The sequence below is a fragment of the Actinomadura sp. SCN-SB genome (genome assembly GCF_043906805.1).
GTDB lineage: Bacteria > Actinomycetota > Actinomycetes > Streptosporangiales > Streptosporangiaceae > Spirillospora.
On the sequence record NZ_JBIMPP010000018.1, the window covers coordinates 54239 to 111909 of the forward strand.

Annotated in this window: 48 protein-coding genes and 1 pseudogene (2 of these 49 running past the window's edge); 34 read left to right on the forward strand and 15 right to left on the reverse strand. The window is 72.4% G+C overall.

Going from position 1 to position 57671, the window contains the following annotated elements:
- The 3 genes from ACGWYJ_RS14570 to ACGWYJ_RS14580 all read left to right on the forward strand — a co-directional run.
- Window positions 1-901, forward strand: partial view of a serine hydrolase gene (locus tag ACGWYJ_RS14570; protein ID WP_395106463.1) — the 3' portion only. It extends 47 nt beyond the left edge of the window; only the last 901 of its 948 coding nucleotides appear in the window; the start codon falls outside the window, past its left edge; its stop codon occupies window positions 899-901.
- 120 nt (window positions 902-1021) lie between these two features.
- Complete coding sequence (locus tag ACGWYJ_RS14575) at window positions 1022-1924, forward strand: PaaX family transcriptional regulator C-terminal domain-containing protein (RefSeq protein WP_395106464.1); 903 nt, start codon at window positions 1022-1024, stop codon at window positions 1922-1924.
- A gap of 86 nt (window positions 1925-2010) precedes the next feature.
- The gene (locus tag ACGWYJ_RS14580) at window positions 2011-2241 is read left to right on the forward strand and encodes a hypothetical protein (protein ID WP_395106465.1); all 231 of its coding nucleotides are present in this window, start codon (window positions 2011-2013) and stop codon (window positions 2239-2241) included.
- On the opposite strand, the gene ACGWYJ_RS14585 is transcribed toward ACGWYJ_RS14580, so the two are convergent.
- Window positions 2223-3536 carry an MFS transporter gene (locus ACGWYJ_RS14585; RefSeq protein WP_395106466.1) on the reverse strand — a complete coding sequence of 438 codons (1314 nt, stop codon included), beginning with the start codon at window positions 3534-3536 and terminating at the stop codon, window positions 2223-2225. The two genes, ACGWYJ_RS14580 and ACGWYJ_RS14585, sit on opposite strands and share 19 nt — an antisense overlap.
- Window positions 3537-3992: 456 nt before the next feature.
- Here ACGWYJ_RS14585 and ACGWYJ_RS14590 point away from each other — a divergent pair, with 456 nt between their 5' ends.
- From ACGWYJ_RS14590 to ACGWYJ_RS14625, 8 genes are all read left to right on the forward strand, one after another.
- Entirely contained in the window at window positions 3993-5918 is a 1926-nt protein-coding gene (locus ACGWYJ_RS14590; RefSeq protein WP_395106467.1) for a hypothetical protein, read from the forward strand.
- Window positions 5919-6218: 300 nt separating this feature from the next.
- On the forward strand, window positions 6219-7667 hold the full coding sequence (locus tag ACGWYJ_RS14595; protein ID WP_395106468.1) for an exopolysaccharide biosynthesis polyprenyl glycosylphosphotransferase: 1449 nt from the start codon (window positions 6219-6221) through the stop codon (window positions 7665-7667).
- Window positions 7664-8947 carry an O-antigen ligase family protein gene (locus tag ACGWYJ_RS14600; RefSeq protein WP_395106469.1) on the forward strand — a complete coding sequence of 428 codons (1284 nt, stop codon included), beginning with the start codon at window positions 7664-7666 and terminating at the stop codon, window positions 8945-8947. The genes ACGWYJ_RS14595 and ACGWYJ_RS14600 overlap by 4 nt, the downstream gene beginning before the upstream one ends.
- Window positions 8944-10467 carry a lipid II flippase MurJ gene (locus tag ACGWYJ_RS14605; protein WP_395106470.1) on the forward strand — a complete coding sequence of 508 codons (1524 nt, stop codon included), beginning with the start codon at window positions 8944-8946 and terminating at the stop codon, window positions 10465-10467. The genes ACGWYJ_RS14600 and ACGWYJ_RS14605 overlap by 4 nt, the downstream gene beginning before the upstream one ends.
- On the forward strand, window positions 10464-11195 hold the full coding sequence (locus ACGWYJ_RS14610) for a polysaccharide deacetylase family protein (RefSeq protein ID WP_395106471.1): 732 nt from the start codon (window positions 10464-10466) through the stop codon (window positions 11193-11195). The genes ACGWYJ_RS14605 and ACGWYJ_RS14610 overlap by 4 nt, the downstream gene beginning before the upstream one ends.
- Window positions 11192-12334: a glycosyltransferase gene (locus tag ACGWYJ_RS14615; protein ID WP_395106472.1), complete on the forward strand. Its 1143-nt coding sequence runs from the start codon at window positions 11192-11194 to the stop codon at window positions 12332-12334. Before ACGWYJ_RS14610 ends, ACGWYJ_RS14615 begins: the two co-directional genes overlap by 4 nt.
- A gap of 52 nt (window positions 12335-12386) precedes the next feature.
- Window positions 12387-13067, forward strand: a complete 681-nt coding sequence (locus tag ACGWYJ_RS14620; RefSeq protein ID WP_395106474.1) for a hypothetical protein — start codon at window positions 12387-12389, stop codon at window positions 13065-13067.
- Between the two features lie 333 nt (window positions 13068-13400).
- Complete coding sequence (locus tag ACGWYJ_RS14625; protein ID WP_395106475.1) at window positions 13401-14552, forward strand: glycosyltransferase; 1152 nt, start codon at window positions 13401-13403, stop codon at window positions 14550-14552.
- Here ACGWYJ_RS14625 and ACGWYJ_RS14630 read toward each other — a convergent pair.
- Complete coding sequence (locus ACGWYJ_RS14630) at window positions 14504-15580, reverse strand: glycoside hydrolase family 26 protein (RefSeq protein WP_395106476.1); 1077 nt, start codon at window positions 15578-15580, stop codon at window positions 14504-14506. The two genes, ACGWYJ_RS14625 and ACGWYJ_RS14630, sit on opposite strands and share 49 nt — an antisense overlap.
- A gap of 159 nt (window positions 15581-15739) precedes the next feature.
- On the opposite strand from ACGWYJ_RS14630, the gene ACGWYJ_RS14635 reads away from it, so the two are divergent.
- The 5 genes from ACGWYJ_RS14635 to ACGWYJ_RS14655 all read left to right on the forward strand — a co-directional run bounded on the left by ACGWYJ_RS14635 (window position 15740) and on the right by ACGWYJ_RS14655 (window position 20375).
- Window positions 15740-17002 carry an ATP-grasp domain-containing protein gene (locus tag ACGWYJ_RS14635; RefSeq protein ID WP_395106545.1) on the forward strand — a complete coding sequence of 421 codons (1263 nt, stop codon included), beginning with the start codon at window positions 15740-15742 and terminating at the stop codon, window positions 17000-17002.
- Window positions 17003-17050: 48 nt separating this feature from the next.
- The gene (locus ACGWYJ_RS14640; protein WP_395106477.1) at window positions 17051-18319 is read left to right on the forward strand and encodes an FAD-dependent oxidoreductase; all 1269 of its coding nucleotides are present in this window, start codon (window positions 17051-17053) and stop codon (window positions 18317-18319) included.
- An 85-nt stretch (window positions 18320-18404) separates the two neighbouring features.
- Complete coding sequence (locus tag ACGWYJ_RS14645; protein ID WP_395106478.1) at window positions 18405-19193, forward strand: hypothetical protein; 789 nt, start codon at window positions 18405-18407, stop codon at window positions 19191-19193.
- Between the two features lie 193 nt (window positions 19194-19386).
- Complete coding sequence (locus tag ACGWYJ_RS14650; RefSeq protein ID WP_395106480.1) at window positions 19387-20013, forward strand: hypothetical protein; 627 nt, start codon at window positions 19387-19389, stop codon at window positions 20011-20013.
- Window positions 20014-20135: 122 nt separating this feature from the next.
- A complete protein-coding gene (locus tag ACGWYJ_RS14655; RefSeq protein ID WP_395106481.1) occupies window positions 20136-20375 on the forward strand; it encodes a hypothetical protein in 240 nt (79 codons plus the stop codon).
- 31 nt (window positions 20376-20406) lie between these two features.
- Here the strand turns inward: ACGWYJ_RS14655 and ACGWYJ_RS14660 are convergent, their stop codons facing one another.
- From ACGWYJ_RS14660 to ACGWYJ_RS14670, 3 genes are all read right to left on the reverse strand, one after another.
- Entirely contained in the window at window positions 20407-20985 is a 579-nt protein-coding gene (locus tag ACGWYJ_RS14660; protein ID WP_395106547.1) for an ATP/GTP-binding protein, read from the reverse strand.
- A 64-nt stretch (window positions 20986-21049) separates the two neighbouring features.
- Window positions 21050-21430, reverse strand: a complete 381-nt coding sequence (locus tag ACGWYJ_RS14665) for a DUF742 domain-containing protein (protein WP_395106483.1) — start codon at window positions 21428-21430, stop codon at window positions 21050-21052.
- A gap of 7 nt (window positions 21431-21437) precedes the next feature.
- Window positions 21438-24125 (reverse strand): nitrate- and nitrite sensing domain-containing protein, encoded by a 2688-nt coding sequence (locus ACGWYJ_RS14670; RefSeq protein ID WP_395106484.1) that lies wholly within the window; start codon window positions 24123-24125, stop codon window positions 21438-21440.
- Between the two features lie 166 nt (window positions 24126-24291).
- Here ACGWYJ_RS14670 and ACGWYJ_RS14675 point away from each other — a divergent pair, with 166 nt between their 5' ends.
- Both ACGWYJ_RS14675 and ACGWYJ_RS14680 read left to right on the forward strand, forming a co-directional pair.
- Window positions 24292-25515 (forward strand): ABC transporter substrate-binding protein, encoded by a 1224-nt coding sequence (locus ACGWYJ_RS14675; RefSeq protein ID WP_395106485.1) that lies wholly within the window; start codon window positions 24292-24294, stop codon window positions 25513-25515.
- Window positions 25516-25611: 96 nt separating this feature from the next.
- Entirely contained in the window at window positions 25612-26661 is a 1050-nt protein-coding gene (locus ACGWYJ_RS14680; RefSeq protein ID WP_395106486.1) for an LLM class flavin-dependent oxidoreductase, read from the forward strand.
- 99 nt (window positions 26662-26760) lie between these two features.
- Here the strand turns inward: ACGWYJ_RS14680 and ACGWYJ_RS14685 are convergent, their stop codons facing one another.
- Together ACGWYJ_RS14685 and ACGWYJ_RS14690 are read right to left on the reverse strand one after the other, a co-directional pair.
- Entirely contained in the window at window positions 26761-28131 is a 1371-nt protein-coding gene (locus ACGWYJ_RS14685; RefSeq protein ID WP_395106488.1) for a cytochrome bc complex cytochrome b subunit, read from the reverse strand.
- A 119-nt stretch (window positions 28132-28250) separates the two neighbouring features.
- Window positions 28251-28376, reverse strand: a complete 126-nt coding sequence (locus tag ACGWYJ_RS14690; protein WP_395106489.1) for a hypothetical protein — start codon at window positions 28374-28376, stop codon at window positions 28251-28253.
- 57 nt (window positions 28377-28433) lie between these two features.
- On the opposite strand from ACGWYJ_RS14690, the pseudogene ACGWYJ_RS14695 reads away from it, so the two are divergent.
- Both ACGWYJ_RS14695 and ACGWYJ_RS14700 read left to right on the forward strand, forming a co-directional pair.
- Window positions 28434-28481 (forward strand): annotated as a pseudogene (locus ACGWYJ_RS14695) (hypothetical protein); the annotation flags it as partial.
- Window positions 28482-28642: 161 nt separating this feature from the next.
- Complete coding sequence (locus ACGWYJ_RS14700) at window positions 28643-28912, forward strand: hypothetical protein (protein WP_395106490.1); 270 nt, start codon at window positions 28643-28645, stop codon at window positions 28910-28912.
- A 35-nt stretch (window positions 28913-28947) separates the two neighbouring features.
- On the opposite strand, the gene ACGWYJ_RS14705 is transcribed toward ACGWYJ_RS14700, so the two are convergent.
- Window positions 28948-29457: a GNAT family N-acetyltransferase gene (locus tag ACGWYJ_RS14705; RefSeq protein ID WP_395106492.1), complete on the reverse strand. Its 510-nt coding sequence runs from the start codon at window positions 29455-29457 to the stop codon at window positions 28948-28950.
- 60 nt (window positions 29458-29517) lie between these two features.
- Here ACGWYJ_RS14705 and ACGWYJ_RS14710 point away from each other — a divergent pair, with 60 nt between their 5' ends.
- Window positions 29518-30120, forward strand: a complete 603-nt coding sequence (locus ACGWYJ_RS14710; protein WP_395106493.1) for a TetR family transcriptional regulator — start codon at window positions 29518-29520, stop codon at window positions 30118-30120.
- Between the two features lie 316 nt (window positions 30121-30436).
- Here the strand turns inward: ACGWYJ_RS14710 and ACGWYJ_RS14715 are convergent, their stop codons facing one another.
- On the reverse strand, window positions 30437-33556 hold the full coding sequence (locus ACGWYJ_RS14715) for a tetratricopeptide repeat protein (protein WP_395106494.1): 3120 nt from the start codon (window positions 33554-33556) through the stop codon (window positions 30437-30439).
- 251 nt (window positions 33557-33807) lie between these two features.
- Between ACGWYJ_RS14715 and ACGWYJ_RS14720 the strand changes: the two genes are divergently transcribed.
- Genes ACGWYJ_RS14720 through ACGWYJ_RS14730 form a run of 3 tightly spaced genes read left to right on the forward strand, consistent with a single transcriptional unit; the run spans window position 33808 to window position 36574 of the window.
- Window positions 33808-35031: a hypothetical protein gene (locus ACGWYJ_RS14720; RefSeq protein ID WP_395106496.1), complete on the forward strand. Its 1224-nt coding sequence runs from the start codon at window positions 33808-33810 to the stop codon at window positions 35029-35031.
- Window positions 35028-35648: a hypothetical protein gene (locus ACGWYJ_RS14725; RefSeq protein ID WP_395106497.1), complete on the forward strand. Its 621-nt coding sequence runs from the start codon at window positions 35028-35030 to the stop codon at window positions 35646-35648. The genes ACGWYJ_RS14720 and ACGWYJ_RS14725 overlap by 4 nt, the downstream gene beginning before the upstream one ends.
- Window positions 35645-36574: a carbohydrate kinase family protein gene (locus tag ACGWYJ_RS14730; protein ID WP_395106499.1), complete on the forward strand. Its 930-nt coding sequence runs from the start codon at window positions 35645-35647 to the stop codon at window positions 36572-36574. The genes ACGWYJ_RS14725 and ACGWYJ_RS14730 overlap by 4 nt, the downstream gene beginning before the upstream one ends.
- A gap of 5 nt (window positions 36575-36579) precedes the next feature.
- On the opposite strand, the gene ACGWYJ_RS14735 is transcribed toward ACGWYJ_RS14730, so the two are convergent.
- Together ACGWYJ_RS14735 and ACGWYJ_RS14740 are read right to left on the reverse strand one after the other, a co-directional pair.
- Window positions 36580-38697 (reverse strand): ATP-binding protein, encoded by a 2118-nt coding sequence (locus ACGWYJ_RS14735; RefSeq protein ID WP_395106500.1) that lies wholly within the window; start codon window positions 38695-38697, stop codon window positions 36580-36582.
- Window positions 38698-38861: 164 nt separating this feature from the next.
- Window positions 38862-42083 (reverse strand): BTAD domain-containing putative transcriptional regulator, encoded by a 3222-nt coding sequence (locus ACGWYJ_RS14740; protein ID WP_395106501.1) that lies wholly within the window; start codon window positions 42081-42083, stop codon window positions 38862-38864.
- Between the two features lie 422 nt (window positions 42084-42505).
- Between ACGWYJ_RS14740 and ACGWYJ_RS14745 the strand changes: the two genes are divergently transcribed.
- From ACGWYJ_RS14745 to ACGWYJ_RS14755, 3 genes are all read left to right on the forward strand, one after another.
- Complete coding sequence (locus ACGWYJ_RS14745) at window positions 42506-42850, forward strand: YciI family protein (protein ID WP_395106503.1); 345 nt, start codon at window positions 42506-42508, stop codon at window positions 42848-42850.
- Window positions 42851-42919: 69 nt separating this feature from the next.
- Window positions 42920-43453 carry a sigma factor gene (locus ACGWYJ_RS14750; RefSeq protein WP_395106504.1) on the forward strand — a complete coding sequence of 178 codons (534 nt, stop codon included), beginning with the start codon at window positions 42920-42922 and terminating at the stop codon, window positions 43451-43453.
- Window positions 43450-44406, forward strand: coding sequence for a threonine/serine dehydratase (locus ACGWYJ_RS14755; protein WP_395106506.1), 957 nt, complete (start codon window positions 43450-43452; stop codon window positions 44404-44406). The genes ACGWYJ_RS14750 and ACGWYJ_RS14755 overlap by 4 nt, the downstream gene beginning before the upstream one ends.
- On the opposite strand, the gene ACGWYJ_RS14760 is transcribed toward ACGWYJ_RS14755, so the two are convergent.
- The gene (locus ACGWYJ_RS14760) at window positions 44403-45632 is read right to left on the reverse strand and encodes a serine hydrolase domain-containing protein (RefSeq protein ID WP_395106507.1); all 1230 of its coding nucleotides are present in this window, start codon (window positions 45630-45632) and stop codon (window positions 44403-44405) included. The genes ACGWYJ_RS14755 and ACGWYJ_RS14760 overlap by 4 nt on opposite strands.
- Window positions 45633-45940: 308 nt before the next feature.
- Window positions 45941-49312, reverse strand: coding sequence for a pyruvate carboxylase (locus ACGWYJ_RS14765; RefSeq protein ID WP_395106508.1), 3372 nt, complete (start codon window positions 49310-49312; stop codon window positions 45941-45943).
- 240 nt (window positions 49313-49552) lie between these two features.
- Between ACGWYJ_RS14765 and ACGWYJ_RS14770 the strand changes: the two genes are divergently transcribed.
- Together ACGWYJ_RS14770 and ACGWYJ_RS14775 are read left to right on the forward strand one after the other, a co-directional pair.
- On the forward strand, window positions 49553-49735 hold the full coding sequence (locus ACGWYJ_RS14770) for a hypothetical protein (protein ID WP_395106509.1): 183 nt from the start codon (window positions 49553-49555) through the stop codon (window positions 49733-49735).
- A gap of 187 nt (window positions 49736-49922) precedes the next feature.
- Window positions 49923-51632: a serine/threonine protein kinase gene (locus tag ACGWYJ_RS14775; RefSeq protein WP_395106511.1), complete on the forward strand. Its 1710-nt coding sequence runs from the start codon at window positions 49923-49925 to the stop codon at window positions 51630-51632.
- Between the two features lie 135 nt (window positions 51633-51767).
- Here the strand turns inward: ACGWYJ_RS14775 and ACGWYJ_RS14780 are convergent, their stop codons facing one another.
- Window positions 51768-52061 carry a DUF397 domain-containing protein gene (locus ACGWYJ_RS14780; RefSeq protein WP_285697085.1) on the reverse strand — a complete coding sequence of 98 codons (294 nt, stop codon included), beginning with the start codon at window positions 52059-52061 and terminating at the stop codon, window positions 51768-51770.
- On the reverse strand, window positions 52061-52882 hold the full coding sequence (locus ACGWYJ_RS14785) for a helix-turn-helix domain-containing protein (protein ID WP_395106513.1): 822 nt from the start codon (window positions 52880-52882) through the stop codon (window positions 52061-52063). The genes ACGWYJ_RS14780 and ACGWYJ_RS14785 overlap by 1 nt, the downstream gene beginning before the upstream one ends.
- A 269-nt stretch (window positions 52883-53151) precedes the next feature.
- Between ACGWYJ_RS14785 and ACGWYJ_RS14790 the strand changes: the two genes are divergently transcribed.
- The 5 genes from ACGWYJ_RS14790 to ACGWYJ_RS14810 form a co-directional block, all read left to right on the forward strand.
- Window positions 53152-53853: an ATP-binding protein gene (locus ACGWYJ_RS14790; protein ID WP_395106515.1), complete on the forward strand. Its 702-nt coding sequence runs from the start codon at window positions 53152-53154 to the stop codon at window positions 53851-53853.
- Window positions 53854-53911: 58 nt separating this feature from the next.
- Window positions 53912-54268 carry an anti-sigma factor antagonist gene (locus ACGWYJ_RS14795; protein ID WP_395106517.1) on the forward strand — a complete coding sequence of 119 codons (357 nt, stop codon included), beginning with the start codon at window positions 53912-53914 and terminating at the stop codon, window positions 54266-54268.
- Window positions 54269-54549: 281 nt separating this feature from the next.
- Window positions 54550-55809 (forward strand): M16 family metallopeptidase, encoded by a 1260-nt coding sequence (locus ACGWYJ_RS14800; protein WP_395106518.1) that lies wholly within the window; start codon window positions 54550-54552, stop codon window positions 55807-55809.
- Entirely contained in the window at window positions 55806-57197 is a 1392-nt protein-coding gene (locus ACGWYJ_RS14805) for a M16 family metallopeptidase (RefSeq protein ID WP_395106520.1), read from the forward strand. The genes ACGWYJ_RS14800 and ACGWYJ_RS14805 overlap by 4 nt, the downstream gene beginning before the upstream one ends.
- Before the next feature lie 83 nt (window positions 57198-57280).
- Window positions 57281-57671: the beginning of a sporulation protein gene (locus tag ACGWYJ_RS14810; RefSeq protein ID WP_395106521.1), read on the forward strand. It continues 1070 nt past the right edge of the window; the window shows 391 of its 1461 coding nt (coding positions 1-391); it begins with the start codon at window positions 57281-57283; the stop codon falls past the right edge of the window.

The window sequence follows — 57671 nt, forward strand, 5'->3', positions numbered from 1 at the left end:
GCTGGGCTGCCTCCTGGTGGTGGTGGCGTCCTCGGTGGCCCCGCTGCCGGATAATCGTCTCGTCCTCGCTCCCGACGATCCCCCGCTCGATCCGGTGCCGATGATGCCCTCGCACTCCCCCACGCCGTCCACGCCACCGTCGGCGTCCGTGCTGACGAAGGCGGACCGCGCGGAGCTGTCCCGATCGCTGGAGCGTTACCTGAACGGGCGCCCCGGGCGGCTCTCGGTCGCGATCAAGGACCTGACCACGGGCCGGTCCTTCTCCTACGGCGGGCGGCACCGGCCCGCCACGGCCAGCGTCGTCAAGGTCGATGTCGTGGCCGCGCTGATGCTCCGGGCGCAGCGGGACGACCGCGCGCTCACGTCCACCGAGAAGGCGCTCGCCGCGCAGGCGATCAAGGTGAGCGACAACGACGCGACGGACGCGCTGTGGTCCCTGATCGGCGGGGCCGAGGGGCTGCGCGCGGCGAACAGGAGGCTCGGCCTGCGCGACACCGAACCCGGACCGGGCGGCGCCTGGGGCGTGACCACGACCAGCGCCGCCGACCAGGTCAGGCTGCTGGCGGCGCTCGCGAGCCCGCGCGGACCGCTCGGCGCGGCGTACCGCCGCCACCTCCTGGGCCTGATGGCGGACGTGGCCCCGGAGCAGGCGTGGGGGGTGAGCGCGTGCGCGGGGAAGGGCGCCGAGGTCGCGCTGAAGAACGGCTGGCTGCCCCGCAAGGCGGACGGCGGCGCCTGGACGGTCAACAGCGTCGGCCGGGTACGGGACGCCCGCCACGACTACCTGATCGCCGTCCTGTCCGACCGGCATCCGTCGATGGGCGCCGGGGTCGAGACCGTGGAGCGGGTCACCCGGATGGTCACCGGCGCCCTCGGCGGAGCGCCGGAGAGCGCCCCCTGACGGGCGAGGCGGCGCTCCCGATCGTCCCGCCGTTCCGCCGCACCGGCCGCGCCGGGATGGGCGGCAACGTGGTGACGAGTGTCAGGGGATTCGTTCCCCTTCGCTGATACGCTCCGCAGCGTGACGACGGGCATGGCCGCCAGGGCGCGCGGCCCGCAGCGGCTGCTGATGATGCTGCTCGGGGACTACTGGTTCGAGCGCGCCGAGGCGCTGCCGTCCGCCGCGCTGGTCGCGTTGCTCGGCGAGTTCGGCGTGACCGAGGTCGGCGCCCGCGCCGCGCTCAACCGGCAGGCACGGCGTGGCCTTCTGCGGGTGGAGAAGCGCGGTCGCCGCACGTACTACGCGCTGACCCCGCTGTCGGGCGCGCGCTTCGCCGAGGGCGGCCGGCGCCTCGCCGCGTTCGGCGCCGACCCGTCCGGCGGGGCCGAGTCCTGGGACGGACGCTGGGCGCTGGTGGCCTTCTCCGTCCCCGAGAACCGCCGCGCGGCACGGCACGCGCTGCGCGAGCAGTTGCGATGGCTGGGGTACGCGCCGCTGTACGACGGCCTGTGGGTGTCACCGTACGCCCGCGACGAGGAGGTCAGGGAGGTCCTGGCCGAGCTGGGCGTCGAGTCGGCGACCCTGTTCTCGGGGACGCTCGGCGAGGCGAGCCCGGCGGGCGGCGACCCGATCCGCGCCTGGGACCTGGTCGCGCTGCGCGGTGCGTACGAGCGGTTCATCGCCGACTGGGAGGTGTGGCGGGAGCGGGCGGCCGGGGGCGGGGTGAGTCCGATCGACGCGCTGCGCGCCCGCACCGAGCTCATCCTGGACTGGCGGGAGCTGATGAACGGCGACCCCGGGCTGCCCGCCGAACTGCTGCCGGGCCAGTGGCCGCGGGCGTCCGCGCGGCGCGTGTTCGGGGCGGTGTACGACGCGCTCGGCCCGCTGGCGGAGTTCCGCGTACGGCAGATCATCGCGGCCGAGGACCCGGAGCCCGCGCGGCTGGCCATGCACCACACCCTCGCCGACCTGGCCCGGATCTGAGGGCAGAAATAACGGCAACGCTTCTTGCGGTCGTCAGGCTCGATGTTGCATGTTGGAGGAACGACCGAGCGCTCTGGAGGCCACCGGTGCCCATCGAACTCGACGAAAGCCTGCGCGCCATCCGCACGACTCTGGAGGCGGACGGCTTCCACCTGCGGGCCGAGGAGTCCGGCGACCGGCTGCGGGTCGTCATCACCTCCGACCCGGACGGCTGCGCCGACTGCATCGTCCCTGAGCCGGTGCTCCAGCGGATCCTGCAGGACGCCACCGGCGTCCCGGCGGAGAAGATCGACGTGACCTACCCGGCGGACGCGTAGGGCGCCTTCCGCGGCGGCGCGTCGGCGGGCGGCTCGGGAGGCTCCGCCGTGCCGGGGCGGCGGATGCCCATCGACATCCCGGCGGCGAACAGGCACAGCACCGCCGCGCCCCACCACGCCATCGTGTACGAGCCGAACTCGGTGCGCAGGATCCCGGCGACCGCCGCCGCGACCGCGGCGCCGAGCTGGTGCGAGGCGAAGATCCAGCCGAAGACGACCGTGCCGTGCACGGGACCGAACACCTCGCGGGCCAGCGCCACGGTGGGCGGGACGGTGGCCACCCAGTCCAGCCCGTAGAAGACGACGAACACCAGCATGCTGGGCCGCACCGAGGCGCCGAACAGCGCGGGCAGCGCCAGCAGCGACAGCCCCCGCAGCCCGTAGTACCAGGCCAGCAGCTTGCGGGCGTCCACCCGGTCGGTCAGCCAGCCGGACCCGACGGTGCCCACGATGTCGAAGATCCCGATCAGCGCGAGCAGGCCGGCCGCGGTGGTCTCCGGCATGTGGTGGTCGTGCGCCGCCGGGATGAAGTGGGTGTTGACCAGCCCGTTGGTGGACATGCCGCAGATGAGGAACCCGCCCGCCAGCAGCCAGAACGCCTTGCTGCGCAGGCCCTGGCGGAGCGCCGACAGCGCCAGCCGCGCCGCGTTGCCCGTCTGCTCCTGCCCGGTTTCGATCTCCGTGGCCCCGTATGGGGCCAGTCCCACGTCGGCGGGGCGGTCCCGCAGCACCAGCACGACCAGCGGCACCACGGCGAGCGCGGCCACCGCCACGGTCAGCGAGGCCGGGCGCCAGCCGTACCGGTCCGCCAGCCAGGCCATCAGCGGCAGGAAGACCAGTTGGCCCGTCGCGCCGGCCGCGGTGAGCACGCCCAGCACCAGGCCGCGGTGCCTGACGAACCAGCGGCCCGCCACCGTCGCGGCGAACACCATCGCCATCGACCCCGTGCCCAGCCCGATGAGCACGCCCCAGCACAGCACCAGCTGCCAGCTCGCGGTCATGAACACCGTGAGCCCGCTGCCCGCCGCCACCAGCACGAGCACGCACGCGGTCACCCGGCGCAGCCCGAAACGCTCCATCAGCGCGGCGGCGAAGGGCGAGGTCAGCCCGTACAGGACCAGGTTCACCGACACCGCGAACGACGTCGTGGACCGCGACCAGCCGAACTCGTCCTGGAGCGGCACCATCAGGACGCCGGGCGCGGCGCGGAACCCGGCCGCGCCGATCAGCGCGACGAACGCGACGGCCGCGACGATCCAGGCACGGTGGATCCAGGCACGGCGACGACGGAACACCTGACCTCCAGGACGGGACGGCGGGAGTGCCTCGGGGCGACGACCACTCTCCCCCGGCTCGCCCGGCGGCAACAGTGGACAAAATGTCATTCTTCCGGAGGATCCGGCCAGTCCCGAACTCCGCCCACGGAAAGCCGTCACGCCGCTAAAGGCCGTTTACGACGCATTCAACCGCTGTAAACGGCCTTTACAGGACCGGTCACCAAGCGGCCGGAACCGGCCGACGGGCTCCCGGAACGGCGACCCGGCGGCCGTCTTGGGCAAGACTGGAAGCGCGGAACGAATCGGCGCCCGCGAGGGCGGCGCGAGACCGGGCCCGGAGAACCCCGGCCCCCTTTCCGCAGGTTTTCTGAAGGTCACCGTGGAGCGTCATGGACGGGCCGCTCCCCGGCAAGGTCCTTCGCGCGGCGGGCACCTCGGCCGCGCGGAGGCTCCTCGATCGATCGGGAGGAAACCATGTCGACACCCGCACCCGTGCCGGTGGGCGGGACCAACCCGCCGCTCCCCGAAGGCACCGAGGTGTGGACCCCCGCGGCGGGCGACACCGTGATCATGGGATCGGAGGTCCAGCCGAACGGCTACGTCTACTACCGCTGCGCGGGCGTTCCCGACCCCATCAGCGGGATGACGGTGTACCGGCGGCGCGCGGTCGTCCCGGAACCGCCCACCGACCCGGCGCCGCCGTCGATGACCGCCGGCCCCGTCGCCCCGGGACGCGAGCCCGGCCACGCCGTCCACCCGGACGCCGCCGCGCCCGACCCCGTCCAGCAGGAGGCCAAGCGCACGCCCGCCTACCTGCGCCGGATGCGCGAGCGCGCGCGGGAGCGGGTCTTCGGGACCGACCTGTCCAACCGTCCCACCGTGACCCCGCCGCTGTACTCGCGGGACCACCGCTTCAAGGACTTGGCCCGGCTGATCGTCAACGGCTACAGCGTCAACGAGGACGGGCTGAGCTTCCAGGTCACGGTGCTGTCGAACCTGAAGCACGTCGCGGTGCCGCACGACCTGATCCCGGTGACGCTGGAGGCGCCGGACGGCCGCGACCTGGACACCGTGATCGTGCTGACCCCGCCGCCCGACCAGAACGTGTGCACCTTCTCCGCGTCCTACACCTGGAACCAGCTGGCCAGGCTGCTCGGCCTGCGGCGCCCCGCGGGGTCGCCGGTGCGGGACGCCGTCCTGCGAGCCCTGCCGCAGGCGGGAATCCGCGCCGAATGGTGGGACAACAAGTACGGGCCCAACGCGCCCGCGTACTACAGCGGCGGCACCGAGCAGAAGAACGGCTCGGGCCGCATCGACCTGCGGCCGATCACCATCGACGACCTCAAGGAGTCGGAGTCGGTCCGCAAGTCCGCGTGGAGCACGGGCGAGCCCCTCCGCGAGTCCCGTCCGGTCTACCGCGCCTTCAAGGACCTGCTCCAGCCGGGCATGGAGATGACCACCTCGCTGGAGGCCGAGTCGGAGTTCCTCATCACCGGCGAGCACCACGTCTCCGTCGTCGCCAAGCTGCGCGCGCTCTACGCCCGGCCCGACGACCTCAGGGCGCTGGGCATCCGCCTGATGTCGGCCGAGGACGTCCGCAGGTGCACCGACATCTACTACGACGTTCCCGGGCTCACCCTGCTGCGGAACGCGATCGTGCTGCGGCGCCGCAAGCTGGGCAACGACGAGCCCGGCGCGTTCCTGTTCACCGTGAAGGGCCGCAGCGTGAGCAAGCCGGGCGCGCCCGGGGAGCGGATCAGGCTGGCCGCGCATGTGCACCTGATCGAGGACGCCCGCCCTTCCCGGCTGCGCGACTTCCTCGCCGACGGCACCATCGACAACGCGTTCGCCCGCATCCTGGCCGACGGTCTCGGCCGCGAGCCCGCCGCCGACCCGAAGGACTGGGAGGACGTGGCGCCGCGGCTGTTCGTCACCGCGCAGCGGGTGCGCTACTCCTTCGAGCTGGACCACTCCACGACGATCGACCTCAGCGCCGACAGCGCCACGGGCACGGACCCGGTGACGGGCCGCTCCCGCACCATCCACACGGTCGTGTTCGGCATCGCCCACCCGGGGCTGTTCCGCGGCGGCGCCTCGTCCGGCCCGCTCACCGGGGGCGCCGGCCTCGCGGCCCTGGGCGCCACCGCGGCCACGCGGGAGAGAACCCCTGACCAGAGCAACGGGTCCGGGGCGGCGCCGCGGCGGCGTGTCCTGGTGACCAGGCCGTACCACGTCCCGGCCGACCTGGACGACCCCGCCCTGTTCGAGAAGCCCGACTACGCGCAGTTCCAGGAGCTGCGCGACCGGATGATGCACCACCTGTTCGGCTACGCGGCCAAGGACCTGGCCATCGGCGGTTCCAAGGCGCACACCCTGGCCGTCCTGCTGAACATGATCTGACCGCGGCGGGGCGCGGTCGCGCCCGCGAATTCCCGCGAAGGCGTCTCATTCCACGCGACGGCGGCTCAATCTTCGTCCATTTGATGCCCAAGAGGCCGTCCGCGAACGGGCGCAGTTCATGATCACAGCATTCCGGCGGCATCGCCGGTCATTGGCGTTGCGCCGCCATTTCCAAGGGCGCGTCCCCCTTTCTTAAATCCCCTGCCGATGAGCTGTGGAGTCCCATGGCGGACGGGTGATCGCGGGTCAGACTTCTTGATCAGAAAGGCGTCGCCCGGCCCTCTGAGAAAGGACGACCGGATGGGCTCTCAGGGGCTTAGCACTCCCGCCATCGGCCTGCCGCAGACCGTTCCGGCACCCCGTGCCCGACGACCCCGCACCGGACGGCTCGCCCGTCCCCGAGTCCTCCCGGCGCTGTTCGCGCCCGTCCTCGCCGTCGCCGACGCGTCCGCCATGGCGGTCGCGGTGACGCTCGCGGCGTGGCCCTCCCCCGGAGCGGTCGTGGCGGTCGCGGCCGTGGTGTTCGTGGCGTTCAACGCCGCCGGTGGCCTGTACCGGTTCCGCCGCGCGGCCTCCCTCCTCGACGACCTTCCCGCGCTGCTCCTCCGTTCCGCGCTCGTCGCCGCGCTGGCACTCGGCGGCATCCCGCACACGACGGTGCGCCCGGCCGTCCTGCTGTGGCTGTGGACGACCTTCCTGGGGTGCGCGTTCTCCGGGGCGGGACGGGTGCTCGTCTACGCGGCGCTGCGCACCCATCGGCGCCGCCGCCGGGTGCCGCGTCCCGCCATCGTCGTCGGCACCGGCACCACCGCGGCCGAGGTCGCGGACCTCCTGCCGCGGCACCGCGACTTCGGGCTCGCGCCGGCCGGCCAGATCCTCGCCGGCGACCCGGACGACCCGCCCGTACCCGAACTCCCGGTGCTCGGCCGCCCACAGGACCTGCCGGAGGCGGTGCGCTCCCTCAGCGCCCACCCCGGTGGCGTCACCATCGTGGTCTGCGCGGAGGACGTACAGCGCCCGCTCCTGGAACCGGTGGTCCGCGCGTCCCTGGCACTGCCCGCCGAGACCCTGCTCGTCCTGTCCACGACGGAGGTCCTGGTCTCGGGCGGCAGGATCGAGCACCTGGCTGGGCTGCCCTTCCTCCGCCTCGGACCGCGGCGGGGCGAACGCGCGGCCCACGCCGTCAAACGACTCTTCGACGTGGTCGCCGCCAGCGCCGCGCTGCTGCTCTCCCTGCCGGTCCTGCTGGCCTGCGCGCTCGCGGTACGGATCGAAGGCGGTCCCGGCGTGCTGTTCCGGCAGCGCAGGGTCGGGCGCGGCGGGCGCCAGTTCGTCCTGCTGAAGTTCCGCTCGCTGCGTCCCGACGACGACCACGAGGCCGACACCCGCTGGTCGGTGGACGGGGACGCGCGGATCGGCCCTGTGGGCCGGTTCCTGCGCACGACCTCGCTGGACGAGTTGCCGCAGCTATGGAACGTCATCCGCGGCGACATGAGCCTGGTCGGCCCGCGCCCCGAACGGCCGCACTTCGTCCGTCTGTTCTCCGAGAGCTGCCCGGAATACGGGCTGCGGCACCGGATGCCCGCTGGCATCACCGGGTGGTCCCAGGTGAACGGGCTGCGCGGCGACACCTCCATCGAGCTGCGGGCCAGGTACGACAACCGCTACATCGACACCTGGTCGTTCGGCCGCGACCTGAAGATCCTGCTGCTGACCGTCCGCGCCGTGCTGGCGAAGGACCCCCGGTGACCGGGGTGTCGCCCCTGCGGCCGGGCCTGCTGGTGGCCGCCGCCGTCCTCACGGTGTGCGCCCCGAAGGGATCCCTGGCCGAGACGAGCGCGCGGGTGGGCGTCCAGGTGCATCCCTCCGACATCGCCGGCCTGCTGCTGGTGTTCGCCGCGACGGTGGCCGTCCTCAGCGGGGTGTCCGCGCCGCCGCGCCGCGCGCTGTGGGCGTTCGGGCCGCTCGTCCTCGCGACGGGGCTCGCGACGCTCTGCTCGCCCGACATCACGGCGAGCCTGCCGGGCTTCATCCGGGTCGTGCAGTTGTTCGTGCTGGTGCCGCTGGCGGTGCTGATCCTGGTCAGGGACCGGCGGGACGCCCTGATCCCCGCGGGCGGCGTGGTGGCGGCCGGGCTGTTCGAGGGATGTTACGGCGTCTGGCAGGCGCGCACCGGCAACGGCGCCTCCTACGCCGGGGAGAACGTGCGGGCGGTCGGGACGTTCGGCGGGACCGACGTGATGGCCCTGTCGGTCGTCGCCGGGCTCGCCCTGATCATCACGCTGTCGTTCCTGCTGGCCGGTTCGTGGCGGCTGCGTCTCCTCGCGCCCGCGGCGCTGCTCGTGCTGGCCGCGGCGCTGGCGCTGGGGCTCAGCCGGGGCGCCTGGATCGCCATCGGCGCGGCGGCGGTGCTGGTCCTGTTCGCCTACAGCGTGCGGCTGGCCCTGTGGACGGCGGTGACCGCCGTGTCGCTGCTGGTCGTCCTGGCCGGCGGCCTCGGTGTCGGGCCCGGCTTCGACATGCTGGCCGACCGGACCCGGTCGCTGGCCGACATCACCGACGCGCCGGACCAGTCCGTCGTGGACCGCTACAGCCTGTGGACGGCCGCGTCGGGGATGTGGCAGGACCATCCCATCACCGGCGTCGGCGTGAAGAACTTCCCCGCCTACCGCGACACCTACGCCCCGATCGAGCTGTCGTCGGCGGGCGAGGTCGCCGACGACGACGGCTACCGCCGCCAGCCGCTGCTGTCGCCGCACAACCAGTACATGCTGTTCCTGTCCGAGCAGGGCGTGCTGGGGCTGGCCGGCCTGCTGACCCTGTTCGGGACGCTGCTGTACGGCGTGTGGGCGCACCGGTCACCGCGCGACCCGCTGTGGCTGGCCTCGGCGGGCCTCCTCACCGCGCTTCTGATCGACTTCCTGTACTCGGACCTGGGCGGCGGGGGCAGCGTCCTGGTCTCCATCGTGATCGGGCTGATCGCGGCCGGTCCCACGGTGTGGCGGCGGCCGGGGAGCGCGCCGGCATGACGGCCACCGCCGGGACGCGCCCCGCACGCGACGACACCTCGATCCGCCGGGCGACCCTGCTGACCGCGGTGCTCGTCGGCGGTGGCACGGCGCTGGGGTTCCTGCGCGACCTGGTCATGGCGCACCGGTTCGGTGCCGGAAGCGGCACCGACGCCTTCCTGGTCGCGTGGACGATCCCGGAAACGGTGTCCCCGCTGCTGATCGAGGACGCCATGGCGATGGTGATGGTGCCGGTCGTGACCCGGATGCTGCGGGAGCCGGACGGGGTGCGTCCGCTGGTGCTGTCCGTCCTGCCCCGGCTGGCCGCCGCGCTGGCGGCCGTCACGGTGGCGATCGCGCTGGCGGCGCCGCACCTGGTGAACCTGCTCGCGCCCGGACTCGACGAGCCCGGCCCGGCGGCGCGCTGCGTGCGGCTGACCGCGCTGACCGTGCTCGCCTTCGGCGTCGCGGGGTTCATGAGCGCGACGCTGCGGGCGCACCACCGCTTCGGCCCGCCCGCCGCGATCTACCTGGCCTACAACGCGGGCATCCTGGCGATGATCGCCGCGTTCGCGGCGCCGCTGGGGATCACCAGCGCGGCGCTGGGCGTGGCCTGCGGCGGGCTGCTGATGATCGCCGTCCAGGCGCCGGCGTTCCTGCGCTGCCTGCGCGGCTCGCGGCCCGCGGCCCGTCCCTCGGTCGGGGACGGGGTGCTGGGCGCGGCGGTGGCCGTCGTCTTCTACACGCTCACCCGGCAGTCGCAGGTGCTGGTCGAGCGGTTCCTGGGCTCCGGGCTGGCCGCCGGGTCGATCTCGCATCTCAACTACGCGCAGAAGGTCGGCCAGGTGCCGATGGTGGCCTCGCTGCTGCTGGTGACGGTGACCTTCCCCCGGCTGGCGCGGGCGTCCGCCGGGGGCGACCGGGACCAGGTGCGCCGCCGCGTCGAGTCCGACCTGGTCGTCGTCAGCGGCGTCGTGCTCTACGCGACCGCCGCCCTGGTGGCGCTCGCGCCGCAGGTCATCGAGCTGCTGTTCCAGCACGGCCGGTTCACCGCGGACGACGCGGACCGCACGGCGCTGGTGCTGCGCGTCTACATGCTGGGCGTCTGGGGCCAGGCCATGATGGGCCTCTCCGCCAGGGCGTTCTTCGCCGGGAGCCGTCCCGTCTGGCACCCGATGCTGGCGATGGCCGGGGGCCTGGCCGTCACCGCCGTGCTCGGCGCCGCCCTCGCCGGCACGGTGGGCACTCCCGCGCTGGCCGCCGCGAACGCCACGGGGATCACCGTCGCCGCGCTCACGCTGCTGGTGGTGCTGCGCAAGCGGGTGGCGCCGATCTCGTTCCGCGCCGTCGGCCGCGCCGTCGGGACGCTGCTCGCCGCCGCGTGCGCCGCCTGCCTGGCCGGTCTGGCGGTCACCCGCAGCCCCGCCATCGCCTCCTCCCCTCCGCTCGTCCAGCTCGTCGCGGGAGGCGCCGCCGTGACGGCCGTCTACGCCGCGGCGCTCGTCCTCAGCCGGCGTCGTCCCCAGAGGGAGGCATCGTGAACGATCCCGAAACCTTCGGCCATCCCATCACGACCATGCCGATGGTCCTGATGTACCACTCGGTCGATCACTATGAGCAGGACCCGCATCTGGTGACGGTGACGCCGGAGCGTTTCGAGCAGCAGTTGCGCTGGTTGCACACCCGCGGGCTGCGCGGCGTCAGCGTCAGGGAGCTTCTGGACGCGCACGCCAAGGGTGGGACGCGCGGGCTGGTGGGGCTCACCTTCGACGACGGCTACGCGGACTTCGCCACCCGCGCGGTGCCGACGCTGATGCGGTTCGGCTTCACCGCGACGGTCTTCGTGGTCGCCGGGAACGTGGGGATGTTCAACAGCTGGGACACCGGCCCCGCCAAATCCCTGATGACCGAGGACCAGCTCAAGGCGGTCGCCGACTACGGCATGGAGGTGGCCTCGCACGGGGTGCGCCATGTGTCGCTTCCCGATGCGTCCACAGAGGCGGTACGGGACGAGTTGCGCAACAGCCGGCTCATCCTTGAGGACATCGTGCGGCGGCCTGTGACGGGCTTCGCCTACCCGTATGGGGACGTCGGCCCGCGCGACCCAGGGGAGGTCAAGCGCGCCGGGTACGACTACGCGTGCGCGATCCGTCCCCGTGAGCCGGGCCGTTACGCGCTGGCGCGTACCTATGTCGGTGAACGCGACCGGAGCCTTCGGCTGCGCGCCAAGGTCGTACGGCACGAGTTGCAGTGGCTGGTGCGCGTATGACACGGGTCCTGCACATCATCACCGGCCTTGGGCATGGCGGCGCGGAACGGCAACTGGCGCTGCTCCTACGGCACATGCCTCCGCATCGCGTCGAGTCAGAAGTCGCGGTGCTCACCTGCACGGGGCCCATCGGGGAGGACTTGAAGGCTGAGGGCGTCCCCGTCCACGAGATCGGCATGCGGAGCAACCGCGACCTCGGGGCGCTGCCGAGGCTCGTACAACTGATCCGGCGCGGACGGTACGACGTCGTGCACACCCACTTGTACCGGGCCTGTGTCTTCGGACGGATCGCGGCTCACCTAGCCGGATCACCCCTCATCGTCGCCACCGAACACTCCCTTGGGGACGGCCACATCGAAGGACGCCGCACGACACGCGGCGTGCGCATGCTCTACATGGCGACGGAACGCCTCGGCGCCGCAACGGTCGCGGTCTCCCCGACCGTGGCCCGGCGGCTGCTCGCGTGGGGCGTACGGCCCGAACGCCTGGTCTCCATTCCCAATTGCGTGGACGTGTCCGCGTTCGCCTTCGACCGGACCCGCCGCATGGCGGCGCGCCAAGCGCTCGGCGTCGAACCGGACGAGTTCGTCATCGGCACGGCCGGCCGCCTGGTGCCGACCAAGCGCATCGATCTGCTGCTCCAGGCGTTCGCGGGAATGGACGGGTGGGCCCGCACCTGGCTGCTCATCGTCGGGGACGGCCCGGAACGGCCGGCGCTGGAGGATCTGGCGTGGCGGCTCGGCGTCGCGGGGCGCGTGGTGTTCGCGGGCGAGACGCCCGGGGTCGCCGGGATGCTCGCCGCCATGGACGCCTACGCGGCCCCGTCCACCCAGGAGACGTTCGGGGTGGGGGTCCTTGAGGCGATGGTCTCCGGGCTGCCCGTCCTCTACACGACCTGCCCCGCCCTGGACGACCTGCCTCCGCGGCTGTCGCCGGGCGCGCGGAGACTGCCCACCGAGGCCGCGGCATGGAGCTGGGCACTCGGTGACCTGTCGCGTCACGGGCATTTCCGGCTTCCCCTTCCGCCGGTCGCCCGCCACTACTCCGCCGAGTCGCACGCGGCCAGGCTCGTCGACCTCTACCGGGGCGGACCCGCGGCCGTCCGTCCCGCGACCGGCGGAGTGCTCGCCACCACGTGACGCGCCCGCCGTCTCACCGCACCCACCTTCACTGCAACGAAAGGCCCTGACCATGAAGATCCGCCCTTCCGTCCCCGCCCCGCTCGCCAGATCCGCCCGCCGGCTCGGGGCGATCCTGGCGATCGTCCTCGTCGGCTTCCTCGGCGGGCTCGGCTACGGGCTTCTCAAGCCCCCCTCGTACACGGCAACGGCGTTCGTGCTCGTCGTCGGCCAGCCGGACGCGGGCATCGCCGCGGTGCAGTTCGCGCAGGCGTACACGCGGCTGGCTCCCCTGCCGGAGACGCTGGCCTGGTCGTCCAAGGGCCTGCCGCCCGAGGAACGGGAACGCGCCCGTCGCAACCTCCAGGCGTCATCCTCGCCCGACGCCCCGCTCGTGCGGCTCACCGGTACGGCGGACACGCCGGTGCGGGCGGCCGAGTACGCCAACGCCGCCGCCGACGCGCTCGTCCGATACGGCACCGCGCACCAGCAGGAGACAGGGGTACGCGTCGCGCTCATGACGCAAGCCGAGGCGCCCATCGCGCCAAGCTCTCCCAACCTGACGATGAGCGTGGCGGTGGGCACCGCCACGGGCCTGCTGCTCGCCGGACTGGTGGCCGCCACGGGCCTGACATCGCACATCCGCGCGTGGCGCGAGTTCATGCAGGCACAGCAGCCGACGCAGGCGCCGAAGACCGCACAGGTCCCTCCCCCTGCTTCTTCGCAGGAGGACTACGCGGAGGCCAAGAAGTGACGGGCGTCGGGCTCTACACCGGCGATGTCCATGCCGGTGTCCATGCTGGTGTCCATGCCAGCCACTCGGGCCGGCAGGTGGACGTGTGCCGTGACGGTGCCAACCTGGCAAGGTTGGGCGTCCCGGTGTTAACCATGCTGCGCGGCGACGAGCCGTACAAACGGAAGTGGCGCCCGGTTCCCGTTCACAACGAACGGCTGATCTTGGGACGGGCCCCGGCCGCGTCCCTCTACGCCGCAGCCGCCCGCTGCCACGCGAGGCTGAGCGCGACCCGTAAACACCACTTCGCCCACGCGGGACCGAACCATGGCTGAGTCGAACTTGCCTTTGCGTGTGCTGCATGTCAGTCAGCCCGTGGCGGGCGGGGTGGCCGTGTGCGTGGCCAACATAGCCGCCGACCAGCTACGGCGCGGCTGGGAGGTCGCGGTGGCGTGTCCTCCCCAGGGCGACCTTGCTGCGAGCGTGAAAGCCTCGGGTGTGCTGCAGTTGCCCTGGCATGCCGGGCGCTCGCCTGGCCTGTCCACGTTGCGGGAAGCCCGCGACCTCTGGTCGATCGTGCGGCGCCTGGCACCCGATGTGCTTCACCTGCATTCGTCCAAGGCGGGCCTCGCCGGGCGTCTCCCCCACTATGCGGACGGGACGCCGACCATCTTCCAGCCGCACGGGTGGTCATGGCTCGCCGCCACTGGTCCGAAGGCGAAGGCCGTCCTGCGGTGGGAACGGTACGCGGCGCGCCGACGCACGGACGCGCTCATCTGTGTCGGCGCAGGAGAACTGCACCAGGGCCAAGCCGCCGGGGTGCATGGCCCCTACCAGCTCGTACGCAACGGGGTAGACCTCAGCAGGTTCACTCCGGCGGATGACGACGACCGCCGCGCGGCCCGTGCCGCACTCGGGGTGCCACAGGACGTGCCACTGGCGGTGTGCGTTGGACGTGTCACGCGGCAGAAGGGCCAGGACATCCTCCTTGAGGCTTGGGCAGCGGTGAGGGAGCAGTGCCCGCACGCGCTACTGGCCCTTGTCGGTGACGGTGATGGGCTGTTGCGGCTTCACGTGCGTGACGGGGACGGTGTGTTGCTCGTTCCCGCGGTTCCGGACACGAGGGACTGGCTGGCGGCTGCTCACGTGGTGGTCGTGCCCTCGCGCTGGGAGGGCCTTCCCTTAGTGGCGCTGGAAGCGCTGGCCCGTGGCCGTTCCCTGGTGTGCAGCGACATTCCGGGTCTCGCGGAGGTCGTCCAGGACGGAGTGGGGGCGGCCGTACCGCCGTGTGACGCCGGGGCGCTGGCCGCCGCGATCGCTCACAGGCTGTCGCGTCCCGCCGAGGCCGACGCGGAGGGACGCGCGGCGGCGGGGGCGGCGGCGCGGTACGACCTGTCGCTCACGCTGGCGCGGCTGGCCGCCCTCACCGCCGGGATCGCCACCGGCGACACCGAGTTTCAGGAACCCGCGGAACCGGCCGAATTCTTGCCGAACAACTCCCGGTAGGCGACGGCCGAACGGGGATTCGCGGTGCACTGCCAGATGCCGTGCGGGCAGTAATCCGTGATCGTCTGGTAGAGCACATTGTGCGAGGATATCCATTGATGCATTCCCCGGATATAGTCGGGATTGTCGGAGTTGCGAAACAATCCCCATTCGGGGAAGGACATGGGCTTGCCGTGCCGCGTCGCGAATTCCGCGTGGGCCTGTAGGCCGAACGGCTCCCGCACATGCTGCTCGAACGTCGCGCCCTTCGGCTGGTCGTAACTGTCGGACCCGATGATGTCCACGACGTCGTCACCCGGGTAGCAGTCGGCCCACGGCACCGCGTCGCGCCCGCGCGTGAAGGTGAAGTCGAACCGGAAGCGCGCCCCCTGCACACCCCGCATCGCGGCCACGATCCGCCGCCAGTACGCCTTCCACGCCTGCGGGTCGGGACCGCACCGGCCGCTGTAGAAGGCGCCGTTCATCTCCCACCCCAGCACCAGGATCGCGTCCTCGGCGCCCTCCGCGACCAGCCGTTCCGCCAGCACGCGGTAGTGCTGGTCATAGGAGCCGGAGGCGCCGCCGCGCAGGAACGAGGCCACCATCGCGTCCGGCATGCCCGCCTCGTTCGGCGCGGCCATCGGCACGTTGATCACCAGCAGCCTGGCCGGGTCGGCGCGCCGCCACCGCGCCCACGGCCGTATCAACCCCACCGGCCCCTCGACGCCCGCCCAGGTGTCGCCCGGCAGGTAGGTGTGCCCCACGGTGGCGGGGCGGCCCAGCCACCGGCCGAAGGAGTCGACTCTTACCAGAGCATCGGCCCCAGAGCCGACGAAAATTCCCAGCGCCGCCCCTTGATGCCATTCCCCGTACCGATGCCATTCCCCGTACGAACGGGACCCGTCAGCCCATGCGCCGACCACCACCGCCAGCGCCAGCGCAACGGCAACGGCAAGGGCCGTCATCGGACGGCTGAAAAATCCGATGCCAGATCTGCGGCGCGCATATCCGAATGGCCGACGGGAACAATGGCCTGCACCGGTTTCCATGCGTACGATATTCGTGCCGGACACACCCGGTAACGGACGATCACACGCGACCGGCACCAGAATTTACCTCGCCCTGAGGAGCCTTTCGATTATGCCTGCCCGTTCGCTGTTCCACCCGGTCGAACTGTTCCACACCGTGGAAAAGGGTCCGTGACGGCGATGCCGTTCCGTCCCGACCACGACCCGCCGGCGCTCGACCGGAGCCTGCCGGTCGTGCTGCTGCGCACCGACCGCAACCCGTTCCACCACGGCACGCTGGGCGCCATCCGGTCGCTCGGCCGGGCGGGCGTACCCGTCCACGCCCTGCTCGAAGACCGTCTCGTCCCGGCCGCGCACTCGCGTCATCTGCGCGGGCGCCATCCCTGGGGCCCGTCGCCGCGGCGCGATCCCGGCGCGCTGACCAAGCATCTCCACCGCGTGGCCGCCCGGGCGGCCACGCGTCCCGGGGTCCGCCCGCTGCTGGTGCCGCTGGACGACGCGGGCGCGATCTTCATCGCGGAGCGGGCGCACGACCTGTCCCCCGCGTTCGACTTCCCCGAGCAGGAGCCCAGCGCCCCGGTCCGGGTCGCCGACAAGTCCATGCTGCTCGCGCAGTGCGACAGGTACGGCATCGACTGCCCCGAGAGCGTCCTGCCCGGCTCGCGCGCCGAACTGGACGAGGCCGTCGCGCACCTGGGCCTGCCGCTGGTCGCCAAGTGGTCACGGCCGTGGCTGCTGCCGCGCGGCCATCGCAGCACCGTGGTGCTCGACCGCGCCGCCGCCGTCCACCGGCTCTTCGACCTGGCCGGGACGGAGCCCTGCGCGGGCGCGGGGCCGCTCATCCTCCAGCGCCGCATCCCGCCGGACGGCGGCGACTGGTTCTTCCACGGCCACTTCGACCGCGACCAGAACTGCGTGTTCGGCGGCACGGGACGCAAGCATCTCGCGCATCCGCCCGAGGCGGGCCACACCGTCGCCGGGGAGTGGGTGCTCAACCCCGTGCTGGAGGGCCTGGCCCACAAGATCGTCACGATGCTCGGCGTCCGCGGCATCGTCGACCTCGACTTCCGGTTCGACACCGTCACCGGCACCTACCGCCTGCTCGACTTCAACCCCAGGCTCGGCGCCCAGTTCCGCCTGTTCCACGACGCCGGCGGCCTCGACCTGGTCCGCGCCCTCCACCTGGAGCGCTCCGGCCGCGACGTGCCCACGGCGCGGCCCCGGTACGGGCGCACGCTTCTGGTCGAGCACCAGTTCCTGCACCACACCCTCACCCGCCCTGGCCCGCGGGCCACGTCATGCCGCAAGGTCTACCGCGCGTTGCGCACGGCGGCCGAGCCGGCCTGGTTCGCCGCCGACGACCCCCTGCCGTTCCTGACCCTGGGGATGCGTGTCATGGCCCTGGGGATGCGCAGCGTCGTCACAGGCCGCGGGAAGGGCTGACCACCCGCCCGTACAGCACGGGCACCACATCTCAACGGGGGTACGCGAATGAACGACTCGATCGCCGACGCGCTCGTCGTCGGGGCAGGGCCCTACGGCCTCTCGACAGCGGCGCACCTTCGGCACCACGGCCTGGACGTCCGTGTCATCGGGACGCCGATGGAGTTCTGGGACGCCTGCGTCCCGCCCGGCATGTTCCTCAAGTCCGAACCGTTCGCCTCCAGCCTCGGCGCCCCCATCGCGGGCGCCCGGTTCACCGATCTGCACCCTGGCTGGCGCACCGGACGCCCCATCCCTGTCTCGACGTTCGTCGAGTACGGGCGCTGGTTCGCCGAGCACCTCGTCCCGTACACGGAGCACGCCGAGGTGCTGCGCATCGAGCGGGCGCGGGGCCGGTACGCGGTCACCCTCTCCACCGGGGAGGTCGCGCAGGCGCGCACCGTCGTCGTGGCCGTCGGCGTGCGGCCGTTCGCCTACACGCCCTCCACGCTGGCGACGCTGCCCGCCGAACTGGGCACCCACACCGTCGCCCACCGCGACCTCGACGACTTCAAGGGCAAGGAGGTCGCCGTGGTGGGCGCGGGCCAGTCCGCGCTGGAGACGGCCGTGCTGCTCGCCGACGCGGGCGCGCATCCGCAGGTCATCGCGCGCACCCCGCGGCTGGCCTGGAACTCGGTCCCCGCCTCGTCGCCGTCGATCGTCAACCGGCTGCTGCGCGGGCCGCACTCGGGGCTGGGCCGCGGCTACCGCACCTGGCTGTGGTCGGAGCATCCGTGGGCGACCCGCCTGCTGCCCGACGCGACCCGCCGCCACCTCGTGCGCACCACCCTCGGCCCGGCCGGGGCATGGTGGCTGAAGGAGCGGCTCGACCATCGGATCGAGGTGTTGACCGGACGGGTCATCATCTCGGCGGCGGAGGAGGGCGGACGGGCCGTCCTCACCACGGCGGGGGACGAGGGGTACCGCTGGGAGCACCGCGTCGACCACGTCATCGCCGCCACCGGGTACGTCCCCGACCTCGACCGCGTCACGATCCTCGCGCCCGAGCTGAGCTCGGGGGTGCGCGTCAAGCTGCGCACCCCGGTGCTGGGCCGGAACTTCCAGAGCTCCGTCCCGGGCCTCTACTTCACCGGGCTCGCGGCGGCGGCGAGCTTCGGCCCCGTCATGCGGTTCGTGCACGGCGCCGACTTCGCCGCCCGCCGCATCGCCGCGCACATCGCGTCCCGTCTCGGCGCGCGGGTGAACGGGAGCGCCGACGCGGGGCACACCGCAGCGGGTTCACAAGCGGCGCCGAAGGTTCCGGTAAAGCCTTCGTAGATCCCGCATCGGGGCCCAGGTCGCCACGCACGGTGTTGCTAGCGTTGCGGAGCGTCATCGACTTCTGGTCTCGGGGAGATCCGCGATGCAGCCGGCACCGATCCACGACGGGGGTCACCTACCCCCGGATCGCACGCCGCCTGCCCGCCTGCCCGCCTTCCGCGGGCAGGCGGGTCTCTCGCGGCCGGCCGGGGCGCTGCTGCTGAGAGCCGTAGTGAAAACGGTGCTCGTCGGCGGGCTCGCCCTGGCGGGATGGCTCGTGCTGTCCGCCCTGGCGGGCCAGCAGGCGTCCGCCGACGCTCACGGAGGGCTCGGTGACACGGTGCGCGACCTCGGCGGCATCGCCGGTCACCCGTTCGGGCCCGCCGACCCCGCGCCGCGTCCCGCGCTCACCGAACGTACCGCGCTGACCGAACGCACGGGGCCGCTCGCGAAGGGCACGGCGCCGGTGACGGCTTCGGCGGACCGGCTGCTCTCCGCGCTCACGTCGCAAGAGGCGCGGCTCCCGCCGGAAGCCGGCGTCCCCGCGTCGCCCACGACGGACGACGCCGACACCGGCTTCCCGGCGACCGATGACCGCGACACCGGGCACGGCGATCCCGATCCGCGCCTTCTCCGTCCCGGGACGGCCACGACCGGCAGGTGCGACCTGTGCGCCGGGCACGGCACGCCCGTCCCCCGACCCGACCTTCCGACGAGCCAGGACGACCTCAGCGGCGTGGCACCGCAGGCCGGGCAGGCACCCGGTCCCGTGGCGGGCCCGCCGCCGTCCCTTGTCCACGCCGCACCGGCCGTCACGGGCGTGCGGACCCCGCCGGCGACGGTGCTGAAGGACGGTTCCTCGCCCGAGCGGCCCACGATCGTCCCCGATTAGAACCGGCCGCGGCCGGTTCCGCGCCCGGCCCGCGCGACCCGCCCTCGCCGGGAGGGCACGGACATCGCGGCGCACGGCGCTCCCGCGCCCACAACATCTCGTTTCCCGATCCGGCCGCGGGCGGCAGTGCCCGCCGACCGGCGCACAGGACGCCCTCGCGCGTCAACCGCACACCCGAACAAGGAGAAGAAGGATGCGCAACTGGACCAGGCACGTCGGCCGCGCCATCGTGGTGGCCGCGGGCGTCGCGGCCATCGGAGCCGGCCTCGGCTCCGCCAACGCCGACACACGGAGCGTTCCCGCCAATACCGACCCGGTCAGCGGGCTGCTCGGCTCGCTGGGCACCTCGGGCCTGCCCATCGGTAGCTCCGGGAACGGCCTCGCCAACCCGGGGGGACTGAAGCAGCAGGGCGGCCTGCTCCAGCAGCCGCCCTCCGAGATCAACTACAACGACGACCGCGCCCGTACCGCGCCGGGCGGCCCCGGGCCGATCGGTGGGCTCGACCAGGCCCTGGCCGGCGCCATCACCGGCCAGCTCCTCCAGGCGCTCCAGAACCAGACCCAGGGACCGCCGCAGCAGTACACCGAGGAGCAGTACTCGGACTCGGACTCGTACTCGGACAACGCGTATGTGGCTCCCCAACAGCAGGCGGGGACGACCCAGCAGCAGACCCCGTCCCAGCAGCAGGGGCAACAGCCCGGCCAGCAGGGGCAGCAGGGGCAGCAGGGCCAGCAGCAAGGCCAGGGGCAGCTCGGCCTGAAGCAGCCGAACACCGGGCTTCCGCTGAACGTCGGCAAGAACAGCCCGCTGTTCCCCTGACGGTCGTTCCCGACCGAGGACGGGGGTGGCGCGCCGCTACGGGCGTGCCGCCCCCGTCCCCCATCCAGCGAAGGACCGCACGACATGCGACGAGTGCGAAGAGCGCGACAAGCAGGTGCGCGATGAGGGGGTCGCCGCCGAAGCACGCACCATACCCTCCCGGCTGGATCTCCAAGCCGCTGAGCGCCATGGTCCCGGACGAGCTGGAGGACCTGCGCGCGGCGCTGTGCCGGGAGTCGCCGCCCGACGGGGCCCTGCTGCGCGCCATCGACGGGCAGCTCGCCCGGCACGCCGCCTCCACGGCGCACACGGCGGCCCGCCCCGATCCCGACGAGTCCGACGACTGGGCCTGGGCGCACTGAGCCCGGCGACCCCGGGCTCGGCGCCCCAGGGTCAGCCCAACCGGCCCGCGGTCTGCGCCGCCCGCTCCTCGTCGTTCACCGAGATCAGATACTTGACCAGGGACGTCAGCACGGCCTTCGCGGACTCGCGGCGGCGCGCGTCGCACAGCACCACCGGGGTCGCCGGGTTCAGGTCCAGCGCCTCCCGGATCTCCGTCGCGGTGTACTCGTAGCCGTCCTCGAAGCAGTTCACGCCGATGATGAACGGCAGCCCGCGGTTCTCGAAGTAGTCCACGGCGGGGAAGCAGTCGGCCAGCCTGCGGGTGTCGGCCAGCACGATCGCCCCGAGCGCGCCGTGCGACAGCTCGTCCCACATGAACCAGAACCGGTCCTGGCCGGGCGTGCCGAACAGGTAGAGGATCAGCCCCTCCCTGATCGTGATCCGGCCGAAGTCCATGGCGACGGTCGTGGTCGTCTTGCGGTCCACGCCGGAGATGTCGTCCACCCCGACGCTCTGTTCGGTCAGCACCTCCTCGGTCTGCAACGGCCGGATCTCGCTGACCGCGCCGACGAAGGTGGTCTTGCCGACCCCGAAGCCCCCGGCGACCAGGATCTTGACCGCGAGCGGCATGGCCGCCGCGCCGCCACCGGCTGGCGGACCGCCCGCGCCCTCGGACGCGTGGTCGGAGGGGGCGTCAGAGCGCCTCGAGTCCATGGAGCACTTCCCTGAGCAGATGTTCGGTCACAGTGGGGCTTTCCTGTTGCGGGCGCCGTACCGCGATCAGCCGGTGGGCGAGCAGGTCGCCCAGCAGCACCCGGACCACCACCAGCGGCAGTCCCAGCCGGGCGGACACCTCCGCCACGGAATGGGGCCGCATGCACAGGTCGACGATCGACAGGTGCTCGGGTCCGATGTCGGGAGACGCCCCGGTCGGGGTGGCCACCGTGGCGATGATCGCGATCATCTCGAAACCCTCGCCGTCGGTCCTGGGCCTGGCCCGGCCGCGGGTCAGCGCGTACGAGCGGACGAGGGGCCCGGCCTCCTCGTCGAGCCATTCGTTTCCTGGGCCGCTCATCGCCCCGTCACGACCCCTCGTCGAACTCGATCGTCGACTCGGTGCGACCGCGCCGCGTGCCGCGCTGGATGGAGGACATCATCGAGCGCAGCTCCTCCGGGGAACGCTCGGCGCGCGGCGGCGGCTGCTCGGCGACGGTCTCGCCGGAGGGCTCCTCGCGGAGCTGCGGCGCGAGGTTGGCCTGACGCACCCGCCTGGGCAGGTCGGGCCGGCCGCCGCGGCCGCGCCCTGCACCTCCCGGCGGACGCCGCAGCGACCCGGTGCCACCGCCCCCCGGTCTGCGTTCGCGTTCCGGACGCAACTCCTGCACAGGACGGGACGACGCCCCCTCCGGCACGGGTTCCGGCCCGTACGCACCCGGTATCGGCGTGCCCTGCGTGGGCGTCCCGGTGGGAGGCGTGGAGGAACGCGGGCTCATCGGGGGCGGCGGCGCGGTGGTGTCGTGCTGGACGGGCGGGAGCGGCCCCGTCGTGTGGGTGGGGAGGGGGCCGGTGCCGTCGGCGGGACCGCCGGAAGCGTACGGGTCGGGCATGGGTGGCGGCGCTTCCCCCTGCTTCCTGCGGTGCCGCGCACCGCGAGGAGGTTCCGGTTCGTTGGAGTGCAGGCGCAGCACCGACCCGCCGGAGTCGGCGGGCAGCGCGTTCCTGTCCGCGACACCGTAGCCACCCTGGCCGCCGCGGACCACCCCAACCGGAACCAACGCGTCCTCGCTGCGCCGGGTGAGCGCCAGCCGCGACTCGGCCCCGTCCAGCTCGTAGCTCTCGCCGTCGCCGTGCACGACGATGTCCTCGGGGATCAGCACCACGGCGCTCATCCCGCCGAACGGCGAGGTGCGCAGCGTCACCCGGATCCCGTGCCGCTGCGCCAGCCGTCCCACCACGAACAGGCCGAGCTGGGCGCTGTCGGACAGGTCGAACTCCGGCGGGTTGGCCAGCCGCTCGTTCGCCGCGGCCAGGCTCGTCTCGTCCATGCTCAGCCCGCGGTCCTCGATCTCCAGGGTGAAGCCGCGCGCGACGGCCTGCCCGGTCACCTGCACGGTGGTGTGCGGCGGGGAGAACGAGCACGCGTTCTCGATCAGCTCGGCCAGCAGGTGGATGACGTCGGCGACGGCGACGCCCGCGATGGCCGCCTGCGACATCGGCGCGACCGTGACCCTGGTGTAGTCCTCCACCTCGGAGGCGGCGGCGCGGGCCACGTCGATGACCGCGACCGGGTTGCGCCAGCCGCGTCCCGGCGCCTGCCCCGAAAGGATGATGAGGCCCTCCGCGTGGCGGCGCATGCGGGTGGCCAGGTGGTCGATGCGGAACAGGTCCTCCAGGTCGTCCGGCTCGGTGATCCGGCGCTCCATGGAGTCCAGCAGTTTGAGCTGCCGGTGCAGCAGCGTCTGGCTGCGGCGGGCCAGGTTGACGAACACGTCGCTGATGCCGCGGCGCAGCCCCGCCTCGTCGACCGCTCCGGCGATCGCGGTGCGGCGCGCGGCGTTGAACGCCTGGCCGACCTGGTCGATCTCCTCCGTGGCGAACGACAGCGGCGGCGCCTCGGCGGCGACGTCCACGTCCTCTCCCCGGCGCAGCCGCTGGATGACGTTCGGCAGCCGGGAGCCGGCCAGGTCGAGCGCCTCCCGCTTCAGCCCGTTCAGGTCGCGGATGACCGAGCGCGCGGCCCAGGTCGCCAGCGTCACCGACAGCACGACCGCGAACAGGCCCAGCACGCCGGCCGCGGCGACCCGCAGGATGATGGCGTCGGAGATGGGACGGGCGCGCGACTCGGAGGCGGCCGCCAGCGACAGTTCCAGACCGCGCAGCCGGGTGAGGTTGGACTCCAGCGTCGTCTTCCACAGCACCGGGGTGTCGTCCCCGGCCCTGGGGAGCGCCGGCGCGTTGACGAACCGGTTCTCCAGCGTCCGGAGCCGGTTGTACTCCTCGGTCGTGGTCACCCTGCGGTAGTAGGTCTGGTCTTCCGGGCGCAGCTCCGGCGCGGCGATGTTGTAGAGCGACCGCTGCGTGCCGACCAGCTTGACGAACTCGGCGTGCTCGGCGCGGGTGAAGCGGCCGGACGCCAGGACGCCCGCGAGCAGCGCGTCCTCCTGCGACAGCGCCTCGCGGGCACGGGCCAGCGCGACCAGCGTCCGGGAGTCTTTGGCGACCTCGGCGTTGCTCAGTGTGGACAGCGTCCCCTGGAGGGTTCCAATGTTGCCGATCAGCCCGCTGTAGTCGGCGAACGCCTGCGTGCGGGACGTGCGACCGCCGTCGATGGCCGTCCGCTTGGCGCCCAGCCCGTTCAGCCCGCTGATGATGGTGCCGGCCAGCCGGCGGGTCTGGGCGGGGGCGTCGTCCAGCGCGTCCTTGTCGCTGGCCAGCCGCCGGAACAGATCGGCCTGCCGGTCGGTGACCAGTCGCGCCGCCTCCATCACCGCCAGGTCCCCGGGCGTCTTGCCGCCCAGGTAGACCATGGTCGCGCGGCGCTCGGCCTGAAGGGAGCTGCCGAGGGCGCCCGACGGGTACTCGAAGTGGTCCTGGACCGTCTCGACGTTCCGCAGGTTGAGGCCCTCTCCCAAGGTCACGCTGGCCGCGAACGCCCACAGCACCGTGAGCGACACCAGGGACACCAGGACCAGCGCCGTGACCTTGAAGCGTACCGTCCTGAACCGCCCGGTTCCCGGTCGAGGACGCCGATGACTGATGCGTGAACCCATTCGACGGTCCTTAGATCGCACTGAGGCCGCTCTCCGTTAGCCGACGGTCACTGATCGCAGAGAGGGTACAGCTCCAACTGATCATTTGGGCGGGTTGTGGAGAGAGATCTGAATCATTCGGATTCGCTGGGCATGAGCGGTATCCACGGGCCTACAATCCGCGAGCGTGATCTTCAACAGGCAGAGAGTGACCATGGACGGACCTCCCGGCAGGCGCCGGCGGCTGCCGGTGGTGGCCGCGGCGGCCGTGGTCACCGCGGCCCTGGCCGCCGGATGCAGCGACTCCTCCAACGCCGCCCGCACCTCGCTGCCGCAGATCCCGGCGCAGCAGGTCATCGGCGCCACCGAGGGGCGGCTGAACCTGGTCGCCTGGACGGGATACGCCGAGGACGGCAGCACCGACCCGAAGGTCGACTGGGTGACCCCGTTCGAGCGGGCCACCGGCTGCAAGGTGACGACCAAGGTGGCCGACACCTCCGACTCGATGGTGGCGCTGATGAAGACGGGCCGCTACGACGGCGTGTCGGCGTCCGGCGACGCCAGCGTCCGCCTCATCTACGGCGGTGACGTGGCGCCGGTGAACACCTCGCTGCTCAGCAACTATCCCGACATCGCCGACTTCCTGAAGGAGCAGCCGTACAACTCCGTCGGCGGTCAGATGTACGGCGTCCCGCACGGTTACGGCGCCAACTACCTGATGTACCGCAAGGACAAGCTGCCGCGTCCGCCGACGTCGTGGGACGTCGTGTTCGAGCGGAACTCCCCGGCGGCGGGGAACATCACGGCCTACGACTCGCCGATCTACATCGCCGACGCCGCGCTGTACCTCAGGACGCGCCGCCCCGAGCTCAAGATCACCGACCCGTACGAGCTGACCGAGGAGCAGTTCGACGCGGCCGTGGACCTGTTGCGCCAGATGCGCACCAACATCGGGCAGTACTGGCACAGCTACGCCGACTCGGTGCAGTCCTTCACCATCGGGGACAGCCATGCCGGCACCACCTGGCAGGTGATCGCCTCGCTGGCCAAGGCCGAGGGCGCCCCCGTCGAGACGGTGCTGCCCGCCGAGGGCGCCACCGGCTGGTCCGACACCTGGATGATCTCGTCCCGGGCGCGCCATCCGAACTGCATGTACCGGTGGATGAACTGGATCACGACGCCGAAGGTGCAGTCCCAGGTCGCCCAGTGGTTCGGCCAGGCCGCCGCGAACCCCAAGGCGTGCCGGTACACCAAGAAGGGGTTCTGCGCCGAGTACAAGGTCGGCGACGCCGCCTTCTACAAGAAGATCGCCTTCTGGAAGACGCCCGTGACCGCATGTGGCGATTCCCGTGGCGACAACTGCGTGGACTACTCACGCTGGACTCAGGCCTGGGCTGAAATCAAGGGATAAGCAGGAAGGGGCCGCCCAGCCAGACCGCAGCACATCCGATCTCCCACATCCCCCAACCGTGTGCGAGGGCGCACACACCACAAGGAGACGTTTCTCGTGAAGTTCAGCTATGCCATGCTTCCCGACTACCCCGTCGCGGACTCGCTGGCCTCCATCAAGCTCGCCGACGAGCTCGGGTTCTACGCGGTGTACGCGGCCGACGAGCCGTGGCACAAGGACCTGTGGCTGCTGTTCGCGGCGGCCGCCGCGAACACCTCCCAGATCCGTCTCGGCCCGTCGGTGTCGGCGGTCACCCTGCGCGAGCCCTCGCTGATCGCGCAGGCCGCCGCGACGCTGGACGAGCTCACCGGCGGCCGCGCCGAGGTGGTCCTGGGCTCCGGCAACTTCGGGGTGCTGGCCCAGTACAAGATCGACTGGGCGAAGACCAAGCCGCTCACCCGGGTGAAGGAGGCCACCGCGGTCGTCCGCACCCTGCTGGACGAGGGCGCCATCACCCGCGACGGCGAGTTCTACTCCTACGAGGGCCTGTTCACCTTCGCCCGGCCCGTCCAGGAGCACCTGCCCGTCAAGATCGGCGCGATGCGCGGGCCGAAGTCGTTCGAGGCGGCCGGTGAGCTGTCGGACGGCGTCCACCACGCGCTCAGCTACTCGCGCGACGCGTACGAGTACGCGGTCGAGCACTTCAAGGCCGGCGCCGAGCGCGCGGGCAAGGACTGGCGGTCGCTCGACATCGGCGCCTGGGTGGTCTTCGCGGTCGGACCCGACTCGGCCGCGGCCAAGGAGGCGGCCCGGAGCATGGTCGGCCTGTACGCCTCGGCGATGCCGGCCGAGCAACTGGAGCGCAACGGCGTGGACCCCGCGGACATGAACCCGATCATCGAGGCCATCGGCGCCGGCGACCTGGCCAAGGCCATCGAGCTGACCACCCCGGAGATCACCGAGAGGCTCTCCCTCGCGGGCACCCCCGAGGAGGTCCGCGCCAAGATCGAGAGCGATATCGCGCCCACCGGCGTCAACCACATGATCTGCGCCATCACGGACGCGGGCCTGGTCAAGCAGTTCACCGGCCGCGACCTCAGCGGCGTCCCGGACGTCGACGGCCAGCTCCGCCTGATCCACGACGAGCTGATGCCCGCCTTCAAGTAAGGCGTCCAACCCCGCTGACGGCGTAGGGCCGGGCACACCCTCGGGTGCCCGGCCCTTACGTTTCCGTGCGGTACCTCTTTCCTTGAGCGCGCGGTCTCGTCAGTTGCGCGCGAGCTCACGCGGGGCCTCGACCGGGGCGTGGATCTCCCCGTACGCGCCGTCCGGGCTCATCACGATCCGGCCGGTCTCGTAGCCGTGCCGGCTCTCCTGCCACTCGCGGGCGGTGAGCGCGAGGCAGATCCAGCGGGTGAGCACGAACGCCAGCACCGGCCCGGCGAGGACCGCGACGCGGAAGAACCAGGTCACGGCGAACAGCGACAGATGAAAGGTGTGAGCGATCTGGTCGTTGGCGGCGGCGGCCCACAGCAGTGCGTAGAAGGCGATCCCCGCGGCGCCCAGCCCGGTGCGGACGGCGTGGTCGCGCGGCCGGTCCAGCAGGTGGTGCAGCCTGTGGTCGCCGGTGAACCGCCGTTCGATCCATGGGTAGGCGGCCAGGACGGTGAAGAACGCGCCGGGGACGATGAGAGCGGGCACCAGCACCGCGAAGGTGATGGGGTGTCCCGCGACGGTGACCTCCCAGCCCGGCATGATCCGTATCGCCCCGTCGAGGAACCCCATGTACCAGCCGGGGACCGCCCCCGAGGTGATCGCCCCGGGCTCGAAGGGCCCGTACAGCCAGATCGGGTTGATCTGGGCGACGGCGCCCAGCAGCGCCAGCACCCCGCACACGTACAACAGGAACGCCACCGAACGGAGACGCCCGAGGCGCCGTCCTGCGGGACGTGAGCCCTGGAAGCGGGTGTGCCCGAAGCGCCCGACCAGCCTGCGGCGCAGCAGGAACAGCCCCGCGATGGCCACGGGGATCGGCAGGAGGTGCGCCCAGTACATGCGCGGGATGATGTCGTCCCCGGGAATGTCGGAGCCGAACAAGAGGTACGCCACGCCCGTGCCGATGAGCGGGATGGACTGGGTGACGCCCTGGATGAGGCCGAGGCTGCCGCCCGACAGCATGTCGTCGGGCAGGACGGTCCCGGTCACGCCCGCGGCCAGCGCCAGGATCAGCAGGCCGACCCACACCAGCCAGTTCAGGTGGCGCGGGCGGCGGAACGCCCCGGTGAAGAACATCCGCAGAAGCTGGCAGCAGATGGCCGCCGGGAAGATCAGCGCGGCCCAGTGGTGGATCTGCCGCATGAGCATCCCGCCGCGCACCTCGAAGCTGAGCTCCATGGTGGAGTCGTAGGCCCTGCTGACCTCCACCCCGCGCAGCGAGCCGTACGGGCCGTCGTAGGTGGTCCGCGACAGGTCGGGTTCGTAGAAGAACGTCAGGAACGCCCCGGTGACCACCAGCACGATGAACGAATGGACGGCGATCTGCGCGAACAGAAAGCTCCAGTGATCGCTTTCGGTGCGCCGCATCACGCGGCCGAGCGGGCCGCCGCTCATGGTCTCCGGTCTCTTTCCCGTCCTCATGTCACGCCCCCTTCGGACTGCCCCTCTCACACATGAAGACCGGGCGGAACGGGGCGTTGTGACACCGCAGCCGCGTGACAAGCGCCACTGCGGCGCGCGGAGATGATCGCGCCGGGCGGCTAGTCGACCTCGACGTCGTCCAGGAGGCGGAGCATGCGCGACAGGACCCGGAGGCAGGCGGTGATCTCCTCGTCGGTGAGGTCGTCGCCGATCCGGCGCAGCGCCGCGCGCTCGCGGTCGATCACGGCGGTGATGGCGGCGCGCCCCTTCCAGGTGAGCCGGATCCCATGACCGTGCCCCAGATGGGACGCGCCCAGGCGCTGAGCCGCCAGTTCGTGCAGCGGATGGTCAACGAGGCGGCGGCGCAGGGCCTGGTCGAGTCCGTGCCGAACCCGGCGCACAAGAGGTCGTCGCTGCGTTCGGCCAACGCCACCGGGCCGTACCGGCTCACCGACGACCTCGCCGCGATCCTGCGCCACCTCGACACCGGCCCCTCCTGGTGGGCGTGTCCATGGGCGGCAGCACCGCGATCGACACCGCCCTCGAACACCCGGACCTGGTCGCCGCCGTGGTCGTCAGCGGCAACGGCACGAGCGAGCCCTACTTCGACGACCCCTGGACGAAGCGGACGATGGCCGCCTGGTACGGGGCGATGGCCGCCGGAGACCTGAACGGCTCGGTCGAGGCGTTCATGGCGCTGGCCGCGGGACCGCACCGCGCCCTGGACGACCTCGACTCCCCCGACCACGCCCTCCTAGAGGACTTCCTGCGGACGCTCTGACTCCCGTCCCGCGCCTCCACGTCAGAACCTCCACGTCAGAGGGGACGGGACCAGTCCTGGCCTACCAGGTCCTTGCCGAAGCTGTGGTGGGGCTTCTCGTCCACGAGCTGGAAGCCGTACGCCTGGTAGATGCGGCGGGCCGAGACCAGGACGTCATTCGTCCAGAGGGTGATGTCCTGGTAGCCGGCCTCCTTGGCGAAGTTCAGGCACTCCCCGACCAGGCGCGAGCCGATGCCGTGGCCTCGGGCGGACGGGTCGACCAGCAGGAGGCGGAGCTTGGCCGTTTTCCCGTCCTTTTCGTCGGCGGGCACGCAGAAGACACAGCCCACCCGGCGGCCGTCCAGTTCGGCGATCCAGGCAGCCCGCCGCTCGTCGTCCCCTCCGCCGGCGTAGTCGGCGACGATCCGCCCCACCAGAGCCTCGAAGTCGGTGTTCCATCCGTACTCGGTGGCGTAGAGCTCGCCGTGGGCCATGACCACCCAGCCGAGGTCCCCCGGCTCGCCCAGCCGCCGCAGCGTGGCCTGTGTCCTCTCGGTCGTCCGCATCGCGCATCCTCCTCGCGCCACTGAAACACTCGTTTCAGTACGGCTGCTAGGGTAACACCCATGTCCAGCGATGAGCCCGTCCCTTCGGCACGCCAGACCGAGCTGCTCGAACGCGCCTACCGCTACGCGCTGGAGCACGGGCTGTCGGAGCTGTCCCTGCGGCCCCTGGCCACGGCGATCGGTTCCAGCCCGCGCGTGCTGCTCTATCTGTTCGGCAGCAAGGACGGCCTTGTCCGCGCCCTCCTGGCACGCGCCCGCAGGGACGAGCTGGCCCTGCTCGACCGCCTCCGCGACCTGACCGGAGAAGAGGGAATCGGGCTGGCGATGGCCGCCGAGGAGGTGTGGTCCTGGCTGGCGGCGCCCGAGCACCGGTCGCTGCTCACCCTGTGGGTCGAGGGCTACAGCCGCTCACTCCTGGACGCGCACGGCCCCTGGGGCGGGTTCGCCTCCGAGACGGTGAACGACTGGCTGGCGGTCCTGGCGAGAACCCAGCGGCCCGAGGAGCGCGACACCGACACCGGCCTGCACCACCGCACGCTCGTCCTGGCCGTGCTCCGCGGAGCGATGCTCGACCTCCTGGCCACCGGCGACACGGAACGCACCACCGCCGCCGTCCGCGCCCAGCTCGCCGCCCTCCCCCGCGGCCCCAGCCGCCAGGTCTGAACTTCGCACACACGAAAAGAGGGCCGGGCGACTCTGCCACCCGGCCCCGAGGCCCCTTTTCCCAGGAGACCCTTATAGCTAGAGGTTCATGCCGGGAAAGCTTCCACCGCGCTGGTGGCAGCCAGCATGAACATTCCAGTTATCAGAGCAAGATAGAGCAATCTGTCTTTCACTGCTCTCCTTTCTTAGAGAGAGATTCACAAATCGCCCATTACCGATATAGCGGGGCGAACACCAAAGACGCTATCAGGCGATCATGGTGCCGCGTTGGATCTTTCGCGAAGAGGTGCGAAGGTGAGGCGAATCCGATTCGCGTTCAGGATCCCGCGGCGTCCGGCGGGTCGGCGAGGCGTTGGCGTAGCGCCTCCGCTTCGGGGACGCCGAGCGATTCGTACAGCTCAAGGGCCTGCCTGAGGGTCGTCTCGGCCTCGGCGGGGCCGTGGAGGCGGGCGATGGCCTCGCCCATGCTTTCCAGGACGCGCGCCTCTTGGAACGTGTCACCTATTGACCGTGCAATGACCAGGGCCTCGTCGAAAAGGCTCTGCGCCTGGCCGTGCCGCCCGGCCCGATGATGGACCTCACCGATGGCCCGCAACGCCCAGCTCTGCTCGTACTTCTCGGAGATCTCCCGGGCCAGTTGCAAGGCTTTCTGATGGTGGATGAGCGCCTCGCCGTCCCGTCCCATTTGGGCGTAGCAGTCGCCGATCCCGTTGAGTGAGTCCGTTTCACCCCGCCTGTCGCCGATTTCGGTATAAATAGCGATCGCCCGGCGATACTGGGTGATGGCCTCGGCCGGGCGTCGCGTCTTGCTGTAGATGGTGGCGATGTTGTTGCACCAGATGGCCTCGTGCTGGCGGCTGAGCTCGCCGATCTCCACGACCTGCTCGTAGTGCCGGAGGGCCACGTCGTACAGCCCGAGCCTGCGCTCGATCTCCGCGGCGTTGTTGAGGGCCATCTGACGGCCGCGGACGTCGCCCGCCTCCTCGGTCAGCGTCAGGGACAGGTTCATGCGCTCCATCGCCTCGGGATAGCGGCCGAGATGGTAGAGCACGATGCCCAGGTGGCTGAGGAGATGGGCTTCGCCCGTACGGTCGCCCGCCTCCCGGCGGAGGGCGAGCGCCTGCTCGTAGTACCCGACGGCGACGTCGAACTCCGAGCGGGTGTAGTGGATCCTGCCGTGCAGGTCGAGGGACTCGGCGGCCAGGGCGTCGTCGCCGATCGCACGGGACGCGCGCAGGGCCTCTGTCGCCGCCGCAAGGGCGTCCTCGTAACGGCCCGTCCGCCAGCGGACGTGGCCCAGGTCCAGCAGCGCACGGGCCAGGGATCTCCGATCGCCGACCCGCCGCCACGCCTCCACCGCGATGGTGTGCAGCCGCACCGCGTCCGACCAGCGCCCGGTGTCCTCCAGGAAGCGTTCCAGCGCCCTGGCCAGCAGGCCCGCGCGCCGGGGGCGGCCCTCGTCGGCGGCGAAGCGCGCCACGCCGATCAGATTCTCCAGTTCGGCCTCGAACCAGGACCGGGCCTCGTCCTCGCTGTCCAGGGAGAATCCGTCCAGGCCGGGTGAACGGACCTCGACCGGAGGGCGCGAGGACCGTGGGAACAGGATCCGGTCGGCGCGGTCGGCGGTGGCCAGGCAGTGGTCGATCAACCGGTCCAGGGCCCCGTCCCGGTCGAGCGACGGTTCCCGTACGGCGAGGTCCCGCGCGTACTCGCGCAGCAGATCGTGGAACCGGTAGCGACCGGGGCTCGGCTCGATGATCAGGCTGTGGTCGTGCAGAAGTTCCAGGCACGCCTCGGCCCCGGACCGTTCGCCTCCCAGCATCACGGCCAGGGCGTCCGCCGTCACCTCGGCGCCGGGATACAGCCCCAGCAGCAGGAACGCCTGCCGCGCGGCGGCGTCCAAGCCCTCGACCGACAGCCGGAACGCCGCCGCGACCTCCCGGTTCTCGGCGCGCAGCCGCTCCAGCCTGCGCCCTTCGCCGAGCGACTCCGCCAGGTCCACGGCGGTCCAGCTCTCGCGGTGCCGCAGGCGGAGGCCGACCATCTGCAGCGCGAGCGGCAGGTGACCGCACAGCCTGGTGACGGTGCCGACGCCGGGCGCTCCCGGTGTCACCCTCGGCCCGGCGACCCTGGCCAGGAGGAGCGCGGAGTCCTCGGGGGGCAGCGGGTGCAGCGTGAGCGGCCGGACGGCGTCCAGGCCGACCAGCCGGCGCCGGCCGGTGACCACGACCAGGCACCCGGGCGCGCCGGGCAGCAGCGGCCTGACCTGATCGGTGTCCAGCGCGTCGTCCAGCACCAGCAGCAGCCGGCGCCGCGAGGTCTCGGTGCGCCACAGCGCGGACCTGCCGTCGAGGTCGTTCGGTATCAGGTGTTGCGGCACGCGCAGGGAACGCAGCAGCCGGTCGAGCGCCGCGGTGGGTTCCATCGGCTCCTGGCCGGGATCGTGCGCGCGCAGATGGAGGAAGATCTGGCCGTCCGGGTGCTCGGGTGCGAGGCGCCGGGCCAGCCGGACGGCCAGCGCCGTCTTCCCCACGCCCGGCATGCCGGAGATGGCCACGACGGTGACGGTGTCCGACCTCTCCGCGGCGAGGCGCATCAGTTCGCCGAACTCGGCGTCGCGTCCGGTGAAGGTGTGGGTGTCGGGCGGCAGGTCGCTGGGCGGTGACCGCCGTTCGGGCGGACGCGGCGGCGCCATGAGCGCGGGGTCGTCGTTGAGGATCCGCCGGTGCAGCTCCCGTAGCTCCTGTCCCGGCATGGTGCCGATGGACTCGTCCAGCAGCCGGCGGAACCGGTCGTAGGCCCGCAGCGCCTCGGCGGACCGGCCCGTCCGGTGCAGGGCGAGCATCAGCAGCTCGGCGAGCTTCTCGTCGTGCGGGAACTGGGCGAGCAGGTCGTTCAAGTCGGTGGTGAGGTCGGGGCGGTTCTCCAGCTCCAGTTCGAGCTCCAGGCGTTCCCGGGTGGCGGCGAGCAGTTCGTCCCGGATGCTCTGGCGGCGCTGCTCGGCCCAGGTCCCGTCCACGCCGTCGAGCGGTTCGCCGCGCCACAGGGCGGTGGCGTCGCGGAACAGGCGCAGCGCGTACTCGCGGTCGCCGGTCTCCGCCATGGAGCGGGCCTGGCTCCGCAGGTCGCGGAAGAGGTGGTAGTCGATCCGCGACCGGTCGACGTCCAGGACGTAGCCGCCGGAACGGCTCTCCAGCCGCACGTCGTCCAGGTCGGCCAAGCGGCCCCGGAGGCGGGTGATGTGCGGGTAGAGCCGGTCCCTGGCGCGGTCGGGCGGGTCTCCGTCCCAGACCCGCTGGATCAGCGCCTCCGTCGCGACCGGCTTGCCGGGTGACATCAGGAGGATCGCCAGGAGCCGCCGTTCCCGCGCGTACCCCAGGGGCCGGCGGCGCTCGCCCGCCCACATCTCCAGCGGGCCGAGGACGCGGAACTCCATCCACTCCCCCTGGTGACGGGAGGGGCCCTTGACACGCAGATCATCTCAGCGTCAAAGGGTGATTTCCAGAGCATGCCAGGCGTTATCGCCCCAAATCCTGAGAATTTCCCGGGGCCGCGTTCACCACCTGCGATGACACCGCAAGGAGGACCGCAAGGGATGCCGCAAGGTCGGTCGCCGATGCTCCTGACGGGGTCGCGTTTCGGACAGTCAACTCCCGCAAGGCCAAAGGGGGCACGAAAGGGATGTCCGTGAGCGAATGGCGCCGGGGGCCGATCGGCCCGGAGGCCGATCGATGGGCCACCCGGCGGACATGTAAGAGCGTGCTGGTGGTCGTGCACACCGTGACCTCGGGGCAGCGGCTGCTGGACGCCATCGGCGTACTGGAGAACGATCTGCGGGTACAGGTGTTCTTCACCCAGGGGCCCGACGAGTTCGGTTCGGGGGTGCCGGAGTTCCTCAGCGGTCTCGGGGCGGCGCGGATGCCCTGGGACCAGGCCACGAGCACCACCTTCGACCTGGCGATCGCGGCGAGCCACGGCGGGGTGCACCGGCTGCGCGCGCCCCTGATCGTGATGCCGCACGGCGCGGGGCACGGCAAGCTGGTGAGCCGCCGCGCCGGGCGCGCCGCCGGCGCGCGCCTGGTGTACGGGCTGGACGCCCAGCGCCTCGTCCATGACGGCGCGCTCGTCCCGGCGGCGCTGGTACTGGCGCACCGGGACGATCGCCGGGAGCTGGCCCGGTCGTGCCCGGAGGCGCTCGCGGTGGCGTCGGTCGTGGGCGACCCGTGCCACGACCGGCTGCGAGCCAGCCTCGACCGGCGCCCCTTCTACAAGATGGCGCTCGGGGTGGGCGACGGGCGCAAGCTCGTCGTGGTCGCCTCGACCTGGGGGCCGCGGTCGCTGCTGGGCAGCCGCCCGGACCTGTGGCCGCGGCTGCTCTCGGAACTCCCCGAAGACGAGTTCCAGGTGGTGACGCTCCTGCACCCCAACGCCTGGCACGGCCACGGCGAGTTCCAGGTGCGGTCGTGGCTGGCCGACTGCCTGCGGCGGGGCCTGAGCCTGGTGCCGCCCGAGGCGGACTGGCGGGCCGTGCTGGCGGCGGCCGACTGGGTCATCGGCGACCACGGGTCAGTGACCACCTACGCGGCGGTGACCGGGGCGCCCGTGCTGTTGGGCGGGTTCCCCGGCTCGGAGGTCAACCCCGACTCGGCGCAGGCGCTGCTGGGCGCGGTGGCGCCGCGCGTCTCCGGCCGTGGCTCGCTGCGGCGGCAACTGCTGCGGGCCGCGGACGGGTTCACGCCGGAGCGGTACCGGGCCGTGGTGGAGCGGATCACCTCGGAGCCCGGCCGGTTCGACCGCAACCTGCAACGGCTGATCTACCGGCTGCTGCGGCTGCGGCGTCCCACGGCGGTGCCGGGCCCGCGCCCCGTCCCGCCGCCCTTCCTGATGAGCCGGGCGGGTGGTGCACGATGACCGGCGCGCTGGTGTCCACGCGGCTGTTCCGGATCGACCGGTCGCTCGCGCTCACCAGGCAGGGGACGCGGCACCCCGACGGACGGCCGCCCGCCGTCCTGGTGATCCCGCGCGGCGGGCCGCTGCGCGAACCCCGGTTAATGGTGCTCGGCGACGGGCCGGTCCGCGGCGGCGCGCCGGGGCCGCTGGACTTCGCGGACGTCCATGTGACCGCCGTCCACAGGACGCACGCGGCGGAGGTCGCGGACGTGCTGGTGGACGGGCTCCCCGGGCCGCCGGGACGGCTCGCCGCGCTGCTGGAGCGCTATCCCGGCTGCCATGTCGCGGCGGGCGCGGGTCCGTGCGGCCACACGGCCGCGGTGCGGGACGCGGGCGCGTCCGGGACCGGGTTCCGCTTGTTCACCCTGTCCTGCGGGGAGGGGGTCCGTGGTCCGTGGGCGGCGATCGCGGGCTCGTTCCTGTACGGCTGGGCGGCGGCGGGCCTCGCGACCGGCGAGCTGTGCCGTTCGGTGCTCATCATCGGCGGGCTGGGCGTGCCGGAACGCGGCGGGACGGGCGAGCTGCTCGTCTCCGGCGGCGTCCAGGTGCGGGCGGCGGGACAGGAGATCGCGCCATGATCCCCACGATCCTGGTCGCGGGGGTGGTCAGCCTCTACATCTCCGTCAACGTGCGCGGCTTCCCCGTCACCTACGAGCCCTCGGCCAAGCCGGGATGGGCGCGCAGCGGGACGGCCGGGGTGGCGTCGCACATCGCGCGCGTCCACCGCGCCCTCGGCAACGACGTGCGCCTGTGCACGCTGGTCGGGCGGGACACCGCGGGCGAGGCGATCCGGGCGGAACTGGCGCGGGACGGCCTGAGCGGTCCGGGCGTCGTCGAGTCGCCGTCGTCCTCGCTCGGCGTGGTGCTGGTGGATCCGTCCGGGCGGCGGATGGGGATGCCGCATCTCACGGCGCTGGACCGGGTGGAGTATCCCTTCGAGGTGCTGCGCGAGCAGGCCCGTGGAGCGGACCTGCTGGTGCTGACCAACGCCAAGTTCGTCCGTCCGCTGCTGCCCCGGGCGGACGCGCTGGGGATCCCGATCGCGGTGGACGTCCACCTGGCCGACGATCCCGCCGGCGAGTACAACCGCCCCTGGCTGGAACGGGCGCGGATCGTGTTCTGCAGCCACGAGCGGCTGGGCGATCCGCGTGCCTGGGTGGCGGACCTGCTGCGCCGCTACCCGCGATGCGAGGTGGCGGGCGTCGGCATGGGCGCGCGGGGCGCGCTGGCCGGGCTCCGCGACGGCCGGCTCGTCGAGGTGCCGGCGGTCGCGCCCGCCGGGGTCGTCAACACCTCGGGGGCGGGCGACGCGCTGTTCGCGACGTTCCTGGACGGCTGGTGCCGGCACGGCGACGCGGGCGCGGCGCTGCGGGACGGCGTGCTCCACGCGGGCTGGAAGGTCGGCCACCGGCTGCCGGCCTCGGTGTCGCTGACCCGTGCCGAGCTGGCCGCGCTGCGCGCCGCCGCGGCCCCGCCCGTCACCTGGGGACGCTGGGACGGCTGATCCGGTCACGGCCCGCCGAGCTCGGCGAGCCGCCGGTCGAGGATCCTGGTCGGCGCGCCCGCGCCGGCCAGGATCGACCGGGCCCGCTCGTAACGCTCGCGCGCCTCGGCGATCCGGTCCCGCTGGAGCGCCAGGTCGCCGAGGACGTGCAGCGCGTCGGCCTCGCCGATGGCCGATCCGATCGCCCGCATCCCCTCCAGCCCGCGGGCGACCAGGTCCTCGGCGGTGGCCGGGTCCGCGCGGGAGGCGTGCGCCTGGCCGAGGAGCACGAGCACGCGTGCCTGGTTGTAGGCGTCGTCCCCGGTTCCCGACAGCAACCGCTCGGCCTCGCCCAGGTCCCGGACGGCCGCGTCCGCACGGCCGTCCCTGATGAGCGCGGCGCCCAGGTCGCACAGGGTGAGGGCGACATGCCGGTCGTCCCCGGCGGCCCGGTACTCCTCCAGGGCGGCGCGGAACTCGGCGACCGCCCCGGCCATGTCACCGCGGTCGAACGCGAGCAGGCCGAGGCGGCGCCGCGTACCGGCGGCACGGGACCGCTCGCCCAACTGCCGCCATAAGGTGAGCGCCTCACGGAGATCGTCGGCCGCCGCGTCCGGACGGCCGAGCGCGCGCAGGGCCAGGCCGGTCCGGTTGAGCATCTTGGCCTCGGCGTACCGATCCCCCAGCGCGCGGGCCGCGTCCAGGCCGACCCGGTCGAAGTCGAGCCTTTCCGCGTGCTGGCCCCGGTGCAGGAACAGCGGCCAGGCCGCGTCCACCAGCAGGTACGCCGCACGGTCGAGGCCGGATTCGCGGGCGCGCCTGGCCACCGCCCTGACCGTGGGGAACTCCTGCTCAAGCCAGTCCAGCGCCCCGGCGGCGTCGGCGAACTCGGGCGGGCCCGGGGGCGCGTCCGGAGGGCCGGGAAGCCTCCGGTACGGGGCGGCGGCGGCGTTGGCCGCGAGCACGGCCGCGAGCGTCCATTCGACCAGCCGGCGGACCGCGCCGGCGCGCGCCTCCGGCGGGTCGTGCTCGCGTACGGTGTCCACGGCGTGCAGACGGGCGAGCGCGTGCAGCCGGTAACGGCCACCCGGCAGGTGTTCGAGCAGGTTGGCGGCGTCGAGAACGCCGAGGAGGTCACGCGCGTCCGGCAGCGGTTCCCCGGACAGGGCCGCCGCCATGCGGGCGCCGAACGCCGTGCCGGGGAAGAGCCCGAGCGACCGGTAGAGCCGCCGCGCCCTCTCCGGCAGGCCGCGGTAGGACAGCTCCAGGGCCGCTCTGATCGTCATCTCGTCTTCCGCGTCCGGGACGGCCAGCGCCGAGAGCCGCCGCCGCTCGTCGGCGAGGTCGCGCACCAGGTCGTCCAGGGACCAGCCGGGACGGGCGACCAGCCGGGCCGCCGCCACGCTCAGCGCCAGCGGCGACCGCGCGCACAGCTCCACCAGCTCGCCCGCCTTCTCACGGTGGCGCCCGACGCGGTCGCTGCCCAGCGCGGTTCCCAGCAGGTCGAGCGCCGCGTCCTCGCCCAGCGGGCCGAGCCGCACCACGCTCGCGCCGCGCATCGTCAGCCCGGCCAGCCGCCACCGGCTCGTCACCACGGCGGCGGCCCCCGGCCCGCCGGGCAGCAGCGGCGCGACCTGCGCCGCCGAGTACGCGTCGTCCAGGACGACCAGCAGCCGCCGTCCCGCCACCAGCGACCGGAACAACGCGGCGCGCTCCCCCAGGCCCGCGGGCACGTGCTCGCCGGGGATGCCGAGCGAACGGATGAAACGCCCCAGCACCTCGGCCGGGGGCGCGGGTTCCATGCCCGAATGGCCGTGCAGGTCGGCATAGAGCTGCCCGTCGGGAAAGTCTTCGAGACGGCCGCGCGCCCAGTGCAGGACGAGGGCGGTCTTCCCGATCCCGGCCTGCCCGGTCACGACCACCAGCCCGTGCCCGGACACCATCCGGTCCAGCGCCGCCAGCGCCTCTTCGCGATTTACCAGAATGCCGGAACGGGGCAGTTGCCGTGGAATCGGCAGGGAAATCCCACCGCCATGGACATGGACATCGCCGCGCACGTCCCGGGCCTGGAAAACCGGCCCGCCGGTCGTGCCGCCCATCTCGTTGACATGCCCGCGGGCGCCGCCGCCCGGATTCCAGCTCATTCACACCCTTGCTCGCCGCCCGTACGAGCCCACCATCCTTGCCGATCGGTGCGGCGATTTCCGTATGTTTCCCAGGATCTTTACCCGGACGGAAACCAGTCGTCAAGAGAATCCCGGGCAATGCAGCAAGAGCGCATTCACGGCGCGCATTTACCGGAATACGGTCAGAGGGCGATGGTGCCGGCCTCGTTCAGGCAGGTCTCCGGGGTGAGGGTGGCGCCCGCGTTCAGGGTGGTCTCCATGGCGGCGGCGGCCATGGCCTCCCGGAGCCGCGACTCGGTCCGGGCGATGTCGGACCGTTCGGCCGGGCCCGGTGTCAGGCCGGACGTGCGGCGGACGGCCATGGCGGCACCCAGGAAACGGGCGGAGCACTCAGGATGCCCGGCGATGCTCAGCGCGCTGGCCAGGCCCTCAAGGGAGAACGCCATGTCGCGGGGCGCCTCCAGTCGGAGGGCGACGGACAGGGCACGGCGGTGCAGATCGACGGAGCGCTCCAGGTCGCCGCGCAGCTCGGCCGCGTGCCCAAGGCCCACGTAGAGCAGAGGAAGGAAGAGGGGCGGCTGGGCGTCGTCCCCCTCCTGCCCCTCCTGCACGGTCTCCAGCAGGTCCTTCAGCCGGGACTCCGCCTCGTCCGGGTCGCCCTCGTAGCGGGCGACGAAGCCCCGGACGATCTGGGTGAAGACCTGGGCGGGCGAGTGGGGCGCGCTCTGGGCCTGCTCGCAGTAGGTGCGGGCCTCGGCGAACCGGCCCCGCTGCAAGGCGATCCAGCCCAGCCACGCCTGCCGCATCGCGACGTCCGGCCACAGGTGCAGCTCCTCGGCCATGCGAAGGCCGTCCCGCTGCAGCGCGTCGGCACGTTCGTAGTCACCGGTCAGCTCGGCGTAGGCGGCGAGCCACTCGGCCGCCTGGAGCTGGCCCCAGCGGTCGCCGAGCTTGCCGAACAGCCGCGCGGCGCGCTCGCCCTCGCGTTCCAGGGCGGCGGCCTCACCGCGCGCGTGCGCGTGCCGCGCCCTCAGGATCAGCGTGGCGGCCTCGCCCCACAGGTCGCCGTGCTCGTGGAACGTCTCCAGCGCCACGTCGGCGAGCCGCTCGGTGGCGTTGAGGTCTTCCAGGTCGCCGCCGACGAACGCCAGGAACCACTGCGCGCGGGCCCGGTGGAACGGGGTGGTCTGGTCCAGGACGGCCAGCGCCTCGGCGCGCCGCGCGTGCCAGTCGGCGTCGCCCATGAGGATCCCGAACCCGGCCCGCCACGCCTTCGCGCGGGCGAGCGCGGCCGGGACGCCGCCGGTGGGAATGACCGCGTCCAGGGACCGCACGGCCTCCGACAGCCGTCCCCTCAGGAACCAGTACCAGGTGAGCGCGTTGGCGAGGCGCAGGCCGTCCGGGCCGTCCAGCGCGACGCGGAAGTTGGCGGCCTCGGTGTCCAGCAGCCGGAGGTGGTGGTCCTGGTCGCGGCCGAACAGGTACGGCTCGGCGCGCTCGGCCAGCTCGACGTAGTAGCGGTGGTGGCGCTCCAGCGTCTCCTCGCGCTCGCCCGCCTCCGCCAGCCGGTCGGCGCAGTAGGCGGCGATCGACTCCAGCATCCGGTAGCGCGGCCCCCCGGGCTCGTCGGTCATCACCACCAGGGACCTGTCGACCAGCTTCACCAGCAGGTCGAGCACGTCGAAGACGGGGATGTCGTCGCCCGCGCACACCGCCTCGGCGGCCTCCAGCGTGCAGCCTCCGGCATGCGCGGACAGGCGGCGCAGCACGGCGCGCTCCGGCTCGGACAGCAGCTCCCAGCTCCACTCGATCATCGCGGTGAGGGTGCGCTGGCGCCGCGGGGCGCCGCGATGCCCGGTGGACAGCAGCCTGAACCGGTCGTCCAGCCGCGACACCAGCCCGTGCACCCCCAGCGACCGGACGCGGGTGGCGGCCAGCTCCAGGGCCAGCGGGATCCCGTCCAGGCGGCGGCACAGCACGGCGACCGCGGCGGCGGAATCGTCGTCCAGCCGGAAGTCCCGCGCCGCCGCCGTGGCCCTCGCCACGAACAGCCGGACCGCGCTCGAACGTTCCAGTCCGGCCGGATCGGGACCGGGCCCCGACCCCTCGGACGGGACGGGGTCCGGGACGTCCAGCGGCGGCACGTTCCACACCACCTCGCCCGCCAGCCGCAGCGGCTCCCGGCTCGTCGCCAGCACGCGCAGGCCGGGGACGTCGTCGAGCAGCCGCCGCACCAGCCCGGCGACCTGATCGGCGACATGCTCGCAGTTGTCCAGGACGAGCAGGAACGGCCGTCCGCCGACCGCCTCGGCGACCCGCCGGTGCGGCGGCTCCTGCGCCCCTTGGTCGCGCACGTCCAGGGCCCTCAGGACACCGTCGACGATCTCGTCGGCCGTGGCGGACCGATCGAAGGCGGCCAGCTCCACCATCCACACGTCCGCCGTGTCCGGGGCGCCCGACGCCACCTCGACCGCCAGCCGGGTCTTGCCGACGCCCCCGGGGCCGGTGAGCGTGACCAGCCGGTCCGAGCCCAGGCGCGCGCGGACCTCGGCGACGGCGTCGTCCCGCCCGATCAGCTCGGACGCCGGTTCGGGCAGGTTCGTGCGGGGACGGTCGGCGGGCGCGGCGACGGCGACGTGCGCGGGCGCCGGCACGTCCAGCTCCGGGGCCTGGACGAGGATCGACCGGTGCAGCGCGACCAGTTCGGCGCCCGGGTCCAGGCCCAGCTCGTCCGACAGCAGCGTGCGCAGCCGCTCGTAGCTCTCCAGCGCCTCGCTCCGCCGTCCCGAACGGTAGAGGGCGCGCATGTGCGTGGCGCGCAGCCGTTCCCTGAGCGGATGGTCGGTGAGCAGCGCGCCCAGCTCCGCGGCGAGGGCGCCGTGCTCGCCCAGCTCCAGCCGCAGCTCCGCGTGATCTTCCAGGGTGGTGAGGCGCAGCTCCTCAAGGCGGGCGATCGCGGCCCGGGTGAACGGCTCGTCGGCGAGGTCGGCCAGCGCCGCGCCCCGCCACATCCCCAGCGCCTCGGCGAGCAGCTCCGCGCGGGCGAGCTGGTCCATCGCCGAACGGGCCTGCGCGGTGAGGGCCTGGAAGCGATGCGCGTCCACACGCTCGGGATCGACCTCCAGCGCGTAGCCGGCGGGACCGGTGGTGACCAGCGAGCGGGCGCCCGGCTCGGCGTCCTCCAGCACGCGGCGCAGCTGCGACACCTTCGCCGACAGCGCGGCGGGCGGGTTGCCGGGCGGCTCGTCCCCCCACAGGTCCTCGATCAGCCGGTCGGCGGGCACCGGCCGCCCCTCGTTGAGCAGCAGGTCGGCCAGGAGGGCACGCACCTTCAGCCCGGGCACCGCCACGGGCTCGCCAGCGTCGGTCCACACCGCCAGCGGACCCAGCACCCCGAAGAGCATCCACGCACGATAGCCGCCCGCCACCGCCACGGGAAAGCGAATCGGGACCGCCCGGGAAACAGCGGCGAATTCGCCGGAAGGTCCCCGTAAAGAATCCGCAAGCGCACCACCCCGGAGTGGGAATCGCGCCAAGCCGGAGGCGGCTCCGCCGGGGACGCTCGCCGACCACGACGAGGGAACCGGTTCCCCCAACCGGACACCGGATGCGGCACCGCCGTCACGACCACCCCGGATCGGCCCGCGACGCCCGGGCAAGCACTCCTTACACCACCTAGGGAAACCCCTCGAAGACCCCTCCCCAGGAAGCTCGTCTGGAAAAATTCGGGAAAATCACCGCGAGGTTGTCGATCGGGCCGTCCCGCGTTCGACGCGTGGGTGAACGGGAGGCCGGGAAGGGCCCCCTCGACGGCAGAGGAGAGACGATGCGGTTCCTCATGATGACCACCGACACCGCGGGCGGCCCGCCGGACGCGGTGCAGGCCGAGGAGATGGGCCGGTTCATCGAGGAGATGAGCAAGTCCGGGGTGCTGCCGGCCACCGGCGGGCTGGACCCGCGGGCCACCCACATCACGTCCTCCGGCGGCAAGATCACCGTGACCGACGGCCCCTACACCGAGGCCAAGGAGGTCGTGGTCGGCTTCGCGCTGATCGAAGTGCGCAGCAAGGAGGAGGCCATCGAGCTGTCCAAGCGGTTCTGGGCCATCGTCGGCGACGGCGAGGGCGTCATCCAGCAGGTCTTCGGCCCCGAGGACATCCCCGGGCAGTGATTCACGGGCAACCCACGGCCCCGGCGCGCGGTTTGCGCCGGGGCCGTGGCATTTGCTCTCATCGTCGGCGTGAGCATCACCGATCCCGGCCGTCCCGACGTCCACCGGACCATCGACGCGGTGTGGCGGCTGGAGTCCGCCCGGATCATCGGCGGGGTCGCCCGGATGGTGCGCGATGTCGGGCTCGCCGAGGAACTGGCGCAGGACGCGCTGGTCACGGCGCTGGAGCAGTGGCCGCGGACCGGCGTCCCGGACAATCCGGGCGCCTGGCTGATGACCATCGCCAAGCGCCGCGCCGTGGACCGGATCCGCCGGGACCGGACGCTCGACCGCAAGCTGGAGGAGATCGGCCACCGCCAGGAGACCGGCGAGGCCGCGGGGCCCGGCGAGGACGTCGACGCCGTCCTGGACGAGGACCGCATCGAGGACGACGTGCTCCGCCTGAAGTACCACCTGCTGCCGAGTGTGCGCGGTGACCTGCTGTCCAGGCTGGGCCGGTACGTGGAGGCGCGGGCCGAGTTCGCCCGCGCGGCGTCCCTGACCCGCAACGCCGCCGAACGGGCCGCCCTCGAGAAGAGGGCGGCGAGCGAGAGGTTGACATGATCGAAGTTTCGGACGTCCAGGACGCGGCGCGGCGGATCGCGGGCCATGTCCGAAGGACGCCCGTGATGAGGCTCGACCTCGCGGCGTTCGTTCCGCAGGACCCGGGCGTGGCGGGCACGATGTGGTGGAAGCTGGAGCACACCCAGCACACGGGCTCCTTCAAGGCCCGGGGAGCGTTCAACCGCATCCTGGCCGCCTTCGAGGCGGACGAGCTCCCGGAGGCGGGGATCGTCGCGGCGTCCGGCGGGAACGCGGGCCTGGCCTTCGCGTACGCCGCCTCACAGGTGGGCGCCAAGGCCGAGGTGTACGTGCCGGAGACCGCGCCTGCCGTGAAGGTGGCGAGGCTGCGCGCGCTCGGCGCGACCGTGGTTCAGGTCGGGGTGAAGTACGCCGACGCCTACGAGGCCGCCATCAAGCGCCAAGAGGACACGGGAGCTCTCTTCTGCCACCCCTACGACCAGCCCGAGATGTGCGCGGGCGCGGGCACCATCGCCTTGGAGCTGATGGAGCAGACCAAGGGTGAGATCGACACCGTCCTGGTCGCGGTCGGAGGCGGCGGGCTGATCGCCGGGGTCGCCACCGCCCTGGACGGAAGGGCCGAGGTCGTGAGCGTGGAGCCCCATAACGCCCCCACCCTGAACGCGGCACTACAGGCAGGGAAGCCCGTGCACGTGGAGGTGTCGGGGGTGGCGGCGGACGCGCTCGGGGCCAGCCGTCTCGGGGAGATCCCCTACGCCGCCGTGACACGGGCGGGCGTCCGTTCCGTGCTGGTCACCGACGAGACGATCAGCGCGACCCGCCGCCGCCTCTGGGAGGAGTACCGCCTGGTGGTGGAGCCCAGCGGCGCCACCGCTGCCGCCGCGCTCGCCAGCGGCGCGTACCGCCCCGCCGAAGGCGAACGTGTCGCCGTCCTGCTCTGCGGCGCCAACACCAGCCCCGACGACCTGGCCTAGCGCGAACCCAGGAATCTCAGGGGCAGCGGCAGGATCGGGGGACGGTCGGGCACGGCGAACGTACTGCGGCCTCCGCAGAGGGCCTGTGCGATGTGCGCGCCCAAGGCGTTGTCGATGGCGTGCGGCACCGGCACGCCCTGCCCGTTCAGCTTCTGGTACTTGGTGCGGTTGAAGCCGAGCGCCACCTGCCGGCGGCCATCAGGGCTGGACAGTGCCTGCGTGCCCGCCCCGAAGACAACCCCGTCATGGCCCCAGAACCTGCCGCAAGGAAGGTCGAGCGCGTACAGGCCGAGCCCGTAGTTCAGCACGGTTGTGCCGCTGGGGTCGCGCACGGGGACGGTCCGCAGCATCTCGGTCAGGGCGCCCGTCCCGATCAGCCTGCCCGTGAGCAGGGCACGGTAGAAGCGGTTGAGGTCATCCATGGTGGACACCAGCGCACCCGCCGTACCGGCCCAGGACATGTTGTAGACGCTGTACTCACGGGGCGGGTCGGCGTACCCGTACAGCGACTCGTACTGCCGGGAGTGCGCCCCCTCTACATAGGGCGTCCTAGGGAAATAGGTGTGCTTCAGCCCCGCCGGCTTGATGACGTTCCGGTCGATGAACGTCTCGGCCTTGATCCCGGTCACCTTCTCCAGCAGCAGCCCGAGAATGACGTAGTTGGTGTTGGAGTACGACCAGGACGCCCCTGGAGAGTTGGTAGGCGGCCCTGCCAGCCCCCAGGCGGCGAGCTGCGCCGGACGCAGGGTGTCGAAGCGCCCCCCATCCAGGCTCCTCGGCGACAGACTCCGCAGGGACGGGAACACGTACACGATGTAGTCGGCGATCCCGCTGGTGTGGTTGAGCAGCATCCGCACGGTGATCTGCTGCCCACGCGCACCGGGCACCGTCTCCGGCAGGTAGTTCCCGATGGGTGCGTCGAGCTGGACACGCCCCTGCTCGACCAGCTTGAGCACGGCCGTAGCGGTGAACGTCTTGGTGACGCTTCCCACCCGGTGTTCCATGCCCGCCCGTATGGGGCGTTCGGTCCGCACATCCGCGACCCCGGCCGCACCGCTCCAGGAGTCCGCGTCATGGCGCACGGCCGAGTACAGGCCGTACATGCCCGCCGCATGGGTCGCGTCCAGGGTGACGCGCAGCTTCGCCTTGTCATACGAGCCGACCTGTGGGTCGGCGTAGGGCTGCCGGTACGAGGCGACAACGGCCTGCTTGACCTGGCCCCCCACGCCCGGACCAGCAGCCGCTCCCGCGCTCACCCCGAATGCCAGTGCCGCCACGACCGCGGTGAGCCGGACCCGACCCCGAGCGCCCCCCGCACCCCGCCTGACCGCCGCCATCCCATCACTTTCTCGTGCACACCAAGTACCCGAAATCAGTCTTCTCGGGCAACACCCATGGTGTCATCAGACCCGCGGAGGAGATCGGCAACCCGCGAAGATGTAGCCAACAAGGCACAACCAACCCCCAACCCGCAACAACCACCCCGACGCCCCAACGGGGGTGCAGGGGGGGAGCCCCCACATATGTCACAGCTTCAGGAGATCACTACCAGCAAGTCCCCTGCTTGGGCTTGGGTTGCCTCGGGTACGGCCAGCCTGGTGATGGTTCCGGCGATGGGGGCGGTGATCGAGGCTTCCATCTTCATCGCTTCGATGGTGGCGACCACGTCGCCCGCTTCGACCTGATCGCCCTTGGCCACGCGCAGGGTGACGGAGCCGTCGAACGGCGCGGGCACGTGGCCCGGTTCGGACGGGTCGGCGCGTTCGACGGGCGGGGCGTCCGACACGACGGAGCGGTCGCGTACGGCCAGGGTGCGGAGCTGCCCGTTGACGGTGCAGATGACCTGCCGGACGCCGGCTTCGTCGATCTCGCCGACGGCTTCGAGCCCGGCCAGCACCCTGACGCCCGGTTCCAGGTCGATGGAGATCTCGTGGCCTGGGCGTAGCCCGTACAGGAACGCCCCGGTGGGCAGCACCGAGAGGTTGCCGTAGGCGGCACGGGATTCGCGGTAGTCCTTGGCGGGGCCTGGGAACAGGAGCCGGTCGAGGGTGTCGCGGATGTCGGGGCCGGCGAGCGCCTTTTCCTCGTCGCTGGTGAGCTCGGCGCGGGCGGGGGTGTGGCGGCGCCCGGTCAGGGCCCGTGTCCGGAACGGCTCGGGCCAGCCTCCGGGCGGGTCGCCGAGTTCGCCGTTGAGGAAGCCGATCACGCTGTCCGGGACGTCGTACCGGGCGGGGTTGGCGGCGAAGTCGTCGGGGTCGGCGCCCGCGGCGACGAGGTGGAGGGCGAGGTCGCCGACGACCTTGCTGGACGGGGTGACCTTGACCAGCCGGCCGAGAATCCGGTCGGCGGCCTCGTAGAGCCGTTCGACCTCCTCGAACCGGTCGCCGAGGCCGAGCGCGACGGCCTGCTGGCGGAGGTTGGAGAGCTGGCCGCCGGGGATCTCGTGCCGGTACACCCGTCCGGTGGGTGAGGGCAGGCCCATCTCGAACGGCGCGTACAGCTTGCGTACCGCTTCCCAGTACGGCTCCAGGGCGGTGAGCGCGTCCAGGTCGATCCCTGTGGAGCGTTCGGTGAAGTCGGTGTGCGCCACGATGGCTTGGAGCGGTGGCTGGCTCGTGGTGCCGGCGAGCGGGGAGGCGGCCCCGTCCACGGCGTCGACGCCCGCGTCGATGGCGGCGAGGTAGGTCGCGAGCTGCCCTCCCGCGGTGTCGTGCGTGTGGAGGTGGACCGGCTGGTCGAACCGTTCGCGCAACGCCGTGACGAGGGTGCGGGCGGCCGGGGCTCTGAGCAGCCCGGCCATGTCCTTGATGCACAGTACGTGGACGCCTGCTTCGACGAGTTCTTCGGCGAGCCGCAGGTAGTAGTCCAGCGTGTAGACCTTCTCGCCGGGGGATGACAGGTCGCCGGTGTAGCAGAGGGTGCCTTCGACAACGGCGTGCGTTTGCAGGACCGCCTCGATCGCGGGACGCATGCGCTCCACGTCGTTCAGGGCATCGAAGACGCGGAAGATGTCCACGCCCGTCTTGGCCGCCTCGGTGACGAAGGCGCGTGCGACCGAGTCGGGGTACGGGGTGTAACCCACGGTGTTGCGCCCGCGCAGCAGCATCTGAAGGCACAGGTTGGGCGCGGCTTCGCGGATGGCGGCCAGCCTGTCCCAGGGGGACTCGCCCAGAAAACGCAGCGCCACGTCATAGGTGGCCCCGCCCCACGCCTCCAGTGAGAGCAGTTGCGGGGTCATCCTCGCCAGGTACGGTGCGGCGGACACGAGGTCGTACGTCCGCACCCGGGTGGCCAGGAGGGACTGGTGGGCGTCGCGGAACGTGGTGTCGGTGACGGCGAGCGCGGTCTGGGCCCTCAGCCGTTCCGCGAACGCCTTGGCGCCGAGGGCGAGAAGCCGCTCCCTTGAGCCGTCGGGCGGCGGGCCGGTCAGGTCGAGCGGCGGCAGTTTGCTCTGCGGGTCGAGCTCGGTGGGCGCCTCGCCGTTCGGCTTGTTCACGGTGACGTCGGCGAGGTACCGGACGAGCCGGGTCGCGCGGTCGCCGCTCGACCGCGCGGTCAGCAGCTCGGGATGCTCGGCGATGTAGGCCGTGGTCACCCCGCCCGCGCGGAAGTCCGGTTCGTCCAGCAGGGCGCGGAGGAACGGGATGTTGGTCGCGACGCCTCTGATGCGGAACTCCGCGACGGCCCGCCGTGCGCGCCGCACCGCGTCCTCGAACGTCCGTCCCCGGCAGGTCAGCTTGACCAGCATCGAGTCGAAGTGGGGCGTGACGACGGCGCCCGCGTGGGTGGTGCCGGTGTCCAGCCGCACCCCGGCGCCGCCCGGCGACCGGTACGCCGAGATCTTGCCGGTGTCGGGGCGGAAGCCGTTGGCCGGGTCCTCGGTGGTGATCCGGCACTGCACCGCGTACCCGGAGACCTGCACGTCGTCCTGGGAGATCGACAGGTCGGCCAGGGTCTCGCCGCCCGCGATGCGCAGTTGGCTCTGCACCAGGTCCACGCCGGTGACCTCCTCGGTCACGGTGTGCTCGACCTGGATCCGCGGGTTCATCTCGATGAAGACGTGCCGGCCCTGCGCGTCCACGAGGAACTCCACGGTGCCGGCGTTCACGTAGCCGATCTCGCGGGCGAACCGCACCGCGTCCTGGCACAACCGCTCGGCCACCGCCGGGTCCAGCCGCGGCGCGGGCGCGATCTCCACGACCTTCTGGTGGCGGCGCTGCACCGAGCAGTCCCGCTCGCGCAGGTGGACGACGTGCCCGGCGCCGTCGGCGAGCACCTGCACCTCGATGTGCCGGGGACGGTCCACGGCCTGTTCGAGGAACACCGTGGGGTCGCCGAAGGCGCTCTCCGCCTCGCGGCGGGCCGCGTCCACGGCGGGCGCCAGGTCCTCGCGGCGGTCCACGCGGCGCAGCCCGCGCCCACCGCCGCCGGCCGCCGCCTTGACGAACAGCGGGAAGCCGACCTCGTCGGCCGCGGCCTCCTCCGACCCGGGGGCGGGCGTCGCGGACCGCAGCACCGGGAGGCCGGCGCGCCGTGCCGCGGCGACCGCCTCGATCTTGTTCCCGGCCAGTTTCAGCACCGAGGCGGGGGGTCCCACGAACGTGAGCCCGTTGCGCTCGCACGCCTCGGCCAGCTCGGGGCTCTCGGACAGGAAGCCGTAGCCGGGGTAGACGGCGTCCGCGCCCACCCTGAGGGCGGTCGCGACGATCCCGTCCACGTCGAGGTACGCGCGCACGGGATGGCCGTGCTCCCCGATCTCGTACGCCTCGTCGGCCTTCTGCCGGTGCAGCGACAGGCGGTCTTCGTAGGCGTAGACGGCGACGCTGGAGATGCCCAGCTCGTAGGCGGCGCGGAAGGCCCGGACGGCGATCTCGCCCCGGTTGGCGACGAGCACCTTCTGGATCACGGCGTAACTCCCAGGAGACGGTCAGGCGGCGGCCGCCGTGGTCATGACGCGGGGCTCGACGTCGAGCGCCCCCAACCTAACGTGCGCCCGTTTCGCCCTGACTCTTACCCCCGCCCCTGGGCCCTCCACACCGCCCGATCGAGAAAGTGAACTCGGATTCGGAATACGGGTGGCGATCTTGGTTGTTGAGGTGGGTGAACCACATCGATCCGCGATGCGCGCGATCCCGGAGGTATTCCCGTGCCCAGCAGCATCCTCAAGCTCAGGCTTCATCCCCGGCGCAAGCAGGTGAGGTCCACCTCGCTGCGCGCCCTCGCCGTCGCCGCCCGCCTGGAACGCGGCCATGGAGTGGAGGGTCCACCGGGCCATGACGGCGGCCGGGCGGAGCACCGCCCGTCGCGGCGGACGCCCGACCCGGCCTGACCGACGATCGGCCCGACCGACGATCGAAGGGCCCCGCGCGTGTCGAATCCGCCTGTTTCGCGCGGGGCCCTTCGCGCTGTCCGGTCCGTTCATGCCCTACGGTCCGCTTCGAACGCACGAACCTCGCGGGACGAATAGTCTGGGCCCGCACACGTGCAAGTGCGGGAAGTGACGAAGCGAGAGTGGTGTGACGGACAGGACGATGCCCGACGCCCATCCTCTGCAGCCGGGGGACCCGGCCGGGCTCGGAGGGTACGAGATCCTGGGCAGGCTGGGCGAGGGCGGCCAGGGCACGGTGTTCCTCGGCCGGCGAGCCGGGGACGAGCAGGCCGAACCTGTCGCGATCAAGCTGCTGCACGCGGGGCTGCGCGCCGACGATCCGGCGCGGGCGCGGTTCGTCAGGGAACTGGACGTGGCCAAGCGGGTGGCCAGGTTCTGCACGGCGCAGGTCCTGGACGCCGACCTGGCGGGCGACCAGCCGTACATCGTCAGCGAGTACGTCCCGGGACAATCGCTGCACCGGCTGGTCCAGGCCGAGGGGCCGCGCACCGGCGGCGCGCTGGAACGGCTCGCGATGAGCACGCTCACCGCCCTGTACGCGATCCATCAGGCCGGGATCGTGCACCGCGACTTCAAGCCGCAGAACGTGATGATGGGCCCGGACGGCCCGCGCGTGATCGACTTCGGGGTGGCCAGGGCGCTGGGCGCGGCCGGTGAGACGCAGAACGTCGGGACGCCCGCGTACATGGCGCCCGAGCACTTCACCGGCGGCGCGATCGGCCCCGCCGCCGACATGTTCGCCTGGGGCACCACGATGGTGTACGCGGCGACCGGAAGGCCCGCCTTCGGCAACGACGAGATGGCGGCGGTGATGCACCGCATCATCACCTTCGACCCGGACCTGGGCGACCTGCCCAGCCCGCTGCGCGAGGTGGTGGCCGCGTGCCTGGACAAGGAACCCGGGCGCCGTCCGACAGCGCGCGAGGCGCAGGAGAGGCTCGTCGGCGCCTCGGGCGGGGCCCTGCCCGACCCGGCCGCCTTCGCGCCTTCCCCGGCCCCTGCCGCCTTCGCGCCGCCTCCGGCTCCCGTCCAGAACGCGTTCCCCTCCCCGCCCTTCGCGCCCGCTCCGTCCGGCCCGCAAGGGGGTCCGGAACCCGGTGGCCGCGGGACGACGGCGCCGCAACCGCACGGTCCCCTCGGAACGGAGCGGCGGGGACGGGGACGGATGGTGATCCCGATCATCGCGGCGGCGGCCACGGCCGCGCTCCTGGCCGGCGGGTCGGTGTGGGCGGCGACGCGGTCCGGCGGCGACGGGCCGGAGCGGGCCGAGGCGGGCAGCACGGGCGGTCAGGACGCCACCGCGCCGCAGGAGAACGCGGCGGGCGGCGACGCCGACCACCTCCCGGGAGATCCGAGGACCTCGCGGGCCCCCGGCGAGAAACCCAAGGGCACCACCGCGCCGCAGCGGCCGGGAGGCGGGCAGTCCAGCACCCCCGGCGGCGGCGGTGGCGGAGGAACCGGCGGCGGAGATAACGGCGGCGGAGGCGGTGGCAGCGGTGGCGGAGGCGAACCCGCCCCGGAACCCGCACAGAAGTACACCGCCACGCAGGTCTGCGGCAGTGGCTACTACGTGCAGCGCTCGATGGCCGTGGCGGGCGGCCGGGTCTACCAGCTCTATAGCAACGGCACGAAGAAGAACTGCGCCGTGATGCTCAAGTCCAAGAACGTGGGACGCCCGACCTCGGTGTCGGTGTGGATCCAGGCCCAGGGCGGCAGCAGGGTCACCGACAGCGGGTCGTTCTCCTGGTACGCGGGGCCGGTGTACGTCTACGCCCCCGGGAAGTGCGTCCGGGTCGGCTCGGGCTCGTACACCTCGTCGTACGCCAACTGCGGCTGATCCGAGGGTTCCGCCCGGCGCGGGCGAGGCGGCGGGAACTCAGGCCGGGCGCGTTAGCGGGGTGCGCCCGGCGATGGCATTCGGACAATCGAAGGTGCGGGGAATCGAAGGGTCAGAGGTAGCGGGGCAGGTCGGTCAGTTGGTCGACGACGCGATCAGATGGTCGAAGTCGCCGTCCTTGGCCCCGAGGATCAGGGCCTCCATCTCGGGTCTGGTGTAGATGAGCGCGGGACCCTCGGGGTGGCGGGAGTTGCGCATGGCGACCCGCCCGCCGGGCAGTTCCGCGATCTCGACGCAGTTCCCCTGGGAGTTGCTGCGGCGGCTCTTGAGCCAGCGGGCGCCCCGCAGGCCGGTCGCCGGCATCCCGTTGTCGTAGAACCCCTCGTAGGGGTCCTCGTGAGAGTTCTGGCCCTCGTCGGTCTTGAGCATCATGTCTCTCTGAGATATTGGCCGAGAAGCTCGACGGTGCGCTCGGGTGTGGCGCTGTCGACGCACAGGCGTTCCATCGCCTGCAGATAGGTGTCGACGTCGTCGCGCTTGTCCAGGTACATGGCGCCGGTGAGGATCTCGACGTACACGACGTCGGGCAGGTCCTGGTCGGGGAAGCGCAGGATGGAGAAGGCACCGCCCTCGGCCGCGTGCCCGCCGAACCTGAACGGCATCACCTGGACGGTGATGTTGGGCAGCCTGGACATCTCGATCAGATGCTCGAACTGTTCCCGCATCACCTCGGGGCCGCCGATCGGCCGCCTGAGCGCGCCCTCGTCCAGCACGGCCCACAGCCTCGGGGCGTCGGGGCCCGTCAGCCGTTCCTGCCGCTGCATGCGCAGCTCGACCCGCTGCTCGATCTCGTGATCCGCCGCACCGGCGTTGCCCAGCCTGATCACCGCACGCGCGTAGCCCTCGCATTGCAGCAGACCCGGGACGAACTGGAGCTCGTAGGTCCGGATCAGCGCGGCCGACTCCTCCAGCCCGACGTAGGTCTGGAAGTAGCCGGGAAGGACATCGTTGTATCGGTGCCACCAGCCTGGGGTGTTGGCGTCCCGCGCCAGCTGTAGCAGCGCCTCGCGTTCTTCCTTGTCTTCGACGCCGTACAGCGTGAGCAGGTCGTCCACGTCACGTTCTTTGAAGCTGACCCGCCCGAGCTCCAGTCGGCTGATCTTGGACTCGGAGGCGCGGATGGTGTACCCGGCCTCCTGGCGGCTGACGCCCTTGTCCTCGCGCAACCTGCGCAGCTGGGAGCCGAGCATGATGCGGCGAACCGTCGACCCGGCTCCCGGCGAATCTGGAGTCACGCCCAACCTCCCGGCTCATCGGCGGACAGCGAACTTAGTGTGCCACTGCGGTGCCTGTCCTGCGATTACCTCCGATCATCAGCGCCCAACCCGGACAGGGAACCTGATGCCCGTTCGGATGCACGTGCATTGGGCCTTGCATTCGCACGCTACGATGCGCAGGATAACGCACGAGACTTCCGAGCCACGGCTGCACAACGAGATCACTCTGCGGGGTCCGGGGAATGACGTCACGTCAAGCGCAGAACGGCACGCGATGGGAGGTGGCCTCCGTCGCCGAACCGTCGGGGCCGCTGGACCGTGCCGCCGAACCGGAGACCGCGGAGCCGGAACCGGTCCCCGAGGCGTGCGACCTCCCGCCCAGGCTGAAGGAGGCCCTGTGGGCGCTGGTCAACCTGTCCGCCCCCACCGTCTCGTTCAGCGTCCTCCCCGAGCCGGAGTCGGTCACCGAGGCCCGGCACTTCGCGATCTCCCGGCTGAAGGGCTGGGGCGCCTGCGCGCTGACGAGTGACGTCGGCCTGGTGGTGTCCGAACTGGTCACCAACGCCCTGCGGCACAGCACGGCCCCCACCGTCTGGGACGCCGCGGCCTACGCGACCAGGCACGCGCCCGGTCTCGGGCATGGGAGGGGGTTCGCCGGGGGCTGCTTCGCGACCGGCGGCCTCGCGACGCGCTTCGGAACGGACCTGGAGGCCGGACCGGCGGGCCCCGCGCCCAGCGGCATCCGGCTGCGGATGCTGTACCACGCCCCCTGGCTGCTCTGCGGGATCATGGACTCCAGCCCGGAGGCGCCGCGGCGCCGCGAGCCCGACCACATCGCCGAGACCGGGCGCGGGCTTCATCTGGTCGAGTCGTTCAGCACCCGCTGGGGCTGGTGCGGGCTGCCCCAGGGCAAGGTCGTCTGGGCGCTGTTCCGTTCTCCCTAGCCGTATCCGGGTATACGCCAACCGATCACAAAATCATCGGTAGGACGCGGGAGGTGCCGTGGAATTCGCGGTCGAGAACCGGACCGAGAAGGACGTCACGGTCGTCACGATCAGGGGAGAGATCGACGTCTTCACCAGCCCCAAGCTCCGCGAGAAGCTGCTCGACATCATCGACGGCGACGGCGCCCGGCACCTCGTGGTGGACCTCAGCGAGGTGACGTTCCTGGACTCCACCGGGCTCGGCGTGCTGGTGGGCATCTACCACAGGCTGCGCGCGCGGGACGGGACGATGTCGTTCGTGGGGGCGAACGACCGGGTGCGCCGCGTCTTCCACGTCACCCAGCTCACCAAGATCTTCGTCCTGCACCCCTCACTGGAGGACGCCATCGCCGCCCGCGAGTCCTCCTCCACCTGACTCGGTACCTCTCTCCTCTCTACCTCTCTTCTCTCTCTTCTCCTCCCGCCCACCGCCTCCCATCCCTCCCGCTTCCCCCGTCTCCGGCCGTCTCCCCCCTCTTCGCCCGCCTTCGCACGCCGCGGCACCGCCCGTCCCGGCGACGCTCGCGCACTCGCTGCCTCCCCTGCCGTGACCCGGTACCGTGAGGGCAGAGATCAGGCCCGCCGCGGGGGCGCTCTCCCCGCCGAACGCGCGCGGTGCTGTCGGTCAACCGATCCATCGACCGGACGGGAGCCTTCGTGGCAGAACAGCCGCTGCATGAGCACAAGCTCGGCAATGGCCTGCGCGTGGTGGTCTGCGAGGACCATGTCGTACCGCTGGCCGCCGTCAACATCTGGTACGGCGTGGGCTCGCGGCACGAGCGGGCCGGCCGCACCGGGCTGGCGCACCTCTTCGAGCACCTGATGTTCCAGGGCTCGGCCAACGTCGCCGAAGGCGAGCACGCCGCGCTGCTGGAGAGCGCCGGCGCCACCTTCAACGCCAGCACGTCCTTCGAGCGCACCAACTACTACGAGACGGTTCCCGTCAGCCACCTGGAGCTGGCGCTGTGGCTGGAGGCCGACCGGATGGGCACGCTGCCCGCCGCGCTGACCCAGGCCAACCTCGACAACCAGCGCGACGTGGTGAAGAACGAGCGGCGCCAGCGCTACGACAACCAGCCGTACGGGACGGCGTTCGAGCGGCTGTGCGCGCTGACCTTCCCCGGCGGCCACCCGTACCACCACACGCCGATCGGCTCCATGGAGGACCTGGACGCCACCGAGCTGGAGGACTGCGCCGACTTCTTCGGCACCTGGTACGCGCCGGGCAACGCGGTGCTGTCGATCGTGGGCGACGTCGACCCCGAGGAGACGCTCGCCGCGGTCGAGCGGTACTTCGGCGGCATCCCCGCCGGGCCCGAGGCGCCGCCGGCCCGTCCCGGCGACCTGGAGCCGCTCCGCGAGGTGCGCGAGGAGGCGGTGGACGAGGAGGTGCCCTCGCCCGCCTACTTCGCGATGTTCCCGCTGCCCACCGACGGCGGCACCGACATCGAGGCGGCCGAGCTGGCCGTGGAGATCCTCGGCGGCGGCTCGGGCTCGCGGCTCTACGACCGGATGGTGCGCCGCGACGAGATCGCCACCGAGGTGTGGGCGGGGGTGACCCGGCTGGTCGGCGGCCCCTCCCTGGCCATCGTGGACGCCATCGGCCCGGACCCGCGGAAGATCGCCGAGGTGCTCGACGAGGAGCTGGAGAGGTTCGCCACCGACGGCCCGGACGCCGACGAGGCGGCGCGCGCCACCGCGCAGGCCGAGCGCGGCTTCCTGGAGCAGACCGAGACGGTCACCGGGCTGGCCAACGCGCTGTCGCAGAACGCCACCCAGTTCGGCGACCCGGCCCGCGTGTTCACCGCGCCGGGACGGGCGGCGGCGGTCACCGCGGCCCAGATCAAGGACATGGCGGCCCAGTGGCTCAAGCCGGGTGGACGCTCCGTGCTGACCTATGGAGGTACGGCCTCGTGACGAACGAACTGGCCCTGGCGCCCCGTCCGGTTCCCGGTCCCGTTCCCGCGTGGGCGTTCCCCGTGGGCACCGAGGGCACGGTGCCCGGGGACGGCCCCGCCACGCTCCGCTGCGACCTGCCCGGCCGGCGCCTCGCGGCGGTGCGGCTCGTCCTGAACGCCGGTGCCGGGCGCGAGCCCGAGGGCGAGGACGGCGTCGCCACGCTCGCGGCGCGGGCACTGCTGGAAGGCACCGAACCCGGTGGTGGCACCGCGCTGACCGCCGCGTTCGAGCGGCTGGGCGCCAGCCTGTACGCGTCGGCCGACCTGACCGCGCTCCGCATCGCGCTGGACGTGCCGGTGACCCGGCTCGGCCCGGCGCTGGAACTGCTGTCCTCGGTGGTGCGCGAGCCCGCGCTGGCCGACTCCGACGTGCGCCGCCTCGTCAGGGAGCGCCTGGAGGAGATCGCGCAGGACGACGCCGACCCCGGCTCGCGCGCCATGCGCGAGCTGCGCGCCGCGATGTTCCCCGCCGAGGCCCGCGCGTCCCGCCCGACCGGCGGCGGCCCCGAGTCGGTGGAGGCCATCCGGGGCGAGCGGGTTCGCGCGTTCTACACCTCGATCGTCCCCGCTGAGGCCACCGCGGTCGTCGCGGGCGACCTGTCCGGCGTGGACGTGGACGCCGCGCTCACCGGCGCCCTCGAAGGCTGGGCGGCCTCGGGCGCGCCCCTGCCCCGCCCCGACGCGATCATGCCGACGACGGGGCCGCGGATCGTCGTGGTGGACCGTCCCGGATCGGTGCAGACGTACCTGAGCATCGGCCATGGCGCGCCGAAGCGCTCGCACCCCGACTGGCCGCTGCTGGCGGTCGCGGCGCACGTGCTGGGCGGCGGGCTCACCTCGCGGCTGAACACCGTCCTCCGCGAGGAGAAGGGCTACACCTACGGCGTGCGAGCCGGGCTGCTGAGGCTGCGGCACTGCGGCCTGTTCATCGCGCAGGGCGCGGTGCACACCGAGGTCACCGCGGACGCCCTCGCCGACGCGCTGGAGGGGATGCGCGGAGTGATCTCGCGGGGCGTCTCCGAGGAGGAGACGGGGTCGTCCGTCCGCGCGCTGGCCGACCGCGCCCCCGCCGAGTACGAGACGGCCCGCGCGGTCGCCGCCGAGCTCGCCGACGCCGCCGCCAACGACCTCGGCGCCGACTACCCGCGCCGGTACCTCGACGCGGTGCGCGCCGCGACGCCCGACGAGGTGACCCGCGCGTACACCGAGCACGTCGACCCGGAGGCGCTGACCGTCATCGCGGTCGGGGACGCCGGCCAGATCAAGGAACCCCTGGAGAGCCTGGGCTACGCCACCGTCACCGTCTCGGCCACCGAGCCCGCTCCGGGCGAGCCGCCCACGGAGTAGTGACCGGACCGAACCGGTGGCATCGTGGTAACCGTCTGACCGATGCGGGATCAACCCGTGGCGTCGCGAGAAGGGAACGGCCTGTGTCCTATGGCCAGACGGCCGGCGTCTCCGTCGAGACCATCCTGTCCGAGCCGAACTGCCGTCCCGGCGGCGTCGTGGCCGGCAAGGTGCATCTCGCCGGGGGCGCGCGGCCGGCCGACATCCGGAATGTGACGATCGCGCTGATGCCGCGCATGGAGAACGGCTACGGCGGCGAGACGGCGGGCCCGGAGGTCTACCGCGGCGCGCTCACCCGTGCCTTCCGGCTGGAGCCCGGTCAGCGGCGCGACCTGTCGTTCTCCATCCCGCTGCCGTACGAGCTGCCGTTCACCACGGTGCTGGGGCGCGAGCTGCCCGGCTTCACCATCGGGCTGTGCACCGAGGTCGCCGTGAAGGGGGCGCCCGATCCCGGTGACGTCGACCCGATCTCGG

Coding starts and splice junctions, on each gene's coding strand:
- ACGWYJ_RS14655 (WP_395106481.1), top strand. CDS start 20,136: ATGAGGGGGTCGCCGCCGAAGCACGCACCATACCCTCCCGGCTGGATC.
- ACGWYJ_RS14590 (WP_395106467.1), top strand. CDS start 3,993: ATGTCGACACCCGCACCCGTGCCGGTGGGCGGGACCAACCCGCCGCTC.
- ACGWYJ_RS14790 (WP_395106515.1), top strand. CDS start 53,152: ATGACGTCACGTCAAGCGCAGAACGGCACGCGATGGGAGGTGGCCTCC.
- ACGWYJ_RS14710 (WP_395106493.1), top strand. CDS start 29,518: ATGTCCAGCGATGAGCCCGTCCCTTCGGCACGCCAGACCGAGCTGCTC.
- ACGWYJ_RS14630 (WP_395106476.1), bottom strand. CDS start 15,580: ATGGAAACCGGTGCAGGCCATTGTTCCCGTCGGCCATTCGGATATGCG.
- ACGWYJ_RS14785 (WP_395106513.1), bottom strand. CDS start 52,882: ATGCTCGGCTCCCAGCTGCGCAGGTTGCGCGAGGACAAGGGCGTCAGC.
- ACGWYJ_RS14725 (WP_395106497.1), top strand. CDS start 35,028: ATGACCGGCGCGCTGGTGTCCACGCGGCTGTTCCGGATCGACCGGTCG.
- ACGWYJ_RS14670 (WP_395106484.1), bottom strand. CDS start 24,125: ATGGGTTCACGCATCAGTCATCGGCGTCCTCGACCGGGAACCGGGCGG.
- ACGWYJ_RS14665 (WP_395106483.1), bottom strand. CDS start 21,430: ATGAGCGGCCCAGGAAACGAATGGCTCGACGAGGAGGCCGGGCCCCTC.
- ACGWYJ_RS14615 (WP_395106472.1), top strand. CDS start 11,192: ATGACACGGGTCCTGCACATCATCACCGGCCTTGGGCATGGCGGCGCG.
- ACGWYJ_RS14780 (WP_285697085.1), bottom strand. CDS start 52,061: ATGCTCAAGACCGACGAGGGCCAGAACTCTCACGAGGACCCCTACGAG.
- ACGWYJ_RS14755 (WP_395106506.1), top strand. CDS start 43,450: ATGATCGAAGTTTCGGACGTCCAGGACGCGGCGCGGCGGATCGCGGGC.
- ACGWYJ_RS14620 (WP_395106474.1), top strand. CDS start 12,387: ATGAAGATCCGCCCTTCCGTCCCCGCCCCGCTCGCCAGATCCGCCCGC.
- ACGWYJ_RS14745 (WP_395106503.1), top strand. CDS start 42,506: ATGCGGTTCCTCATGATGACCACCGACACCGCGGGCGGCCCGCCGGAC.
- ACGWYJ_RS14660 (WP_395106547.1), bottom strand. CDS start 20,985: ATGCCGCTCGCGGTCAAGATCCTGGTCGCCGGGGGCTTCGGGGTCGGC.
- ACGWYJ_RS14700 (WP_395106490.1), top strand. CDS start 28,643: ATGGGCGGCAGCACCGCGATCGACACCGCCCTCGAACACCCGGACCTG.
- ACGWYJ_RS14730 (WP_395106499.1), top strand. CDS start 35,645: ATGATCCCCACGATCCTGGTCGCGGGGGTGGTCAGCCTCTACATCTCC.
- ACGWYJ_RS14685 (WP_395106488.1), bottom strand. CDS start 28,131: ATGAGGACGGGAAAGAGACCGGAGACCATGAGCGGCGGCCCGCTCGGC.
- ACGWYJ_RS14650 (WP_395106480.1), top strand. CDS start 19,387: ATGCGCAACTGGACCAGGCACGTCGGCCGCGCCATCGTGGTGGCCGCG.
- ACGWYJ_RS14740 (WP_395106501.1), bottom strand. CDS start 42,083: ATGCTCTTCGGGGTGCTGGGTCCGCTGGCGGTGTGGACCGACGCTGGC.
- ACGWYJ_RS14640 (WP_395106477.1), top strand. CDS start 17,051: ATGAACGACTCGATCGCCGACGCGCTCGTCGTCGGGGCAGGGCCCTAC.
- ACGWYJ_RS14645 (WP_395106478.1), top strand. CDS start 18,405: ATGCAGCCGGCACCGATCCACGACGGGGGTCACCTACCCCCGGATCGC.
- ACGWYJ_RS14605 (WP_395106470.1), top strand. CDS start 8,944: ATGACGGCCACCGCCGGGACGCGCCCCGCACGCGACGACACCTCGATC.
- ACGWYJ_RS14735 (WP_395106500.1), bottom strand. CDS start 38,697: ATGAGCTGGAATCCGGGCGGCGGCGCCCGCGGGCATGTCAACGAGATG.
- ACGWYJ_RS14705 (WP_395106492.1), bottom strand. CDS start 29,457: ATGCGGACGACCGAGAGGACACAGGCCACGCTGCGGCGGCTGGGCGAG.
- ACGWYJ_RS14715 (WP_395106494.1), bottom strand. CDS start 33,556: ATGGAGTTCCGCGTCCTCGGCCCGCTGGAGATGTGGGCGGGCGAGCGC.
- ACGWYJ_RS14635 (WP_395106545.1), top strand. CDS start 15,740: ATGCCGTTCCGTCCCGACCACGACCCGCCGGCGCTCGACCGGAGCCTG.
- ACGWYJ_RS14595 (WP_395106468.1), top strand. CDS start 6,219: ATGGGCTCTCAGGGGCTTAGCACTCCCGCCATCGGCCTGCCGCAGACC.